Here is a 54541-nt window from a genome sequence, read left to right as displayed (position 1 = left end):
GGCGGCTGCGCGGGCCTGGCCCTGGGCCGCGCCATTGCGCGCGATTCGAGCACGCCCGAGAACGCCGTGGGCAGCCTGGCGCTGCTCAACCTGATGATGATGATCGGCCCCGGCATCGCGCCGGCCATCGGCTCGGCCATCGACGACGCCCTGGGCTGGCGCGCCATCTTCGGCACGCTGGCCGTGGTCGGCGGCGTGACGGCCTTCGGCATCTGGAAGCTGCTGCCCGAAACCGGCCAGCCCACGGGCCGCCTGCACCTGGGCACCATCCGCGACGACTACCGCAGCCTGCTGCGCTCGCCGGCCTTCGTGGGCTTTGCCGTGGGCGGCGGCTGCGCCACCACGTCCATCTATGCCTTCCTGGCGGCGGCGCCCTTCGTCTTCATCGAGCAGCTGCATTCCACCAAGCATGAAGTGGCCATCTACCTGGGCCTGCTCATGGGCGGCATGGCCGTGGGCAATGCGCTGGCCCGCCAGCTGATACGCCACTGGCCCCTGGAGCGGCTGATGCTCAACGGCAATCTGCTGAGCCTGGCCAGCGCGGCCATGCTGCTGTTGCTGGCCCTGTTCAACCAGCTCACGCCGGCCATCGTGGTGGGGCTGATGGTGCTGTTCGCGCTGGGTTCGGGCCTGACCAGCCCTGCGGCGCTGGCCAGCGCGCTGAGCGTGCATCCGCGCCTCACGGGCTCGGCCGCCGGTGTCTACGGCAGCACGCAAATGGCCGTGGGCGGCCTGTGCACCTTGGGCGCCAGCCTGGGCAGCAACCCGGCGCTGTCGGCCGCGCTGGCCCTGGTCGTGGCGTGCGTGGTGGGGCAGTTGGGCTTTCGCAGCGCGCTGCGCCACGCGCAGCGTGCGCCCGGCTGAGGACCATGGTCCCCGAGGCGACGGCCCGGCCGCGCGGAGCGCAGGCGGGGCCAGGACCTCGACTACATTGGCGCAGCCGTGGGCCCTTGCCACGGACCACAGGAGACAAAAAACATGCGCCAACTTTCCTTTTCCATCGTCCTGCGCCAGGCCGCCTCCGGCACGCTGGCGGCCGCCGCGCTGCTGGCCGGCCCGGCCGCCCAGGCCGGCTCCATCGAGGCCGCCGAGTTCAAGAGCGCCACGCTGCAGCGCAGCTGGACCTACAACGTCTACCTGCCCACGGGCTACGACGCCCAGTCCAGGCTGCGCTACCCCGTCATGTACCTGCTGCACGGCAACGACGGCCAGCGCAACGACTGGCCCGTCAAGGGCAACCTGCTGCGCACGGTGGACCAGCTGATCCAGAACGGCGAGATCCCGCCCGCCATCATCGTCATGCCCGACGCGGGAACGACCTGGTACGTGGACCTCAAGGAGCCCATGGAGACGGCCTTCTTCCAGGACCTCGTCCCCCATGTCGAGAAGAAGTACCGCACCCTCACCAGCCGCGATGGCCGCGTCATCGGCGGCCTGTCCATGGGCGGCTACGGCGCGCTGCGCTACGTGCTCAAGTACCCGGAGAAATTCCAGGCCGCCGCACTGCTCAGCCCCGCCATCTACAACCCCGAGCCGCCCGCCGATTCCTCGGCACGCTCGGTCAAGGTCTTTGCCGAACCCAACACGGGCGGCCAGTACAGCACCACGGTCTGGAAAAGCTACAACTACCCCGCGCTGTGGGACAGCTTTCTCGCCCGCAAGATCAGCGTGCCCATGTACATCAATTCGGGCGACGACGATGAATTCATGATCGAGTCCGACGCCGCCCAGCTCTACGCCCAGCTGCGCAGGAACAAGCAGCCTGCCGAGCTGCGCATCGTCAACGGCAAGCATGAATGGCCGGTCTGGGAAAGCACCATCGGCGACGCGCTCAAGTACGTGTTCCGCACCGTGCGCCGCCCGCAGGCGGACAACTGAGCCAGGCCATGAAGCAAAAAAAGGGGAGCCGATCGGCTCCCCTTTTTGATGGCGTCAGCAGGTCCTACAGATTGCCGACCATCTTGGCAGGGATCACCCAGGCGTCGAACTGTTCGCCGGTCAGGTGGCCGGAAGCCACGGCGGCTTCGCGCAGGCTGGAGCCTTCCTTGTGCGCCTTCTTGGCGATGTAGGCCGCCTTGTCGTAGCCGATGTGCGGGTTCAGCGCCGTCACCAGCATCAGCGAGCGCTGCACCAGCTCGGTGATGCGCTCGCGGTTGGGTTCGATGCCAACGGCGCAGTGGTCGTTGAAGCTCTTCATGCCATCGGCCAGCAGGCGCACGCTCTGCAGGAAGTTGTGCGAGACCATGGGGCGGAACACGTTCAGCTCGAAGTTGCCCGAGGCGCCGCCGAAGTTGATCGCCACGTCGTTGCCGAAGACCTGGGCCGCCAGCATGGTCACGGCTTCGCTCTGCGTGGGGTTGACCTTGCCGGGCATGATGGACGAGCCGGGCTCGTTCTCGGGGATGGAGATCTCGCCCAGGCCGCTGCGCGGGCCGGAGGCCAGCCAGCGCACGTCGTTGGCGATCTTCATCATGCTGGCGGCCAGCGTCTTGAGCGCGCCGTGGGCGTGGACCAGCCCATCGCACGAGGCCAGGGCCTCGAACTTGCTGGGCGCCGTCACGAACGGGTAGCCGGTGAGCTGGGACAGCTCGGCCGCCACGCCCTCGGCATAGCCCTTGGGTGCATTCAGGCCCGTGCCCACGGCCGTGCCGCCCAGCGCCAGCTCGTACAGGTGCGGCAGCGCGGCGCGCACATGCTTTTCGCCATGGGCCAGTTGGGCCACCCAGCCCGAGATTTCCTGGCCCAGCGTCAGCGGCGTGGCGTCCTGCAGATGGGTGCGGCCGATCTTGACGATGTCGGCATAGGCCTCGCTCTTGGCCTGCAGCGTATTGCGCAGCAGGGCAATGGCGGGCAGCAGCTTTTGCTCGATGGCCGTGACGGCAGCCACGTGCATGGCGGTCGGGAATACGTCGTTGCTCGACTGGCTCTTGTTCACGTCGTCATTGGGGTGGACCAGGCGCGATTCGCCCCGCTCGCCACCGAGGATTTCGCTGGCGCGGTTGGCCAGCACCTCGTTGACGTTCATGTTGGTCTGCGTGCCCGAGCCCGTCTGCCAGACCACCAGCGGGAACTCGTCCGGGTGCTTGCCGGCGATCACCTCGTCGGCGGCAGCCAGGATGGCCCGGGTCTTCTTCTCGTCGAGCAGGCCCAGCTTGTGGTTGACGGTGGCCGAGGCCTTCTTGACCTGGGCCAGCGCGTGGATGATCTCGCGCGGCTGCTGCTCGCCGCTGATGTCGAAGTTCTGCAGCGAACGCTGCGTCTGCGCGCCCCAAAGCTTGTCTGCGGGGACGGCTATGGGTCCGAAAGTGTCTTTTTCCTGGCGGGTCGCGGTCATTGGTGTGGACTCCTTGGTGAAAACAACGCGGCGCAGTTGGCTGGAGGCAGGTCGGCGGGCCGCGCGTTGCGTGGCTCGGGGATGTCTGGCTGGCGGGGCCGCAATGGCAAAAACCCGCCCATGGTAACTCCGCAAATGGGAACCTCTCGCATCCATCCCCCACTGAGGTGTCGCCGAGGCGGGCTTGTCCAGGCAAACCCCTCGACTCTTGTACAAGACTGCACCCCTTGCGTGCACTTTCCGCCGCGCAGCGCCGATAATCGCCCCCGGGATTCCCCTCCCCTGTTCCCCCGATCAAAAAGACACCCCACCGATGACCACCACGATCCGCCAGCAGGACCTGATCGATTCGATCGCAGGCGCCCTGCAGTACATCAGCTACTACCACCCCGCCGACTACATCGCCCACCTGGCCCGCGCCTACGAGCGCGAGCAGAGCCCGGCGGCCAAGGACGCGATGGCCCAGATCCTGACCAACTCCAAGATGTCGGCCACCGGCCACCGCCCGATCTGCCAGGACACCGGCATCGTCAACGTGTTCCTGAAGGTGGGCATGGACGTGCGCTGGGAAGGCTTCACGGGCGGCCTGGAAGACGCCATCAACGAAGGCGTGCGCCGCGGCTACAACCACCCCGACAACACGCTGCGTGCCTCGGTCGTGGCCGATCCGCTGTTCGCGCGCAAGAACACCAAGGACAACACGCCTGCCGTCATCAACGTGCAGATCGTGCCCGGCGACAAGCTGGACGTGACGGTGGCCGCCAAGGGCGGCGGCTCGGAGAACAAGTCCAAGATGATCATGATGAACCCCAGCGACAACCTGGTGGAGTGGGTTCTCAAGACCGTTCCGACCATGGGCGCGGGCTGGTGCCCGCCGGGCATGCTGGGCATCGGCATCGGCGGCACCGCCGAGAAGGCCGTGCTGCTGGCCAAGGAAAGCCTGATGGAAGACCTGGACATGTACGAGCTGCAGGCCAAGGCCGCGCGCGGCGAGAAGCTCGACCAGGTCGAGGAACTGCGCCTGGAGCTGTACGAGAAGGTCAACGCCCTGGGCATTGGCGCGCAAGGCCTGGGCGGCCTGGCCACCGTGCTGGACATCAAGATCAAGATGTACCCCACGCACGCGGCCTCCAAGCCCGTGGCCATGATCCCCAACTGCGCGGCCACGCGCCACGCGCACTTCGTTATGGACGGCTCCGGCGCGGTCTACATGGACGCCCCCTCGCTGGACCTGTGGCCCAAGATCGACTGGGAGCCCGACTACAACAAGTCGCGCCGCGTGGACCTCAACGCCCTGACCAAGGAAGAAGTGGCCAGCTGGAAGCCCGGCGACACACTGCTGCTCAACGGCAAGATGCTCACGGGCCGCGATGCCGCCCACAAGCGCATCCAGGACATGCTGGCCAAGGGCGAGAAGCTGCCCGTGGACTTCACCAACCGCGTGATCTACTACGTCGGCCCGGTGGACCCGGTCAAGGACGAAGCCGTGGGCCCCGCAGGCCCGACGACGGCCACCCGCATGGACAAGTTCACCGACATGATGCTGGAGCAGACCGGCCTGATCGCCATGATCGGCAAGGCCGAGCGCGGCCCGGTGGCCATCGAGTCCATCAAGAACCACAAGTCGGCCTACCTGATGGCCGTGGGCGGCGCCGCCTACCTGGTGTCCAAGGCCATCAAGAACGCCAAGGTCGTGGGCTTCGAGGACCTGGGCATGGAAGCCATCTACGAATTCGACGTGGTGGACATGCCCGTGACCGTGGCCGTGGATGCCGGCGGCACCAGCGCCCACATCACCGGCCCTGCCGAATGGCAAAAGCGCATCGCATCCGGCGAGTTCAAGACCATTGAGATTGCCTCGGCCTGACGCCGGCGCCAAGCGCAAAGAGGCCGCCTTCGGGCGGTCTTTTCATTGGCGCGGGCATTTGTGACAGACTGCCCGCTGCCTGCAACACTGCCCATTCAACATGACCACCGCGCTCGTCCTCATCGCCCTGCTGGCCGTGACCAGCCTGGCCTGGCGCCTGTCCTCCCGCCGCCATGTCCTGCCCTGCCCGTCCTGGCTGCGCTGGATGGTCGAGCTTGACAACCCCTTCGCGGCCAGCAACAAGGCCGCCTTCATCGTCGGGCAACTGCAGATCCAGCCAGGCATGAAAGTGCTGGACGCGGGCTGCGGCCCAGGCCGCGTCACCCTGCCGTTGGCACGTGCCGTCGGTGCGCAGGGACAGGTGCTTGCCGTGGACCTGCAGCCGGCCATGCTCGAACAGGTGGCGGCCAAGGCGCGCGCGCAGAGGCTGGAGAATGTGCGCACCCAGGCGGCGGCGCTGGGCCAGGGGCAGCTGGCAGCCGAGCAGCACGACCGCGCCGTGATGGCCGCCGTGCTGGGAGAGATCCCGGACCGCCAGGCCGCGCTGGCCGACGTGTTCCAGAGCCTGCGCCCCGGCGGCCTGCTGGCCGTGGCCGAGCTGGTCTTCGACCCGCATTTCCAGCGCCGCACCAGCGTGGAAAAGCTGGCAGGCAAGGCAGGCTTCATCCCCCACTCCTTCCACGGCCATGCAGCCGCGTATCTGCTGGTACTGCAGCGCCCTCTCCAACCATGACCACCACACATTCCCCTGTAGCGACCCTGCGGACACCGCGCCTGATACTGCGCCAGTGGCAGGCCGGCGACCGGCAGCCCTTTGCCGCGCTGACTGCCGACCCACAGGTCATGGAGCACTTTCCGGCACTGCTCAGCCGTGAACAAAGCGATGCCATGGCAGACAGGATCCAGGCACTGATCGAGGAACGCGGCTGGGGCTTCTGGGCGGCAGAGCACCTTGCCAGTGGCGAGTTCATGGGCTTCATCGGGCTGCACACTCCCGCCGCGTCTTTGCCGTTCTCGCCCTGCGTGGAAATCGGCTGGCGGCTCGCCCGGCCTTTCTGGGGCCAGGGCCTGGCCAGCGAAGGCGCGCGGGCGGCGCTGGCGCACGGCTTCGGCGCGTTGCATCTGGAGTCCATCGTCTCGTTCACCGCGCTGTCCAACCTGCGTTCGCAGGCCGTGATGCAGCGCCTGGGCATGGAGCGCGACGCCCATGACTTCGACCATCCGGAGGTGCCGGCAGGCCATGCGCTGCGCAGGCATTGCCTGTACCGCCTGACACATGCCCAATGGCTGCAGCAGCAAGCCATGGCCCGAGCATGAACGCGCCCGAGCGGGCATACTGGGCGCCGCCTCCAAAAGCCTTTATCCGCATCTCCACATGACCTCCCCGGCCTCTCCCATCGGCGTCTTCGACAGCGGCATCGGCGGCCTCAGCGTGCTGCAGGCGCTGCGCTATGAGCTGCCGCATGAGCGCTTCATCTACCTGGCCGACAGCGGCTATGCACCGTATGGCGATGCACGCGGCGACGCCTTCGTGCAGCAGCGCACGCGCACTATTGCGCGCCACCTGTGCGAGCAGCACCAGATCAAGGTACTGGTGATCGCCTGCAATACGGCCACGGCCGCTGCCGTGGACATGCTGCGCGCTGAAATGCCCGAACTGCCCCTGATCGGCGTGGAGCCCGCCATCAAGCCTGCTTCGCTATCGAGCCAGACCGGCCACGTGGGCGTGATGGCCACGCGCGGCACGGTGAGCAGTGCGCGCTTTGCCCGGTTGGTGGCCGACCATGGCCAGCGCGTGCAATTCCATGTCCAGCCCTGCGACGGACTGGCCAAGGCCATAGAGGAAAGCACGGAGCAGCCCGTTCCCGCCGACCCCATGGCCACCGAGGTCGCGCGCCTGTGCGCCAGGTATGTGAATGCCCTGGGCAGCTTCGGACAGAAGACGGGCGAGATGGATTCCCTGGTGCTGGGCTGCACCCACTACATATTCGCCCGCGAGCAGTTGCGCACGCTGCTGGGGCCGGACATCCAGTTCATCGACACCGGTGCCCCGGTGGCCCGCCAGACGCGGCGCGTGCTGGACCGCCTGGGCACCCTGGCCAGCGAAACAGGCCCCTTGCCCGCGGCGGAGGGCCAGGTCCGGTTGATGACCACGGGATCGCTGCAGGCCCTGCAGGCTGCGGCATCGCGCTGGCTGGATCTGCCCGCGCAATGCTGCTCGTCCGTTCAGGTCGGCGAATCCAGCGCCATCCCCACGGCCGCTTGAATCACGGCTGCGCCTGCCACAGGCGCCGGCCCGAGTGGTCCATCCAGCTCAGGTACAGCCGCAACTCGAACTCCAGCTGGTGGTATTCGGGCTCCATGTGGGTGCACAGCTGGTAGAAGGCCTTGTCGTGATCGGGCTCGCGCAGGTGGGCCAGCTCGTGGACGACGATCATGCGCAAAAAAGCCTCGGGCGCTTGCTTGAACAGTGCACCGATGCGGATCTCATGCCGTGCATTGAGGCGGCTTCCCTGCACCACGGCGCGGCGCGTGTGCAGGCCCAGGGCGTTGTGGACCACATGGATGCGGCCGTCGTAGGCTACCTTGTTCAGCGTGCCGGCATTGCGCAGGTGCCGGCCCTTGAGGGCATCCACGTAGTCATAGAGGCTCTTGTCCGTGCGCACGGCATGGGCCTCGGGATGCTTGCGCAGCAGCCAGGCCTCGGCCTTGTCATCGGCCAGCCAGCCACGCACCTGTGACTGCAGCGCGGCCGGGTAGGCAGACAGGTAGGGAAGCGGCAGCGCGCCACCGGCCACCTCGCGCCGCTGCTCGCGCTGGCGGCGCACGGTCTCGGTGACTGCTCCGGAATACTTGGGCGTGCTGGCCTGTGCCGCCATGGCTGTACGCTGCGCGGGGCAGCGCCTTGCGCTCAATGCAGGTGGCGGGGGCGGCGGTTGCCGCCGTGGCCCGAACCCGATCCACCCATGCCGCGCGGCGGCTTGCCGATCTCCAGCGAGCTGACCAGGGCGTCGAAGCGCTGGGAGAACAGCTTGTCGATCTCCTGCACCACGCCACCCAGCTCGGAGCCGTCGAAATGGCGCTCCATCAGGTTGACCACGTCCTGCACCAGCAGGTCGCGCTGCACCTGCATGATGGCCGCGGGCGTCGGGCCCACGAAGAGCATGACGAAGTCGTCGCGCGACTCGGCCTCTTCGGACTCCTCTTCCTCGTCGAACTCGGTGTCGTAGAAGGTCACCTCGATGGCAGCGCCCTGCTCGGCCAGCTCATTGATGCCCATGCACATGTCGTCCAGCGACTGGCGGAAGTCCTCATCGCCGCGCACCGTCCAGCACACCTGGAGCAGGCGCTCCTTGGTATCGAACTGGATGCCAGGCTCTTCTTCGTAGACGCTGCCAGCGCCATCGGCCAGGGAGCGGGCACCCGCATACTTCCACAGCGGGCCCAGCGCTTCCTGCAACTGCTCGTAGGTCGTGTCGGGGCGCAGCAGCACCTGGCCGTGCACGTGGATTTCAAATGGAGCGTTGTAATTCGACATGTTCTCGTCTGGGATGAGTTTGGCCACACCTGTCACGCCGCACCATGTGCCACGATCAATGTCAACGGAACGCATGCAGGCATCGCCATCACTGTCTGCCCGAGCCGCGCCATCCAGGCAAGCAGCCCGGGGCCTGATGAAGGGATTCTCGCACGTAATGCAGCCGGCAAGGACTTGGCGGCGCATGGCCACAATGCGGTGCTGCAAGAGCACGAAGCCAGCAACATGCACTGCGCAGCGCCGCGAAACATAGCGCAACCGCAGCATTCGCCTCAACGCAAAATTGCTACAAAGATTGCAGCATCAGAACGTTGCTGCACATAGCTCATGGTGCCCCGAGCCGGGATCGAACCGGCACGCCCCTGTTCGGAAGCGGCGGATTTTAAGTCCGCAGTGTCTACCAATTTCACCATCGGGGCCCTGCGCCGCAGCGTCACAGGCCAACGCAAGCTGCTCATGCCTGCGAACTGCAGCACCAACGAAAAAGGGAAGCGTTACCGCTTCCCTTTTTTCTGAATTGGAGCGGGAAAACGGGTTCGAACCGTCGACCTCAACCTTGGCAAGGTTGCGCTCTACCAACTGAGCTATTCCCGCATATCTGTCAAGCTGTGCGCCTCACAGAGCAGACTTGAATTCTAGCGCAGATTTCCGGCACTCCGGACCAAGTCCGGAAAAAATCCACGTCGAAGCGGATCAATGCCCACCCGCACAGCAGCCCGCTCCATGCCGTCGCTTACTTGCCGTCGATGCGGTCCTGCATGCGCTTGGCGCGCTGTTCAGACGGGGGGTGAGAGCTCAGGATGGAGCTGCCGCCACTGCCACCGCTGAGCTTGGCCAGCTTCTGGAACGATGTGACCAGGCCCTGGCGACTCAACTTCTTTTCCGTGAGCAGGTCAAAGGAATAGTCATCAGCCGCCGACTCCTGGGACTGGGAGAACTGGGCGTTGATGAACTTCTCACCCAGATCTCCGGCCTGCGAGCGCGACAGCGAGGCCAGCGCCGAATTGCCGCTATTGGCTGCAATCGAGCGCGCAGCCGATGCCGCATAGGTCGTTTGCATGCGCTTCTTGCTATGACCCAGCGCCACATGCCCGATCTCATGGCCAATCACGCCACGCAATTCATCGTCGTTCATCAGATCCATCAGGCCGCTGTAGACGCGAATGCAGCCATTGGCCATGGCCCAGGCATTCACGTCCTGCGTCATATAGACCTTGTAGACGGCTTTTTTCCCATTGACGGCCTGCGGCATGCTGGCAATGACCTTGTTCAGCCGCACCGTGTACTTACTCTTGGCATCGGCCACCTTGTTCTGCGCATCCATGGCCGCGCAGGAGTCGTTGGACAGCGTGACCACATCGTCATCCGTGAGCGTCATGGCCTTCATGGCCGTGGAGCCTGAATCCAGCAGCCCGCCCACATCAGCGGACTCCATGGTTTTACAACCCGCCAGCACCACGCCGCTGGCAACAATCGCCGTCAATAGCTTGATCTTCATAATCCCTCCCGATGAATGAAGCGCGCATCATATCCACGACCGGCCAATTGAATCCACTGCCAATGGCAAGCCATTTGCACTTTTTTGCAATTTTCCAACCAACTTCCAATAAGCATGCTCGCGGCGAGGATCCAGGCAGAACAATTGGAAACAAAATAATTCACCGAACTGGCAATGAATTACAGAATGGAATTCTCTTCATGTCACAGAAGAACAAGCCCTGAACCACTCGCAGAGTGCCGAAGCTTTAGAGAGAGGGAGAGATGGAGCTTGACCGGGCACGGGGCTGGCTCGAACCAGACAGCAAGGACAAGCAATGATCCTGACGCAGAAAAAGAAAAAGGCCCCGAAGGGCCTTTTGAACTGTTTTCGCAATGAATTTTTGGAGGCGCGAACCAGAGTCGAACTGGTCTAACCGGATTTGCAATCCGGGGCATAACCGCTTTGCTATCGCGCCAAGATCACTATCAAACATGCAGCATTGCTGCAGTTTCTAAAACTGGAGCGGGAAAACGGGTTCGAACCGTCGACCTCAACCTTGGCAAGGTTGCGCTCTACCAACTGAGCTATTCCCGCAAACATTCAAGCAACTACCCGTCACCTGAATCGAACGTACACAAGGCACATTCAAAACTGGAGCGGGAAAACGGGTTCGAACCGTCGACCTCAACCTTGGCAAGGTTGCGCTCTACCAACTGAGCTATTCCCGCTTGAATCATCCATTCTGGCAGCCAACCGCCACCAGAACCGAACACACCCGAAACGGCATGTTCAAAATCTGGAGCGGGAAAACGGGTTCGAACCGTCGACCTCAACCTTGGCAAGGTTGCGCTCTACCAACTGAGCTATTCCCGCATTTCTACCGAAGCCTGACATTCTACAACGTCGTTTGCTGCGATGGGATGAATTGTAGCGTAGTTCTTGGAGGGTTCAGGAAAAACGCTACATTTTTTCATCTTCAGTGCTTGACTGCAGGCTCCACAGCCTTGGTTTCCGCCGGGGCCACGGCGGCGGCCTCCTCGTCGGACAGAGGCTCTGGCACACGTTCCAGCGCCACCTTGAGGACCTGGTCGATCCACTTGACGGGGATGATTTCCAGGCCGCTCTTGACGTTGTCGGGGATCTCCTGGAGGTCCTTGACGTTCTCTTCGGGAATCAGCACCGTCTTGATGCCGCCACGCAGGGCCGCCAGCAGCTTTTCCTTGAGGCCGCCGATGGCGGTGACCTCACCGCGCAGCGTGATTTCACCAGTCATGGCGACATCGGCACGCACCGGGATACCCGTCAGCGCAGAGACGAAGGCCGTCGTCATGGCTGCACCCGCGCTGGGGCCGTCCTTGGGGGTGGCGCCATCGGGCACGTGCACGTGGATGTCCTTCTTCTCGAAGGCCTCGTCCTTGATGCCCAGCATGCGCGAGCGGCTGCGCACCACGGTACGCGCGGCTTCGACCGATTCCTTCATCACGTCGCCCAGCGAGCCGGTGCGCGAGATCACGCCCTTGCCGGGCATGATGGCGGCCTCGATGGTCAGCAGATCGCCGCCGACCTCGGTCCAGGCAAGACCCACGACCTGACCGATCTGGTTGTTCAGTTCGGCACGGCCATAGGTGTACTTGCGAACACCCAGGTAGTCAGGCAGGTTGTCGGCAGTGACGACGACGGTGGGCTCCAGCTTCTTGAGCTGCAGGCCCTTGACGACCTTGCGGCAGATCTTGGACAGCTCGCGCTCCAGCGAACGCACGCCGGCCTCTCGCGTGTAGTAGCGCACGATGTCGCGGATGGCGGATTCCTCCACCCGCATCTCGCCTTCCTTCACACCGTTGTTGGTGATCTGCTTGGGCAGCAGGTAGCGGATGGCGATGTTGACCTTTTCGTCCTCGGTGTAACCCGACAGGCGGATCACTTCCATGCGGTCCAGCAGCGCGGGCGGGATATTCATGGAGTTGGAGGTCGCCACGAACATCACGTCGCTGAGGTCGAAGTCCACCTCGACGTAGTGATCGCCGAAGGTGTGGTTTTGCTCGGGGTCCAGCACTTCCAGCAGGGCGCTCGACGGATCGCCACGGAAGTCCATGCCGAGCTTGTCGATTTCGTCCAGGAGGAACAGCGGGTTGCGCGTGCCGACCTTGTCCAGGCTTTGCAGCACCTTGCCCGGCATGGCGCCGATGTAGGTGCGGCGGTGGCCGCGGATTTCCGCTTCGTCACGCATGCCGCCCAGCGCCATGCGGACGTACTTGCGGCCCGTGGCCTTGGCGATGGACTGGCCCAGCGAGGTCTTGCCCACGCCCGGAGGACCGACCAGGCACAGGATGGGCGCCTTGACCTTGTCCACGCGTTGCTGCACGGCAAGATATTCAAGGATGCGGTCCTTGACCTTTTCAAGGCCGAAGTGGTCGGCATTGAGCACCTCCTCGGCATTGGCCAGGTCGTGCTTGATCTTGGTCTTCTTGCTCCAGGGCAGGCCCGTGAGCACATCGATGTAGTTGCGCACCACGGTGGCTTCGGCCGACATGGGCGACATGAGCTTGAGCTTCTTGAGCTCGGCCTCGGCCTTCTTGCGCGCCTCGGCGGGCATGCGAGCGAGCTTGATCTTCTTTTCGATCTCTTCGATGTCGGCGCCGTCCTCGCCCTCGCCCAGCTCCTTCTGGATGGCCTTGACCTGCTCGTTCAAGTAGAAGTCGCGCTGGTTCTTTTCCATCTGGCGCTTGACGCGACCACGGATGCGCTTGTCGACATTGAGGATGTCGACTTCACGGTCCAGCTGCTCGAACAGGTTTTCCAGGCGCTCCTTGATGTCCACCAGGTCGAGCACGGCCTGCTTGTTCTCGAGCTTGAGCGGCAGGTGCGCGGCGATGGTGTCGGCCAGGCGGCCGGCATCGTCGATGCTGGCGATGGAGGTGAGGATCTCGGGCGGGATCTTCTTGTTGAGCTTGACGTACTGGTCGAACTGCTGCGTCACGGCGCGGCGCAGGGCTTCGATCTCGCTGGGCTTGTGGGTTTCGGCCTCGGGCGCCACGGGCACGACTGAGCCCACGAAGTGGGTCTCTTCATCCATGACCTGCTTGACCAGCGCGCGCTGCTGGCCTTCGACCAGCACCTTGACCGTGCCGTCGGGCAGCTTGAGCATCTGCAAGATGGTGGAGACGCAGCCGACGTCGAACATGTCGGCCGCCGTGGGTTCGTCCTTGGAAGCGGTCTTCTGGGCCACCAGCATGATGCGGCGGTCGCCTTCCATGGCCAGCTCCAGCGCCTTGATGCTCTTGGCGCGGCCCACGAACAGCGGGATCACCATGTGGGGGAACACGACCACATCGCGCAGCGGCAGCAGCGCCAGGTCTAGGGGGGTGGAAGGCAAAGGGGTATGTCCTGACATGGGAATCCTCGGTTTGTCAGCGGAAGATGGTCCGCCCACCGGTGTATTTCAACCCCGCAGCCCGAAAGGATTTCGGGCCACAGGGACTTGCGCTGCCGGACCTTTGCAGGCAGCGGCGCATCAGGCTTTCTTGGCCGCCTCGCGGTAAACCAGCAGCGGTGCTTTTCCGTCTTCGATGGTGGACTCGTCCACCACCACCTTCTCGACATTGTCGGCATTGGGCAGTTCGTACATGGTGCCGATCAGCGATTGCTCCAGGATGGAGCGCAGGCCACGCGCACCCGTCTTGCGCGCCAGCGCCTTGCGGGCGATGGCCTTGAGCGCGGCGGGCCGGATCTCCAGCTCCACGCCTTCCATGGCCAGCAGCTTGCTGTACTGCTTGACCAGGGCGTTCTTGGGCTCGGTCAGGATCTGCACCAGGGCGTCTTCACCCAGTTCGGCCAGGGCCGTGACCACGGGCATGCGGCCGACCAGCTCGGGGATGATGCCGAACTTGATCAGGTCTTCAGGCTCGATCTCCTGGAACACTTCCGAGATGGAGCGCTGCTTCTTGCTCTTGACCGTGGCGCCAAAGCCGATGCCCGACGCCTCGGTACGGTTCTCGATGACCTTCTCCAGGCCCGCGAACGCGCCACCGCAGATGAACAGGATGTTGGTCGTGTCGATCTGCAGGAAGTCCTGGTTCGGATGCTTGCGGCCGCCTTGCGGGGGCACGCTGGCCATGGTGCCTTCGATGAGCTTGAGCAGGGCCTGCTGCACGCCCTCGCCCGACACGTCACGCGTGATGCTGGGGTTGTCGGACTTGCGCGAGATCTTGTCGATCTCGTCGATGTAGACGATGCCGCGCTGCGCACGCTCGACGTCGTATTCGCAGCTTTGCAGCAGCTTCTGGATGATGTTCTCGACGTCCTCGCCCACGTAGCCGGCCTCGGTCAGCGTGGTGGCATCGGCCATGACGAAGGGCACGTTGAGCATGCGCGCCAGCGTCTGCGCCAGCAGCGTCTTGCCGGAGCCCGTGGGACCGATGAGCAGGATGTTGCTCTTGGCCAGCTCAATCTCGTCCTTGCCGGCCTTGTCCTTGTGACGCAGGCGCTTGTAGTGGTTGTATACGGCGACAGCCAGCGTGCGCTTGGGCAGGTCCTGGCCGATCACGTAGTTGTCCAGGTTGGCCTTGATTTCGGCGGGCGTGGGCAGGTCGCCTCGGCCGTCCTTGGCCTCGGTGCTGGGCTGCTCGTCGCGGATGATCTCGTTGCAGAGATCGATGCACTCGTCGCAGATAAAGACTGACGGACCCGCGATCAGCTTCTTGACCTCATGCTGGCTCTTGCCGCAGAAGGTGCAATAAAGGTTTTTTTCGCTGGAGGAGCCTTTTTTCTCGGCCATGGGGTCGGTGCCTTGTTACAGAAATATGGAAAAGGATGATAACCAAATGGAAAGCGGCGTTTTCCGTAGGGGGAAAACGCCGCCCATTCTCATACAGCCTCCGGGCTTCAGGAGCGCTTGTTGATCACCTGATCGACCAAGCCGTAGTCCTTGGCTTCTTCGGCGGACAGGAAGTAGTCGCGCTCGGTGTCGTGCTGGATCTTTTCCAGCGGTTGGCCCGTGCGCTCGGCCAGGATCTTGTTCAGGCGCTCGCGGGTCTTGAGGATCTCGCGGGCGTGGATCTCGATCTCGGTGGCCTGGCCCTGCATGCCGCCCAGCGGCTGGTGGATCATGACCTGGGAATTGGGCAGCGCAAAGCGCTTGCCCTTGGTGCCAGCGGCCAGCAGGAAGGCACCCATGCTGGCTGCAATGCCGGTGCACAGCGTGGACACATCGGGCTTGATGAAGTTCATCGTGTCGAAGATGGCCAGGCCGGCGCTCACGGAGCCGCCGGGGCTGTTGATGTAGAACGAAATGTCCTTGTCGGGGTTTTCGCTTTCAAGGAACAGCAGCTGGGCCACGACGAGGTTGGCCGTCTGGTCATTGACAGGGCCCACCAGGAAGATCACCCGGTCCTTGAGCAGGCGCGAGTAGATGTCGTACGACCGCTCTCCGCGGCCGGACTGTTCGATGACCATTGGGATCATGCCCAAACCCTGAGTTTCCAATGCGCTCATGTTTTCTCCAGTACTAGGGGGCTACTTTAGCCGTATCCGGAAAGAAAATGGGGCTTGTGCGCCAAAGCACAAGCCCCGCAGATGCCAACCCGCCCACCGATCTCACGAAGCGGCAGGCAGGCGGTGCTCAAACCCTCAGGCCTGGCCCATCAGTTCGTCGAAGGACACGGCCTTGTCGGAGACCTTGGCCTTGCCCAGCACGAACTCGGTCACGTTGTTTTCGATGACAACGGCTTCGACTTCAGCCAGGCGTTGGCGGTCGCCGAAGTACCAGCGTGCCACGTCTTCGGGCTTTTCGTAGCTGGCGGCCAGCTCTTCCACGTGGGCCTTGATCTGCTCGGGCGTGGCGTGCAGCTCGTTGGCGCGCACCAGCTCGGCCACCACCAGGCCCAGGCGCACGCGGCGCTCGGCTTGGGGCAGGAACACGTCTTCAGGGATCTCGGCCTTGTCGGCGTCCTTGATGCCGCGCTGCTGCAGCTCGGCGCGAGCGCCTTCCAGCAGACGGGCGACTTCAGCCTGCACCGAGGCCTTGGGCAGTTCCAGCTCGGCCTTGGACACCAGCGCGTCCATCACGGCCTGCTTGTTGCGGCCCTGGACGCGGAACTTGACTTCACGCTCCAGGTTCTTCTTGATGTCGGCGCGCAGGCCTTCGACCGTGCCTTCAGCCACGCCCAGGGCCTTGGCAAAAGCCTCGTCCACTTCGGGCAGGTTGGCGGCCTCGATCTTCTTGACCGTCACCAGGAAGTCGGCGGTCTTGCCGGCCACGTCCTTGCCGTGGTAGTCGGCGGGGAAAGCCAGGGGGAAGGTCTTGGACTCGCCGGCCTTCATGCCGCGCACTGCGTCTTCGAATTCCTTGAGCATCTGGCCTTCGCCGACCAGGAACTGGAAGTCTTCGGCCTTGCCGCCGGAGAAGGTCTCGCCGTCGATCTTGCCTTCGAAGTCCACGGTCACGCGGTCGCCGTCCACGGCCACATCGGCCTGGGCGCGCTGCGCGAAGGTGCGGCGCTGCTTGCGCAGGATGTCCACGGTCTTGTCGATGGCGGCGTCGTCCACTTCGGCCGTCAGCTTCTCGACTTCGGCCGAGGTCAGGTCACCGATCTTGACTTCAGGCATCACTTCGAAGATGGCTTCGAACTGTGCCTCGCCCTCGGGAGCGCCTTCCTTTTCGGAGATGCGGGGCTGGCCGGCCACGCGCAGCTTGGCTTCGTTGACAGCCTGTGCGAAAGCCTCGCCGACCTTGTCGTTGAGCACTTCGTACTGCACCGAATAGCCATAACGCTGGGCCACCACGCTCATCGGCACCTTGCCGGGACGGAAGCCGTCCATCTTCACGGTGCGCGCCACTTGCTTGAGGCGGTTCTCGACTTCGCTCTGGATGGAGTTCAGGGGCAGGCTCAGCGTGATCCTGCGCTCGAGCTTTTCAAGGGTTTCAACAGTAACGGCCATGTTTGTTCCTATGAGGGATTGGACCGTGCCGGCTGCTGTACAGCCCGCACCGTATTGCGCAAAAGTCACGGTGCAACGCGAGCCAAAGCCAGTCGGCCGCGCGGCACCTCAGATTTCAAGGGCTTACATCACATGCGCCTGGCCGCTGGGGACCGCACATGGTTCGCTCAACCCGTGATGTAAGCGAAGCCAGACATTATAAACGAGGCGGTTTTAACCTCCGGACGCACCCACTTGCGGGGAATCCCCCAATCCGTTTGCAAACGGGCCGTCCCTACAGGAAGCGGGCTTGAGCAGTGTTCGCCGCAGTTGAGCGGCGTTGGTGCGTGGTGCGCGGGGGGCGGGTCGTCAACCATTCAAAAACAATCACTTGCCTTCACAGCGCGGGATTCGTGCGGGCCGTTCAAAAGCCTCGAGGTGCACTCTGCACACCCCAGGTCGACATGTACACGACCTGATCAAAACCCCGCTTGCCGTCCTCAATCAGCAGATGAAACAGGGTCACTTCAAATTGAAACATCTGCCCATTCGACCTATACTGTATGTGCATACAGTAGAAAGAAGACGTGATGCAGCACCAGATTGAGACGGTCAGGGACGATGTGGAAAGCGCCAGCGAGCAAGTGGCCGCCATCTGCGAGCTGCTGGCTGCAGCCCGGGGCACGGCCGTGCACGCCTCGGCCATTACCGCATTGCTGCTGCCCGTGTCACGCAAGCTCAGCGCGGCGGCGGGTGACCTGTCAGACCATCTTCATCGCAGCCAGGTAGTTGGCAGCAAGCGCTGCTAGACCCTCTCACCCCCACCATGACAAGACCCCGCCCTGCGGGGTCTTGTCATTTCTGCGTTCGGCACGGCCGCTGGCGTGCCCGCAGCGCGCACAGGCTGCAGCGATTGCCGGGCCTGCTCCCGTCGGCAAACATGGCATTCATACCCGGCCCGCGCGCCGGACCCGGCATACCGCCTGCCCGGTGCCACCGCGATCCGGTGGCCTGAGGCGTTCCCGGCATCCGCAGCCACACGCATGGCGGGTGCACCAGGAACAGGTCCGCGCGGGCCGGCCCACGAGGAGCTTCAGTGAGTCTTGCCATTCCCTTTCCCGCGCCGGATCAGGCGATACCGCCACCGGCCCGTGCCGCCGCTCCCGCCGACCCTGCACACAGGGAGCGCGCCTGATGCTGGCCATTGCCCGTGAATACGAAACGCTGGACGAGCTGTGCATGCGCCAGCTGGGCGCCACGCGCGGCGTGGTGGAAGCCACGCTGGAGCGCAACCCGGGCCTGTCGGCCCACGGTCCCCATCTGCCCGCCGGCCTGGCCGTCGAGCTGACCGAACCCGCCCAGGCCCCCAGCCTGCCCCTGATCAGTTTCTGGGATTGACATGGACCGAGAAACCATCGTCAAGACCGCCGCCCTGGAAGGCGCCAAGGCCGCGCCTCCCGTCACCGTCGTGGCCGCGAACGTGGCCAATGGCTGGACCATGACCCATACCGCCACCGCGCTGACCATCGTCTACGTGCTGCTGCAGGCCGTGTATCTGCTGTGGCGCTGGCGCAATGAGCGCGAGGACCGGCGCGCGCGCCAGGCCGAGGACGCTGCGCGCAGGAAGGCGTCTTCGACCGCCACAGACACCGGAGCGGCCCCATGAGCACAGCGCGCATGCCAGCGGCAGGTCTGGGCATTGGCGCGGCCATCGTTGCTGCCTGGATTGCCGCAGAAGGCTTCAGTGCGGCGCCCATCATTCCCGTGCAGGGCGATGTGCCCACCATCGGCCACGGCGCCACGCGCTACGAGGACGGCACACGCGTGACCCTGGCCGACCCGCCCATCACCCGCGAACGGGCACGCGAGCTGGCCATCAACCTGCTGGAGCAGCAGTACGGCGCCTGTGTGCGCGATTCGCTGGGTGACACGCAGGTGCACCCGGCCGAGTTCGCCCAGGCGGTGGACTTCGCAGGCCAGTACGGCTGCGGGGCCTGGCGCGGCTCCTCGATGCTGGCCAGGACACGGGCTGGCGACTACGCCGGCGCCTGCCAGTCCTATCTGTCCTGGCGATTCATGACCAGCAGCCAGCCTTTGCAGGGCTTCAGCGCCTATCGATGGGATGGCGCAGGCCGGCCCACGCGCTGGCGCTTTGACTGCTCGGCACCCGGCAACAAGGTATGCCGCGGCGTGTGGACACGCCAGCAGGCGCGCCACGCGGCCTGCATGGAGGCCCAGCCTTGATGGACCGCCTGCAAACCCATGCCTGGCAGCTGCTGGCCCTGCTGCTGGCGGCACTGCTGGTCTGGCAGTCGCTGGCGCGGCTGGGTGCCGAGCGCGACGCGGCGCAGGCGCGCACGGATCTGGCGACCGACCGCCAGGCCGCTGCCACCGCCGCGCTGCACGCATCCGAACGCTATCGACAACGGGAAGGAGCCTACCGTGAACGCATCGACTTTCTTGCACGCGACACGGACCTGGCCCTGGCGCGCGCTGCGGCGGATGCCGATGCTGCCCGCGCTGCTGCTGGCCGGCTGCGCGGCGACCTCGCCAGCTACCTCACCGCCCACCGTGCCGCCGCCCAGGCTCGCGCCACTGCCGGACAGTGCGCGCCAGACACCGCAGCCCTCGATCTGCTCGCCGAGCTGCAGCGCCGCGCTGACGAACGAGCGGGAGCGCTGGCGCGCATTGCTGACGACGCCCGCCACCGAGGCAGCGCCTGCGAGCGCGCCTACGACGCCGGGCTCGCGCTGACCAGCGCCCTGACAAGCACCATGACCCCGGACCCACGCCATGCTCAAGCCCGCTAGCCTGCGCGACGCGCTCGTCGCTGCCCTGCCCCAGTTGCAACAGTCGCCGGGGAACATCCGTTTCACCATCCAGAGGGGCCGCGTGGTCAACACGGGCACGCCGTCCCTTTCCTGGGAATACCGCTACACGCTGAGCCTGGTGATTGCGGACTTCACCGGCAGCATCGATGCCGTGACCGTGCCGCTGCTGGTCTGGGCGCGGCGCCACCAGCCCGACCTGTTCGACCATGCCGAAAGGCGCGAGCAGGCGATCCGCTTCGACATTGCGCCTCCTTCCACGGACCCTTCAGCCGCATCGCAGCCGCAGCAGCTCGCCATCGAGATCGACCTGGTGGAGGCCGTGCTGGCGCGCCCGCGCGAGGGCAGCCCCGGCGCCTTCGACTTGATCTACAAGCCCGAGCCGCCGGGCCAGCTCGACATTGCACAGCGCCAGTTGTGGGAGCTGTTCCTGTTCGGCGAGAAGGTGGCCGAGTGGAACTACGACCCGCGCTGAGCACGGGCCTGGGCACGCGCCCGGCCCATCGGCAGGCGCCGCGCCGGGCTGCATGTGGCAGCGTGCGCCACGCCCGGCACACGGCGACACGCAAGGGCCAGGCCGGCACCATGAACGCCATGGATTCGCCCGTCGCACAAACCGAGAGCCCGTACGAGATCATCCGCCGCCTGGAGGGGCTGATCCGCACGGGCACCATCGCCGCAGTCCGCCATGCGCGCCCTGCGCGCTGCCGCGTCAAGACCGGCAACCTGACCACCAACTGGATTCCCTGGCTGGCCATGCGCGCCGCGGGCGAGAACGCCAGCGTCTGGTGGCCGCCTGCGGTGGGCGAGCAGTGCGTGCTGCTGTCGCCCGGCGGCGACCTGCTGGGCGCCGTGGCGCTGACCGGCATCTACAGCAGCGCCGCAGCCCAGCCCAGCGACCGCGAAGGGGTGTGCCACACGCAGTGGAGCCCCACCGATTTCATGGAACACGACAGCACCACGGGCCGTCTCAACATCAACGTGGCCCATGGCATCACGCTGCGCGTGGGCAACTCGGTGATCAGCATCGACGAGCAAGGCATCAGCCTGCAGGCCGGTGGCGGTTCGGCCACCGTCAATGCGCAGGGCCTGGCCGGCGCGCCCGATGTGACCACCGGCCCCATCAGCCTGCTGCGCCACCGACATGGCGGCGTCAGGGCGGGCGACGCCATCACGCAGGGGCCGCTATGAACCGCCACACAGGCCGCCGCATCGAGGGCATGGAGCATCTGCGCCAGAGCGTGGCCGACATCCTGTCCACGCCCATCGGCTCGCGCGTGATGCGCCGCGACTATGGATCGCTGGTCCCGGCGCTGCTGGACCAGCCCGACAACAACGCCACCCAGGCGCGCCTGCGCGCCGCCGTGGCCAGCGCGCTGATGCGCTGGGAGCCGCGCATCCGGCTGACGCGCATCGTGATCGAGCGCGATCCGGCCACACCCGGGCGCGCCGACCTGACGCTGATCGGCACCTTCAACAACACGCGCCGCCCGGCCCCGCTCAGCCTCCAGATGCCCATCGCCCGCACTCTCCCATGAAGCAAGACATGACCCCTGCACTGGACGCCCTGCCGCCGCCCGGCGTCGTCGAGACGCTGGATTTCGAGCGCATCCTCGACGCCCACCGCGCCGATCTGCTGGCGCGCCACCCCGAGGCCGCCGAGGTCCTGGCGCTGGAGAGCGAGCCGCTCAACAAGCTGCTGGAGGCGCACGCCTACCGCGAGCTGCTGTACCGGGCGCGCGTCAATGATGCGGCGCGTGCGCACCTGATTGCGTTCGCCCAGGGCTCGGACCTGGACCACAAGGGCGCCTTCTACGATGTGGCCCGACTGCCCGGCGAAAGCGACGAACGCTACCGCCAGCGCATCCTGCTGCGCGTGCGCGCGCTGGCCGGCGGCGGCACGGCCGAGCACTACGAGCACCTGGCCATGACGGCCAGCGCCAATGTGCACAGCGCCATCGCCACACAACCCCAGCCCGGCCGCGTGAGCGTGCAGCTGTGGCTGGTCGAGCCCGCACAGGCCGACGAGACCCTGGCCATCGTGCTGTCGGCCCTCAATGCGCCAGGCGCACGGCCGCTGGGCGTGCCCGTGTCGGTATCGCTGGCGCGCCCGCACCCCATCGACATCACGGCGCACCTGCTGCGCGAGCCCGGTGCGCCCGTGGACATCGTGGCGCGCCTGCAGGCCGGCCTGGCCGCCCAGATTGCGGCCTACGCGCTGCTGGGCCGCGATGTGCCGCGCTCGTGGATCACCACGCGCCTGCATGTGGACGGCATTGCCCGCGTCACCTACCCCGACGCCCAGGCCCCGGCCGAGCTCACGCCGCTGGCTGCCGACGAATACCCGGTGCTGGGCCGCGTCCAGCTGGTGGACGAGGGCCTGCAGGCATGAGCACCGCTGCCATCGCCCCGACTGCGCCCCGCCGCCACGTGCTGCCGCCCAACGCCACGGCGCTGGAGAAGGCCGTGGACCAGGTCGTCCCGAATTGGGACGGCCTGGCCGGCGCCTTTCCCGCGCCGGCCCAGGGCGAGCCTGCGGCCTTTCTGCCCTGGCTGGCGGCCGAATGGGGCATTGCCCAGTTCGACCGCTACTTCGACGACGTGCCCGCCCTCATCGCCAACGGCCTGCCCTGGCTGCGCGAGCGCGGCACGGCCGCGTCCATGCAGCGTGCGCTGGGCTGGCTGGGCTATGACGGCGCGCAGCTCGACGAGGATGGTGCCTGGCTGCACCTGGACCTGGGCCGCATCATCGGCGACGCAGAGCTGGCCAGCGTGGCCCATGTGGTACGCGCCAGCCTGCCGGCGCACGTGCGCTTTTACCGCGTCTTCCACGGCCACGACCTGCGCCCGCTGCGGCTGGACCACGGCCCGGGCCTGGACGCCGGCATGCTGGACAACGACAGCGGCACCTGGATCGATGTGTCGCCGTATGGCGAACCCGTCAAGCTCAGCCAGGGCCTGCCCCGCCGCACCGGCACCGAGGCACCGCCTTCGGACGGCGTGCTCACGGCCCACCTGTTCCGCGTCACCACCATCGCCACCTATGCCGACCGCATGCTGCTCGATGCCTGGACGCTGGACAGCGAGATCCTGATCGACGCCAGCCTGGGCATCACCGAAGTCAACGCCACCACCACGGGCGAGCCCGCCTACTACGCGCCGCTGCGGCCCATTCCCGCGCAGGCCATGGCCACCCACAGCGCCTGGACGGTACCCGCACCGCTGGCCCTGGCCAGCCTGCACCCCTGGGCCAGCACCGAGCGCCCGCACGACAACACCCGTACCTGGACCGGACGCTGGGACAGCACGCCCTGGCGCCGATCCTTCGAAACCCGCACCACCACCACCGAAGAACCCGAGGAACCCTGAACATGGCAGTTCTGCAGCAAGCGGGCCGCATCGCCCTCGCCAAGGCCGTCGCCGCCCAGACCATCCACATCGCCTGGGGCCGCGGCCTGCCCGCCTGGGACGCCGCGCCCGAGCCCGAACCCATCACCGCCAACGCCCTGGTCGACGAAATCGGCCGCCGTCTGGTCACCGAGGTGCGCTTTGCGCGGCCCGACGACAACGGCGAGATCGAGCTGCCCAGCGGCGCACGCTACAGCGTCAGCGACACCCCCACCACCTTCGTCTACCTGCGTGCGGCCTTTGGCTTCGACGACGCCAAGGGCGAGGACGTGCGCGAGATGGGCGTGTTCTTCGGCACCCAGGTCGCCACGGACGTGCCGCCCGGCCAGCGCTGGGTGCTGGCCAGCCAGCTGACCGGCAAGGGCGAGCTGTACACGCTGGAGCGCCGCCCCCGGATCCTGCGCAGCGGCAGCGTGCGCCAGGTCGAAGAAATCATCCTCCCCTTCTGAACGGCACCCCATGAGCCAGACCAAGATCTACGACCGCTTCGACGCCGGCAAGCGCTACGACAGGCTGCAGTTCGCGGCCGACCGCGTGCTGCAATCGGCCGAACTCAACGAGCTGCAGAGCATGCAGCAGCACCGCCTGCGCGGCATCACCGATGTACTGTTCAAGGAGGGCGACATCGTCCGCGGCTGCCAGTGCATCACCTCCGCCGACACGGGCGCCACCACCATCGAGGCCGGCGCACTCTACGTGGCCGGCGCCGTGCGCGGCATCACGCCGGGCACGCTCACCGTGGCCACCGTGGGCACGGTCTACGTGGGCGCCTACCTGCAGACTGACACCGTCACCGAGCTGCAGGACCCCGAACTGCTCAACCCCGCCGCCGGCACGCGCGGCTATGGCGAGCCCGGTGCGCTGCGCGAGCGCGTGACCCTGGTCTGGGGTGCGCAGGGCGACGGCACGGCCGGCACCTTCTATCCCGTGTGGACCATCATCGACGGCTCGGTCATGCCCAAGGAGCCGCCGCCCAACATCGACGCCGTCACCCAGGCCCTGGCCCGCTATGACCGCGACAGCGCGGGCGGCACCTACGTGGTGCGCGGCCTGGACGTGATCATGGGCGAGGACCTGGCCACCGGCCAGCAGGTCTACACCGTGCGCGAGGGCGCCGCCCGCGTCAACGGCCATCCGCTGGAGCTGGGTGCCAGCCGCCGCCTGGTCTACGAGGCCAAGCCCGACCTGTTCTTCGTGGACAGCGAGCCCCACACCTCGGCCGGCACGGCCGCCCAGCGCATCCGCTTCGACCGCCAGCCCGCTGTCGGCACGCCCCAGGTGCGCGTGCAGGCGCGCAAGACCGTCACGCTCACGCACGGCGGCTTCACGGGCGCGGCCGACCCGCTGCCCGACAACGCCGTGCTGGCCGTGGACAGCGTGGTCCAGGCCGGCACCACCTACGTGCAGGGCACGGACTGGAAGCTGGTGGGCGGCCAGATCGACTGGAGCCCCTCGGGCGCCGAGCCCGTGCCCGGCAGCACCTACCAGGTCACCTACCAGTACATGCTCAACGCCACGCCCACGGCCGTGGACTCCACGGGCTTCACCGTGGAAGGCGCGCTCAAGGACACCCTGGTGCTGGTCAGCTACCACTACGCGCTGCGCCGCTACGACCGCCTGGTGCTCAACAGCGAAGGCCAGCTGCAGTGGGTGCCCGGCGTGCCCGCCGCCTGGTCGCCCAAGGTTCCGGCCGCACCCAGCGGCACCCTGGCCCTGGCCTCGGTCTACCAAAGCTGGGACAGCAACCGCCGCGTGGACCAGGACGCCGTGCGCGTCGTGCCCATGCAGACCCTCAAGGCCTACCAGGACCACATCCAGACCATCTACGCCGACCTGGCCGAGCTGAGGCTGTCGGTGGATGTGTCGGGGCGGCACAGCGGGGTCAAGAAGGGGTTGTTTGCGGATCCGATGCTGGATGACAGCCTGCGGGATGCAGGCCGTGCGCAGACCGGCCATATCCTGGGTGGCCATCTGCGCCTGCCGCTGAATGTGCAGTTGCACCAGATCGGCACCGACATCACCTCACCCCAGACCACGCCCTACCAGGCCGTGCCCGTGCTCAGCCAGCTGGGCCGCACGACCACCATGCTGGTCAACCCCTACGGGGCCTTCGACCCGCTGCCCAGCTCCACCAGGCTGACGCCCGCCGTGGACTATTGGACCGAGGTGCAGACCACCTGGGCCAATCCCATCATCGCAAGCTTCTGGAGCGGAGAGTCCGAGCGTGTGCTCTCGGACACATCCAAGAACATTGAGTTCCTGCGCCAGATCGAGGTGCAGTTCTGGATCGACTTCCCTGTGGGCGAAACGCTGACGGCAGTGACCTTCGATGGCATCGCCGTCACGCCAGAGCCATTGGCAGGCGGCACTCTGGTGGCCACGGAACAAGGTCTGAAAGGCAAGTTCAAGATCCCGGCTCGCGTGCCCGCAGGCACCAAGGCCGTGCGCTTCACAGGCCGAGGCGGCAGCCATGCGGAAACCATCTTCACCGGTCAAGGCACGCTGCGCAGCCGTACGCTGGCCTCGGTGGTGGTCGTCATCATGTTGACCAACGGCTGGGATCCGCTGGCCCAGACCTTCACACTGGGCACCACGCGCGAAGTCTGCGGAACACGCCTGTGGTTCACGACTCCGGGCAAAGAGGACGTGCAGGTGCAACTGCGCGAAGTCACAGGCGGCGTTCCCTCGCGCGGCGTCATCTCCGAATGCGTGCTCAAGCCGGAGCAGATCCGGGCCGACGTCGCCGCAGGAAAGCCCACCCTTGCGCAATGGGCGCCGCAGCTGCTGGAGGCCGGCGTCGAATACGCCATCGTCATCCTCACCAACGACATGACCACCGCCGTGGCCGTGGCCGAACTCGGTGGCTGGGACCAGGCCCGCGCGCAATGGGTCACCAGCCAGCCCTACAGCGTGGGCGTGCTGCTGTCCAGCAGCAACGCCAGCACCTGGACGCCACACCAGACGCGCGATCTCGCCTTCGAACTGCTGGCGGCTGAACACACGGCCAACACCCGCACCGTCGAGCTGGGCCGCGTCACCGTGGAGGACGCCACCGACCTCATGGTGCAGGCCGGCGCCATGCTGCCGGCAGCCGACTCGCAGGTGGTCTTCGCCATGCAACTGGAGGATGGAACCACGTTGGAGGCCGCAGCCGGCCAGCCCGTGCAACTGGCCAGCCGCTACAACGGCGAAGTGGCCGTGCGCGCCAAGCTCTCGGGCAACACCCAGTTGGCAGCCCATCTGCTGCCCGGCATGCAACTGGCCGCCGCCAGCCTGCAAAACACCGGCGACTACATCAGCCCCACCATCAACGCCGGCAGCAACACCACGCTCAGCGTAGTGGCAGAGGCCGTGCTGCCCGCTGGCAGCTCCCTGGTCGTGCAGATGCAGGCCGAGGGCAGCAGCACCTGGGTAAACGTCCCCTACCTGAGCACCAGCCCGCAGACCGCCGGCGTGCTGGAGATCACCTACCGCCTGGCCGGCATCAACGCCGAGCGCCTGCGTGTCCGCCTGGTCCTCACGGGCAGCCACAGCGCCCGTCCCCAGGTCACCAACCTGCGAGCCATCGTGATATGACCTTGCACGACGACAAGACAGCGCAGGGCTGGCCCCTGCCCCACCCCGACAACCGCCTGGAAGACGACGTGCTGCGCCTGCGCCAGGCCGTGCAGGACGTGGACCAGGCGCTGACCGCAGCGCGCCAGCTCATCGACACCAAGGCCAGTTCCCAGGGCGTGCAGGACGCAATGGACGTGGTGGCTCACCGCATAGAGCAACTGGAGACCGCCGTCCAGTCGCTGAGCACCGGCAAGGTGGCCAGCGTCAACGGCGTGGCCGGCGTCAACGTCAAGCTCAACCCCGAGCACCTCGCGCTGGGCCCGGCCAACGGCGCCACCAGCGAAAGCTTCGGCTACGACGCCCAGGGCCGCATCAGCAGCATCACGCGCAGCGTCAACGGCTTCAGCGCCACCACCGCCGTCAGCTACGACGGCGCCGGCCGCGTCTCCCAGCAGCAGACCAGCTACCGCGGGCGCGTGCGTACGGAAACCTATGCCTACGACGCCGCCACGGGGCGGGTGTCGGGGGTGAATGCGACGGAGGTACAGGGATGAGTTTCGATGTGGTGACGCACAGCGAGGTGCGGAGGCTGGCGCAGAGCCTGCAAAAGGACATGGGGCTGCAATTGCGGTCACGGCCAGTGTGGAAAGGCCCGGAGCGATTTGCACCGGGGATTCGGGTGGGTGGGGACAGTCCTTATCGGATGCTGCCAGCCTTCAGCCCAAACTACTTCTTGGAATCTGTCTGCCATAACGGCGAGATATATGCAGGGACACAGATCAATGGCAGCGTGGGAGCTTCTGTCTACACTTCTGCCGATCTCAAGACATGGGTACTGCGCTCCAGTGCCAGCAACGTCTCCAGTATCTCTAATATCGGCAGAACGATTTTGCTGTGGTGGAACAACCGCCAAACAGTCAGCATATCCAATGACAACGGCCTGACCTGGCCTACCGCCCTCAATGGAACGACATTAATCAATGTCGTAGCTGCGGGTGCCTATGGGTTTGGTCTCAACTCCTCCCAATATTACTATCTGTTTACGGTGACGGGCGGCTGCGAGACGCTTCCCCTTCCAGAATCTCGCCAGTGGAAATACATGCTTTTCAACGGCAGCCGCTACTTGGTGTTGGACTACTACTGTGACCGCGCCTATGCCAGTCAGGATGGGCGAACCAGCTGGCAGGCTACAGCCAATCTGAGCCAGGCGCTGACAGATTTGCCAGGCAACTATGGCTCTAGTACCGCTCGCCAAGCCTATGTTATTGATGGACGCTTCGTGATACTTGATGTGGCGCGTGGATCCATCTCAACCGTGATCTCGGACGACGGCATTAACTGGAGAGCAGGCACCACTGGCATGATTTTCGGACACCAGGGCTATATCGCCCAATGCTCCGACAAAGCATCCATATATGACGGCGCACTGTACATAGGTGCGCGCCTCACCAACGGGGTGGCCGGCGATCTTGGCCGGTTCGTATTGCTTGAAATCAGGGAAGGAACCCGCGTCCGGCTAATGCCCTCCTTCTACACGCCAAGTTCCAGCGGCTCCTCGGAGACGCCGCCTGGAATACATGCCAAGGTGGGGGGAACCGGTCTGTTCTTCAACTCAAGCGCCAACGTCCCTGGCGCACGCTACGAAATCAACCCAGATGCCATGGAGACCTACCATGCACTATGAATATGACCTCTGGGGTTGGTATGTCGGTGAGCACCAAACCTGGCGTGAACGCTGCACCACGCTGGCACCAGCATGCACCGACATGCCCGAAGAGCCCGGCGCCACACGCTGCCTGTGGACCGGCAACGGCTGGATAGAACACCCCTACGAGAAGCCGCCGATCCTGCCAGATTTGCCACAGCATCCAGACCCACGCCACATCACCCCCCTGGCCCTGCGCCGCCGCTTCACCCTGGCCGAACGCTCGGCCATCGAATGGGCCGCCGTGGACCGTGCCGACACCAGCGAGAAGCAGCGCAAGGATGCCGCCATGCTGCGCGCCTGCCTGAAGGACCAGGAGCAGGCCGGCTTCATCGACCTGGACGATGCGGACGTAGCCACCGGCGTGCGGCTGATCGAGGAGCTGCAACTGATCGCACCAGGCCGCGCAAGCGAGATCCTCGGGGCACCCGTCCAGCCTGGCGAACGCCCCTGACATCTCCACCTGCAAAAGCCCCGGCACCCGTTGAGTGGCCGGGGCTTTTCCTTTCCTGGTCGGCACCCCGAACCAGCGCCAAACCAAGCCTCTGTGCAGCCCTCCGGCACAGCCAAGGTCGCTGGTGCCCAAGCCCCCGCCGCGAGAACATCAATGCAACCCGGGCACAGCGCCAGCGGCCTTGCAGGCGGCAGGCACCAAGCCCTGCAAGGACAACCAGGCCGCCTTCGCTGCATGAACTTCAGCATGACACAAACCATCACTGTCGATCCCGCCAACACCGCAGCTTGCGCGAAGGTGCCTGCATGAGCCTGGATGCCGTCATCAGTGCCGATCTGGTGAAGACGCGGGCGGAGATTGCTGCGTTGAGCAGTGCCGTGGCAAGTGCACGCAGCGAGATTGCAGGCTTGAACAGTCAGGTCAGCAACAGCAGTGTTCTGAAGAGCTTGCAAAGACTTCGCGTTCAGCCTAGCGGCAGTGCGCCTTACTACTCAGACGTTGCTATCGCGGCCATCAACCCTCAGAAAACCACAGTACTAATAAGGCAGGTGAATCCAAATGTCAGTGCAATGGTCTTCGATTGCGAGATCCTGAGTCCAACAGTGCTCCGCTGCTGGAACTACTTAATGGGCTCCGACTACAAAATCTACAGCGCAGGAGTGATAGATATCCAGGTGGTGGAGTTCAAGTAATGCCCCACCACTACGCCCAGCTCACCCCCGCCGGCCTGGCCTTCGCCATCACCGAAACGCACGCCGAGCTCAACGCTCCCGACCTGCTGCCCCTGCCCCGCTACGACACCTCGGTGCTCGGCCGCCGCTGGACCGGCACGCACTGGGAAGACGTGGCGCAGGCCTTGCCTGAAGACCAGGCAGCGTCCAACGAACCCGCCCCCCGCCGCATCACCCCCCACGCCCTGCGCCGCCGCTTCACCGTGGTCGAACGCACGGCGCTGGAGTGGGCCGTGGTGGACCGTGCCGAGGCGGGCGAGGCCGACCGGCTCAACGCGGCCACGCTGCGCTCGCTGCTCAAGGACATCGAGCAGGCGCGGCAACTCGATCTTGACGACCCCGAACTGGCCGACAGCCTGCGCCAGTTCGAGGCCTTCGGACTCATCGCCGCGGGGCGCGCCCAGGAAATCCTGGACGGCCCCGTACAAGCCCACGAACAGCCGTGACCACCCCTTTTTGACGACAGCCCCACGGCCCAACCACCCCCCAACCCGGAGAACACCATGGCGACAGCCCCGTTCCATCATGGCATTCGCGTCACGGAAGTGAGCGAAGGCATCAATTCCATCCGCATCGTGTCCACGGCCGTGATCGGCCTCGTGGCCACGGCCAGCGACGCCGATGCGGCCACTTTCCCGCTGAACCGTCCGGTGCTGGTCACCAAGGTCGATGCGGCCATCGGCAAGGCCGGCACCAAGGGCACGCTGGCCCAGGCGCTGAACGCCATCAAGGAGCAGTGCCGCCCGGTGCTGGTCGTCGTGCGCGTGGCCGATGGCGAAGGCGCCACCGAGGCCGAACGCCGCACCGACCAGGATGCAAAGGTCATCGGCACCACCGCCGGCAACCAGTACACGGGCCTGCAGGCGCTGCTGGCGGCCCAGGCACAGCTCGGCGTCAAGCCGCGCATTCTGGGCGCGCCGGGCCTGGACAGCCAGGCCGTGACCGACGCGCTGGCGTCCGTGGCCATCAAGCTGCGCGGCTTTGCGTATGCGGCGGCCATCGGCAACGATGTGGCCGAGGCTCAGGCCTACCGCGAGCACTTCGGCCAGCGCGAGCTGATGCTGCTGTGGCCCGGCTTCAAGGCGCTGGACCTGTCCACCGCCGCCGTGCAGGACGCCTCGCCCGTGGCCTACGCCCTGGGCCTGCGCGCGCGCATCGACCAGGAGCAGGGCTGGCACAAGACGCTGTCCAACGTGCCGCTGTCCGGCGTGCTGGGCATCTCGCGCGATGTGCACTGGGACCTGCAAAGCCCCGATACCGAGGCCGGCATCCTCAACCAGGCCGGCATCACCACGCTGATCCAGAGCCAGGGCCACCGCTTCTGGGGCTCGCGCACCTGCACGGACAGCGAGCTGTTCCGCTTCGAGTCCAGCGTGCGCACCGCGCAGGTGCTGGCCGACACCATGGCCGAGGCGCATTTCTGGGCCGTGGACAAGCCCATGCACCCCAGCCTGGTCAAGGACATCCTGGAAGGCATCAACACCAAGTTCCGCGAACTGAAGGCCCTGGGCTACATCCTGGACGGCAAGGCCTGGTACGACGAAACGGTCAACGAGACCGCCACGCTCAAGGCCGGCAAGCTGGTGCTGGACTACGACTACACGCCCGTGCCTCCGCTGGAGGACCTGGGTTTTCGCCAGCGCATCACCGACCGCTACTTCGCCGACTTCGCCCTGCGCGTGGGCACCGGCCAGTAAACGGCGGCCGCACCCGACACACCCAATACACCGAACACACCGGATACACAGGAGAAAAGCACCATGGGACTGCCCCGCTCTCTCAAGAATTTCGCCACCTTCGTGGATGGCAACTCGTACATCGGCGACATGCCCGAAGTGGGCTTGCCCAAGCTCACCCGCAAGATGGAGAAGTACCGCGCCGGCGGCATGAACGGCGAGGTCAGCCTGGACTTCGGCATGGAGGCCATCGAGGCCGACCTGACCGCTGCCGGCTACATGAAGGAATTGATCTCCACCTGGGGCACGCTGCGCCACGACGGCGTGCTGCTGCGCTTCGCCGGCGCCCTGCAGGGCGATGACAGCGAAGGCGTGGACTCGCTGGAAGTGGTCATGCGTGGCCGCTTCTCGGAGTTCGACCCCGGCAAGGCCAAGGCCGGCGACAAGACCGAGATCAAGTACAAGCTGGCCGTCAGCTACTACCGCCTGTCCATCAACGGCCAGGTGCTGATCGAGATCGATCCGGTCAACTTCGTCGAAGTCGTCAACGGCATCGACCGCCTGGCCCAGGTCCGCGCCGCGCTGGGCATCTGAGCCTGGCTCAACTGACCGGGCCGGCCGGCCCGGTCCTCCTCTTTTCTTCACCCGAACGCTGACACACCATGGACACCACCAAGCCCCAGGAAGACCTCCAGAACCAGGCTGCCGCCAATGCGGCCGCCCTCGCATCGGGCGATGCGCGCGAGATCACGCTCGACGTGCCGCTCAAGCGCCCCGGCGGCGACCTGGCCCGGGTGCTGGTGCGCCGCCCCAATGCCGGCGCGCTGCGCGGCCTGTCGCTGGTCGAGCTGCTGCACATGAACGTGACCGCGCTGCAGACCCTGCTGCCGCGCGTGACCGAGCCCATGCTGCACAAGGCCGAAGTGCTGCAGCTGGACCCCGCCGACCTGGTGACCCTGGGTACGGAGGTGGCCTCTTTTTTGGTGCCGAAGGCGCAGAGGGAGCAATTCCCGAGCGCGTAGAGGATGCCATGGCCGACCTGGCCATGGTCTTCCACTGGCGGCCGGCGGACATGGAGGACATGTCGCTGGCCGAACTCGGCCAATGGCATGAACGGGCGCGCGAGCGCTACGAAAGCCAGGACTGAGCCAGGACTGAGCACCACCTCCACTCCATCGCCCGCCTCTCGCCCCTCTCTTGCACGCCCCTTGCCCATGACCTCCACCCAACGCCAAAACCGCACCGGCCAGGGAGCCCTCCATGGCCGTTGACACCCTGCGCCTGGACGAGGTGCTCAAGCAGGCCGAGCGCGTGCACCAGCCCCTGGCGCTGCTGGGCAGAACCAGCAGCAACACGGCCCGGGAACTCAAGGAAACGGTCGACCAGTTGAAGAAGCTGCAGCAGCAGCAAACCCAGCTGGGCGACTACCGCGCGCTGCGCAGCGGCCTGGCAGACACCACGGCACGGCTGCGCGGAGCGCGCCAGCAGATGGCCCAGCTGCGGCTGGAATCGGGCGCGGGCGAGCAGCCCTCGCGCGCCATGCTGCGCGCGCTGCGTTCGGCCCAGGTCGAGGAAGAGCGCCTGGCGCTGCTGCGCGCCACGCAGCGATCGCGCCTGATGGACATGCGCGAAGGCCTGCGCGGCGCGGGCGTGGACACGGGCAACCTGTCGGCGCAAGAGCGCAAGCTGCACAACGACATCCGCGCCACCACGGCCCAGATGGAAAAGCAGCGCAAGGTGGTGGCACCGGCCGCCCAGCGGCTGGAGAGGATCGACGCCCTGCGCGAGCAGAGCAAGACCCTGGCCGATCGCGGCCAGGCGCTGCGCGAGACGGGCGGCAAGATGCTGGCGCCCGTGCGCGCCGTGAGCCAGGCCTTCATGACCGACGACCAGGCCGCCGCACAGCTGCGCGCCACCATGGCGGGCAGCAACGGCAAGCCGGGCGCCGATTACCAGCAGGTGCTGGACATGGCCAAGAGCCTGGGCACCGACATGCCCGGCAGCACGGCCGACTACATCGTGATGATGAACCAGCTGCAGCGCCAGGGCGTGTCCTCGCAGGATGTGCTGGGCGGCGTGGCCCGGCAGGCGGCCAACCTGGGCGCGGTGCTGAACATGCCCGCCAAGGAGGCTGGCGAGTTTGCGGCGCAGCTGCAGCAGGCCACCCGCGCAAGCGCGGGCGACATGGCCGCACTGGCCGACACGGTGCAGCGCACCTCCCACCTGGGACTGGACCCCTCAGGCATGGTCAAGGGCCTGGACACCATCGGCAAGGCCCTGCCGCAGCTGGGACAGCAGGGCGCAAGGTCGGGACAGATGTTCGCGCCGCTGCTGCTCATGCTCAACGACGCCAGCATCAGCGGCGAGGCCGCCGGCAAGGCCGTCGGCAACCTGGTCAAGAACTCCATGGACCCGGCCAAACTGGGCCAGGTCAACAAGATGCTCGCGAGCCAGGGCGTGTCGCTGGACTTCAAGGACGCCAGCGGCCAGTTCGGCGGCACCGAGCAGATGATGGCCCAGCTGCAAAAGCTGCAGAGCCTGGGCAGCGACAAGCTGCGCGCCGCTGCGCTGGACAAGCTGGCCGGCGGCGACGCGCAGACGCGCAAGGCCCTGGAGGCGCTGCTCCAGCAGGGCCCGGGCGGCTACCAGCAGATCGCCTCCCAGCTCAAGTCACAGGCGGATCTGGATGGGCGCGTGGCCATCATGAAGGACTCGGTCTCGGCCCAATACGAGTCCGTCAAGGACAGCTACAACGGCCTGTTGAGCGACATGGGCTCGACCATTGAGTCCGACCTCAAGGCCGTGCTGGGCACGCTGCGCGAGATGACCGAAGGCATGCGTGCCTGGGTCAAGGAGCATCCCCAGATCGTGCAGTGGACGCTGCGCATCGTGGCCGTGCTGGGCCTGCTGGTGGCAGGCGTCGGTTTGGTGAGCAGCGTGCTGTTCGGCCTGCTGGCGCCGCTGCTGCTCACGCGCACCGTGTTCGGCCTGCTGGGCGCGGCCATGGGCGCAGGCAGCAGTGCCTTGGGCGTGCTCAGGCGCGGCCTGGCGGCCGTGGTCCTGTCGCTGGGAATGATGGGCGGCGGCGGCAGTGCCATGGGCCTGTTGGCCGGCGGCATGCGCATGGCCAGCAACGCTGCGGGCGTGCTCCGGCGCGGCGTGGGCGCCGTGGTCCTGTCCCTGTCCATGATGAGCGGCGGTGGCGGAGCCATGGGTCTGCTGTCGGGAGGCTTGCGCATGGCCAGCAACGCTGCGGGCGTGCTCAGGCGCGGGCTGGGAGCCGTGGTCCTGTCGCTGGCCATGATGGGCCGCGGCGCTGCCATGGGCAGCATAGGCACCGCCCTGGCCGGCGCGGGCCGCGCTGCAGGCCGCATCTTCGGCGGCGGTGCAGGCGCAGCCAAAGGCGTGGCCGGCAAGGGCCGTGCGGGCGCCGTCATGGGCCTGCTGGGCGCCGGCCTGGGTGCCGTCGGCGGTGGCCTGGGCGGCAGTCTGGGTGGTGCAGCCGCATCGCTGATGGGCCTGGTGCGCATGACACCCATGGGCCGGCTCGCAGGCGGCCTGATGGGCGCGGGCGGCTCGATCATGCAGAACTGGGACGGCCTTTCCACCGCCTTCAAGGCCGGCGACTGGAAGGGCGTCGGCGGCACGCTGCTGGAGGCCGGCAAGGCCGGCCTCGATGGCGCCACGGGCGGGTTGTTCGGCGTGGTCTCTGACCTGGCCGGCAAGGGCATCAGCGGCCTGGCCTCGTCGGTGGGCTCATGGTTCAAGTCCGGCGATGCGTCGGCACCCGACCAGGGCCGCGCCGGCGCACTGCGCCAGGGTGTCGCTGCTGCAGCCACGGCGGCCACGCTGGCCACGGGCGCCATGCCGGCCCTGGCCGACACGGGCGCCGTGCGCATCGACAGCCGCCCGCCGCTGGCCAGCGCCGCTGCACCCGCGCCGGCACCGGCCCCGGTGGCCGGCGCCACCATCCATATCACCGTCAACGCTGCGCCCGGCCAGGATGCGCAGGCCATTGCCCGCGCCGTGGCCGCCGAGCTGGACCGCCGCGAAATGGCCAGGCGCTCCAGCGTGCTGTCGCAGCTGTCCGATATCGATTGAGGAGCATGAGCATGCTGATCACACTGGGCCAGTTTGCCTTCGGCATCGACACACTGGCATTCGACAAGCTGGTGCGCAGCAGCACCTGGCGCCACCCGAGCAACAGCCGCGTGGGCGCGCGCCCCGCCCGCCAGTCGCTGGGCCCAGGCGATGAAACGCTGGGCCTGACCGGCGTGCTCGCACCCGAGTTCCGGGGCACGGCCAAGTCGCTGGACGACCTGCGCGAAATGGCCGACCAGGGCAAGGCATGGGCCCTGGTGGGCGGCGAAAGCATCCTGGGCGCCTGGGTCATCGAGAGCCTGCAGCAGACCGGCACGCACTACACACCGGGCGGCAAGCCGCGCCGCATCGAGTTCGATCTCAAGCTGGCCCGCGTGGACGACCACCTGGCCGAAGGCGGCGGCGGCGTCGATCCCTGGCCCGATGACGACTTCTGGGAATGGTGGATCTGATGGCCACACAGGAATACCTGCACGCCAAGCCCCAGTACGAGATCGTCCTGGACGGGCGCAACATCACCAGCCAGGTGGACACGCGGCTGATGAACCTGACGCTGTCCGAATCGCGCGGCGAAGAAGCTGACAAGCTGGACATCACGCTGGACGACAGCGATGGGCGCCTGGCCCTGCCGGGCAAGGGATCCAAGATCGCGCTGAAGCTGGGCTGGGCCGGCCACGGCCTGGTCGACAAGGGCACCTACGAGGTGGACGAGGTGGAGCACCAGGGTGCGCCCGACAGAATCGTGGTGCATGCGCGCTCGGCCGAGCTCAAGCGCCAGCTGCGCACGCGCTCCGAGCACAGCTACCACAACAGCACGCTGGGCCAGATCGTGCGCAGCATTGCGCAGCGCAACGGCCTGCAGGTGCGCGTGGACGCGCAGTTCGAGAACCTGCGCGTGGACCACATCGACCAGACCCACGAAAGCGACCTGAACTTCTGCAGCCGCCTGGCGCGGCAGTACGACGCCGTGTGCACGGTCAAGAAGGGCAAGCTGGCCTTCATCGCCATCGACAGCAAGATCACCGCCGGCGGCCAGACCGTGGAGGCCGCCACGCTCACGCGCGCCGAGGGCGACAGCCACGCCTACCACACGGCCGCGCGCAACGACTACAGCGGCGTTCGCGCGTACTGGAACGACGCGGATCGCGCCGAAAAACGCAGTGCCACGCAGGGCGCCGAAGACAACGAAAAGCGCCTGAAGGACACCTACGGCAGCGAGGCCGAGGCGCAGGCCGCCGCCAAGGCCGAGATGGGCCGCATCAACCGCGCCAAGGCCACCATGGGCCTGAAGCTGGCGCTGGCGCGGCCCGACCTGATGCCGCAGACGCCGCTGAAGCTGCAGGGATTCAAGGCAGAGATCGATGACACGCCGTGGCTGGTCGTCAAGATCCAGCACGAGCTGGGCGACGGCGGCTTCACCTCCAAGCTGACGCTGGAGACACGCGCCAAGTGAGCGAGAGGGGCGGGTAGAGCGCGTCCTGGAGCGGCCGGCGCAGGCCGTTCAGCGCGCGGCCAGGGTCGCCACGGCCATGATGGCGGCGCGGCCCGAATCGTCGGCCCGGCCGTAGCAATCGAGCAGCTCGCGCTCGTCGGGCGCCAGGGTCTGGACCGATGCGTTCGCATGCTGGCCCGTGACCACATACAGGACATCCACGCCCAGGCCCGCCATCACGGCCAGGGCGGCCGCATTGGGCGATTGCTCGCCCTTCTCCCAGGTGGCCAGGGTGCCGCGCGAGACGTCGCAGGCGTCGGCCATGGCGAGCTGCGCCACGTCCAGACGCAGACGCTCCTGCCTCAGCCTTTCACCGATGTGATCGAAATTTCTTCTATTCATCAATTGACATGCTCGAAATTTCAAGCAATGATGCAGTCAGCGTGTAACCAAACCATCCAAACCATCCCAAATACTACATGACAGCCATGCACTCCCCCAGAGCCGTGCCCGGTATCCCTGCGGATCCGGTGCTTCATGACAGGCCCGTGCCACTGCGCATGACGGCATCCGAACGCGAACGCCACGCCCGCTATGCCAGCCGTGAAAGCCGCAGCGCCTCCAACTTCGCGCTGAAGCTGTACCGCATGGGCATGCAGCAGTACGAGCAGCAGATGCCGCCGCTGCCCCAGGCCGATCAGGCGCGATAGCCACCCGCGCCGACCTGTTCACCGCCTTGTCTTCGATCCCAACTGCCCCCAGGAGCCTGCCATGCGCATGATGTGCCCCCACTGCAACGAACACGCCTACACCCGCACCAGCCTGCAGCTGACCAGCACCAGCCGCGAGACCATCTTCCAATGCCGCAACTTCGAGTGCGGCCATGTGTTCTCGGCGGTCACCGAGATCAACCGCACCATCAGCCCCAGCGCCATTCCCAACCCCATGGTGATCCTGCCGATGAGCACGCACATCAAGCGCAAGCTGCTGCAGACCCAGCTGGACGCCATGCCGTCCTCGCAATACGAAGGCGCAGCGCACCGCGCAGCCCAGGCGGCCGAATCCGCCCAATCCCCCCAAGGCGCGCGCAGCTAGCGCGGCCGGGGCGCCTTCTCCTGACGGCGCCCCACCCGGCGCGCGGGCAGCCCGCCTGCACCGCCGCCACCCCACCCCCTTTCCCGCAACCTGCGGAGCCTGCATGAAGGCCCTGCGGGATGCGCTCACCCTGAAACGACCTGGACAGACCATGAAGCTCGGCGACCTGCGCCTTTCCGATCTGATGCGACTGCTGCAGGCAGACGATGCGCCCGCGCCCGAATACCGGCCCGAATACCGGCCCGTGGACCCGCCCGCACTGCCCGAGGCCTACCAGCGCCTGAGCGTCAGGGACTGCCGCATCCGCCTGCGCGAGCTGCAGCGCGAAGCCGCGCAGCGCGCCTCCAACGGCCGCTCGGGCAGCGCCGAAAGCCGCGAATGGGCGGGCCTGGCCAGCCACTACCGCATGGCCCTGGTGCTGCTGGCGGGCATAGACGGCGAGATCGAGGAGCTGGCCCTGCGCGACTGGCGCGAAATGCCGCCGCCCGAGCGCGACGCCATCCGCCGCCAGATCCGAGCGCTGCGCACCTGCCTGCTGCCGCTGCGCGCGCTGGCCCTGAGGACCTGAGCCCATGTCCGTCCTGCTCGCCGCCAAATCCACCGGCCGCAGGCTGCGCACCGCCAGCCTGCAGCAATGGGACCAGCACAAGCCCCGCCCCCACATGGTCCAGCGCGCCATGCAGGCGCTGGAAAAAGCCTTGCCCCCGCAGTGGCTGCAGCCCATGAAGCTGCTGGGCCTGGGCGACTGGCAAAAGGGCGCGCAACACGCCAACGGCCAGCCCGAATGGGCTGCCTGCCACGACGCGCTGGCCGCCATTGACGACTTTGCCAGCCGCCACGGCCGTGCGGCCGAGTGGAATCTGGACGACTACGAGATCTGCCAGATGGCCAGGCGCCTGAGCGACGAAGTCGGTGAGCTCGACGCCGGCGCCCAGGCCCAGAACATGGACCTGGCCGCACGCGTGGACCTGGTGCGGCTGATGCTGCGCATGCTGGGCCTGCAGGAAAGCACGCCGCTGGCCGGCGAGCCCGCCATCCGCCGCGCGCTGGACGCGGCCTGGTGGCGCCGCATGCTGCGCCGCCACGTCACGCGCACCGTGGAGGCCGGCGCCGTCAAGCTGGGCATCGTCAACCGCAGCGCCGGCGGCTATGCCAGCAACGCCACCGTGCGCCGGCGCACCGCGCAGATCGAACGCAACGCCCGCGCGCTGGAGCGCAGCCTATACCGAAACGAGGCCGGCCAGGTCTTCACCCTGGCCGAGCTGGCCGCGCTGTCGCCGGCCAACCCCGTGATCCGTGGCGGCGAGCTGATGACGCGCATCCGCGGCGCAGAGGAATATGCCGACGCGCGCAGCCACGTCGGCCTCTTTCTCACGCTGACGGCGCCCAGCCGCTTTCACGCCGTCACGCTGGGCAGCGGCGGCCGGCCGCGCCCCAATCCGCATTACGACGGCCACAGCACGCCGCGCGATGCCCAGCTGTGGCTGCGCACCATGTGGGCGCGCGTGCGATCGCACCTGGGCCGCCAGCGCATCGCCATGTACGGCATCCGCGTGGCCGAGCCGCACCATGACGCCACGCCGCACTGGCACGCCCTGGTCTGGGCCGAGTGCGAGGAGCACGCCCAGCACATCGAGGCCGCCATCCGCAAATGGTGGCTCAGCGAAGATGGCGACGAGCGTGGTGCCCAGCGCAACCGCGTCAACGTCAAGCGCATGACCGGCGGCGGCGCTGCCGGCTACGTTGCCAAGTACATCGCCAAGAGCGTGGGCCATGCGGCCCTGGCCGACCACCTGGACGTGGTGCAGGGCCGCCTGTGGGATGTGGAGCAGGGCGGCATGCCCGGCCACCGCCGCGTGGACGCCTGGGCTGCCTGCTGGGGCATTCGCCAGTTCCAGGCCGTGGGCATGCCCAGCGTCTGCGTCTGGCGCGAGCTGCGCCGTGTCAGCAAGGACCAGGTCGAACAGATCCGCATCGACGGCGACAAGGCCAGCTGGAAGGCCTGGGGCGCCAGCCACCGCCACGGGCCCGACATCCCCGCCGACTGGCGCCGCTACATGGAAGCCATGGGCGGCCACTGCCTGGCCCGCGACCGCTGGCACCTGCGCATGGCACGCCGCCCCGTGCCCGCCGGCGCCGTCAACCAATACGGCGAGGCCATCGCGCCCGGCTGCGGCCGCGTGGTGGGCCTGGAAACCCGGCGCGGCCAGTGGCTGGTCTCGCGCCGCATCGCCTGGCGCAGCGTGGCGCGCGCCACGCTGGAGTTCCAGGAAACCCAAGGTTCAGAAAGCGCCGAGGGTGCCGAGGTCGCCGACGTGGCCCCTCCCGCCCTGCCCGCCCGCGCGCCGCTGGCGCGCGCTTGGACTGGTTTCAATAACTGTACGGCCCGGCTCACGGGCCACACGCTGCGCGCCCTCATCGGCCGCGGCGGGCACCAGCGCGAGGACCGTGCCAACCCGGCCGGGCCCGATTCGGGTGCCGATCCAGTGTCCCATTCCGTGCTGCACCGCCCCGCATCCGGCGCCACGCCATCCACCCCCCCTTTCTTTACCAGCTGATCCACCCCTGGAGGACCCACCATGCACCACAACATCACCGCCCTGCGCAGCTACCGCGCCACCCTCATCCCCCACGGCGTGGACGCCGCGCAGCTGGATCAATTGGCCGACGCCCGCCTGCTGCCCGTGCTGCGCCTGAAGGCGGCCAGCGCCAGCCACGCCCAGGCCTGTGCCCTGCTGGCCAGCGGCCGGCCCGTTCTGCGAGTCGAGCGAGTCGAGCGAGTTGAACGTGTGGAGCGCAAGAAGGCAGGCAAGTCCATCACGCCGCGCCAGGCCTGATCAAGCACCCAAGCACCGGACACGACATCGGAGAACACCGCAATGACGCAACAGAACATGGAACTCTTTCACAGCGCCCCGCGCCTGGACACCCAGGGCATCGCCAACTACCTGGGCCTGAGCCGCGAGCACGTCACCGCGCGCCTGACCAAGCGCCCGGACTTTCCCAAGCCCTTCATCAACGCCAGCCGCCGCATCCGCTACTGGCGCATGGCCGACGTCAAGGCCTGGGCCGAGGGGCGCCGGTGAGCCGGCACCAGGCCATCGCCGTGCGCTCAGTGATCGCTGCCCGCAAGAAAACGGCGTGCCTGGTCGCGCGCCCCGTCGAAGATCTGCCGGGCCATAGGCTGCGGCACGCTGGCCGGCAGGCGCGGCTGCAGCCGGGCTATGGCACCGTCCAGCGCCTCGACCATCTCCACCATGCTTTCCCACAGGCCTGCGATGCGCGTGGTCTCGGCCAAGGCCTTCCAGTGGCGGCGCTGGATCTCGGCCAGGCGGTAGTGGCGGCTGCGCCCCGGCAGGGCCATGGCCATCCTGGCGCGCTGGCGGGCGATCTTGCCGTGGCCATGGCCGATGATGGGCCAGGCCGACAGCACGTCGTACAGCGGCGTCATCTCATAGCCGCCGCCCGGCTGCAGAAACACAGAGAAATTCTTGGCATGCCCGTCCGTGGCCGCCAGCAGCCAGAACGCCAGCTGGGCCATCACGAAGCGGGCGCAATCCTGGGCAGGCTCGCTGCCATGCTGCAACACCTGCAGGCACTGCAGCATGCCGGGCCCGCCGTGGGTCTCGTACTTGTTGGCGCTGGCAACGCCGCGCACCTGGCAGAAATCCTCCTGGGGCAGACGCGCAATCCAGCCCTGCGCCGTCCAGGCGCGGTCAAAGCGCTCCACGCACAGCACCTGCTGCCCGCCAAAGCTCTCGATGCTGCTGTCGGCCGCGGCAAAGCCCAGCTCGGCCAGCAGGCGGGCGCACAGCCACTCATTGGCCACTGACTCGCTCAGGTCGTAGTGCCAGTGCGGCACCACGCCGATGGCCGGCTTCAGGATATGCGTGGTCGGCGTCGCGCCCAGCGGGCGGCACCACTGGCCGCCATGGCGCAGCACCGCCGTCTTCTCCTGCGCACCGGCAATGGACAGCCGGAACTCCTGGTCCACCTCCAGCGCGCCAAACCCACCACCCAGGCTGGCCAGGTGCTCGGCAATCTGCGCCTCGCTCAGCGGCTCGAAGCGCACCTGGTCAAAACCGTCGGGCACGGCCCCCTCGGGCAGCAGCTGCACGGCACCCACGCAATCGCGGCCAATGGCTTCCAGCAGCGAAAACGCATCGATCCCGCGCAGCCCGAAGCGCTGGTGAATGCGCCGGCGAATGCCCTCGCCGTCCGGCAGCAGGTTGTCGAAATAGTGGGCCACCACCTCGCCCGCCACCGTCAGGTCGCGCGTGAAGGGCATGGACAGTGACAGCGGCCGCGCATGCGCGCTCTGCGGCCAGGCCGGGTCATAGGCGAACACATGGCGGCCCGTGCGCGTGACCTCCCAGGTGCCCACCCGCTCCCCATTCATCCAGACGCCCAGCGCCGCCATCACCAGGACCCTTTCGGCTTGCGGTCCTGCCAGTGCGGCGGCAGCGCCTGCGGCTTGAAGGCCACGGGGCGGTCGGCGGGCTTGCGGGGCACGTTGTCACCCGCGTACGGTTGTGGAGCGGGCTCGGCCACCTTCAACGCAGCAGGCACAGGCACAGGCACAGGCGCAGGCACAGGCACAGGCACAGGCACAGGCACAGGCACAGGCACAGGCACAGGCACAGGTGCAGACGCAGAAGAAGCCACCGCATCCGCCCTGGGCCGCATGAGCAGATCGACATCCAGCAGCTGCAGGATCTCCATCAGCTGGCGCACGCTGATGGCGGCCGGGTCACGCTCTATCGCCGCCACACGCGACTGGGACACGCCCAGCCGCTGTGCCAGTTGGGCCTGGCTCACGCCAGCGGCCTTGCGCAGCGACTTCAGGTGCAGCGCAAGCTGATCGGGCAGTTGCAACAGGTGGTCCATGGTGTTCTCCTGGCCAGGGCATTCAAAATATCATCTCAAGATGATGAATTGAAATTATCACTCCAGAATAATATTGTCAATATATCATATTGGAGTGATATTCCTGGCAGCCATCCTGCCTACAACCGTGCCGCGATGTCCTCGGCCGTCTCCCGGTAATAGGTATTGAACAGCTCGTTGATATCCACGTGGCCGCTGATGCGGGCCAGCGTCATCACATCCACGCGCTTGCTCAGCCAGGTCAGCGCCGTGGCGCGCAGGTCATGGAAGCGCAGGCCCTCCACCATCACCCGGTCGCGCAGCTTGCGGTAGAGCGTGTCGCGGCTGGCGTCGCTGATGGTCCAGTAGGCGTCGCGCCCGGCGGCCTCGGCGGCGGCGTCCAGCACGCGCAGCAGGCGCACGGCACGGCGCGTCAGCGGCACATGGCGCTCGCCCACCTTGGCCTCGGTCTTGTGGTGCGGCAGGTGGTAGACCCGGCGCTTGAGATCCACATTGCTGCGGCCCATGCGCAGGATCTCGCCGCTGCGCATGGCCGTGTGCAGGGCCACCAGCATGGTCCAGGCCGTCTGCTCCATGGCGGTGACAGGCGCCAGGCGCGGCGAGACATTGGCCGAGCGCAGCATGCGCCGCACCTCGCTCCACTGCCCCGTGCGCCGGCGCGCATGGGACTTGGCCGGCAGCTTGATCTCGGGCCAGGGGCTCTTGCCCACCCATTTCCACTGCTTGACCGCCAGCGTCCAGATCGGACGGAACTGCTGCGCCTCGCGCAGCACGCTGGCGCCAGAGACCTGCTGCAGCCGCGCATCGCGCCAGCGCGCCAGGTCGTCACCCGTGATCTCGTGGAACACCTTGGCCGCCAGCTCGGGAAACTCGCGCAGCCAGGCATCAAAGCGCAAATGGTCGGCCCGCGCCGTGCTGGCCGTCTTTTTGTCGGTCACCTCGCGCCGATAGCGCTCCACCGCCTCGGCCAGCGTGCGCCGCGGAAACTCCCCGCGCGCGCCGGCCAGAATGGCCGCCTCCTCGGCCACGGCCCAGCCCTGCGCCTCGGCCTTGGTCGCCCGCGTGGCGGTGCGCCGGATGCCCGCACGCTCCACCTCGGCCCGCCAGCCGTTCTTCACCTTCCGGAAATACGCCATCCCACCTCCTGCCGCCCGCGCGGGATCACAAGCGGGATCTGCGCGGGATTGTGATGTGATTTTGCGCTGTTTTGTGCCGGTTTCAACCTGTTCCGTTTTGCAGCGGAGACCCAGAAAAAAGCCCGCCTCCTCTACAGGAAGCGGGCTTGAGCAGTGTTCGCCGCAGTTGAGCGGCGTTGGTGCGTGGTGCGCGGGGGGGGACTCGAACCCCCACACCATTGCTGGCGTCAGGACCTAAACCTGGTGCGTCTACCAATTTCGCCACCCGCGCTGGTTCTTGGGGGAGCCGCCTGCGCGGCGGCTCCTAGGTCAGGGCGCAGATTCTAGCCGCAATTGCGGGGTGCATTGCCATACCCCGGATTTGAGCGGCGGCCTCTGCGTTTTCGCCGCATCAATGCGTGGGCTCGCGGCGCACGCGGAACACGGCGGCGTACATGGCCGGCAGCGCCAGCAGTGTCAGCACTGTGGCCACGATCAGCCCGCCCATGATGGCCACGGCCATGGGGCCCCAGAACACGCTGCGCGACAGCGGGATCATGGCCAGCACGGCGGCGGCGGCCGTCAGCACGATGGGGCGCAGGCGGCGCACGGCGGCTTCGATGATGGCGTCCCAGGCCGGCACGCCGCGCGCGCGGTCGGTCTCGATCTGGTCGATCAGGATCACCGAGTTGCGCTGGATCATGCCCATCAGCGCCACCACGCCCAGCAGCGCCACGAAGCCGAAGGGCCGGCCCAACAGCAGCAGCGCCGCCGCCACGCCGGGAATGCCCAGCGGCCCGGTGATGAACACCAGCAGTGAACGGCTGACACTGCGCAACTGCAGCATGAGCAGCGTGAAGGTGAGGAACAGCATCACGGGCACACCAGCGACGATGGCGTCCGAGCCCTTGGAGCTTTCCTCCACGGCGCCAGCCACATCGATGCGGTAGGCCGTGTCGCCCGCAGCGTGCCAGCGCGACTCGATCTCGCGCAGGCCGGGCAGCAGCGCATGGGTCAGCGTTGCGCCCTGCAGGCCCTCGCGCACATCGCCCTGCACGGTGATGGCGAACATGCGCTTTTCTCGCCACATCACGCCGGGTTCCCAGACCATCACGGGCTTGGCGATCTGCGTGAGCGGGATCGACTTGCCCGACGCCGTGGGCAGGTAGGCGTTGGCGATGTCGGTGATGGCGTCGCGCTCCGAATACGGCGTGCGCAGCACGATGTCGATGAGCTTGTCACCCTCGCGGAACTGGCCCACGGTGGAGCCGCTGAGCATGACGCGGGCCGCCTGGGCGATGGCCTGGCTGCTCACGCCCAGGGCGCGCGCCTTGTCCTGGTCCACCTCCAGGCGCACGGCCTTGACGGACTCGTTCCAGTTGTCGTTGACGCCGCGCATGTCGGCGTTGGCGATCATGGCCTGCTTGACCTCGTCGGCATAGGCACGCAGCTTTTGCGGATCGGTGCCGGACACGCGGAACTGCACCGGATAAGGCACCGGAGGCCCGTTGGGCAGCAGCTTGACGCGGCCGCGCACCTCGGGGAACTCCTGGGCCAGCAGCGCCGGCAGCGCCTTGCGCAGCCGCTCGCGCGTGGGCAGGTCCTGGGCCACCAGGATGAACTGCGAGACGTTGTTCTGCGGGAACACCTGGTCCAGCGGCAGGTAGAAACGCGGCACGCCCGAGCCTACCCATTCGCTGACCGTGCGCACGCCGTCGAGCTTCATGAAGCGCTCTTCCACGCGGCGCGTGACGGCCTCGTTGGCGGCCAGCGACGTGCCTTCGGGGAACCAGATGTCCACCAGCACCTCTGGCCGACTGGAATCCGGGAAGAACTGCTGCTGCACGCGCGACATGCCCACCAGGCCCAGCGCGAAGACCAGCACCGTGATGGCGATGGTCAGCCAGCGGTGCGTCACGCACCAGTTCACGGCGCGCCGGAAGCGGTTGTAGAACGGGCTGTCGAAGACCTCATGCTCGGCTGAGGACGCATTGAGGTTGGTCTCCTCGATGGGCACCTCGCCCGAGGCCACCTCGGGCGGCAGCGTGGCCGCGTGCGGCGGGCGCTTGAGCAGCAACATGCCCAGGTAGGGCACGAAGTACACCGAGGCGAACCAGCTGAGCACCAGCGCAATCACCGTCACCGCGAAGATGGCGAAGGTGTACTCGCCCGTCATGGACTTGGCCATGCCGATGGGCAGGAAACCTGCCGCCGTGATCAGCGTGCCGGTCAGCATGGGCTTGGCCGTGATCTCGTAGGCAAAGGTGGCGGCGCGGTACTTCTCGTAGCCCTCCTCCATCTTGCGCACCATCATCTCGACGGCAATGATGGCGTCGTCCACCAGCAGGCCCAGCGCGATGATCAGCGAGCCCAGCGACACCTTGTGCAGGCCGATGTTCCAGTACCACATGGCCAGGAAGGTCGCGGCCAGCACCAGCGGGATCGTGATGGCCACCACCAGGCCCGGGCGCGGGTCGATGTACCAGCGCTTCCACAGCGGCTGGTGGCCCTCGCGCTTGTGCAGGCCCAGGCTGATGAAGCTCACGGCCAGCACCACCACCACGGCCTCGATCAGCACCTGCAGGAATTCGTTGACCGAGTCGGCCACGGCCTTGGGCTGGTCCTGCATGTTGGCCAGCTCCACGCCGGCCGGCAGCGTGCGTGCGATGTCGCCCACGGCGCCGCGCAGGGACTTGCCCAGGCGGATGATGTCGCCACCCTTGGTCATGGACACGCCCAGCGCAATCGTCTCGCGCCCCTGGTGGCGGACCTTCACATTGGCCGGATCGGCATAGCCGCGGCGGATCTCGGCGATATCGCCCAGACGCAGCTGCGCGCCCGATGCGCCGCGGATGGGCATGGCGCGCAGCTCATCCACCGCCAGGAACTGGCCGGCCACGCGCACCTGCACATCCTCGCGCGGCGTCTGCAGCACGCCTGCGCCCTCGATGGCGTTTTGCTGGCCCAGCTGGCCGAGCACCTGGTTCATGTCCAGGCCCAGCTGCGACAGGCGGCGCTGCGACAGCTCGATGTAGACCTTCTCGTCCTGCACGCCGAACAGCTCGACCTTGGCCACATCGGGCACGCGCAGCAGCTGCTGACGCACGTCGTCGGCCATGGTCTTGAGCTCGGCGTAGCTGAAGCCGTCGGCCTGCAGGGCGTAGATCACGCCATAGACATCGCCGAACTCGTCATTGAAGAACGGCCCCTGCACGCCCTGCGGCAGGGTGTAGCGCATGTCGCCGATCTTCTTGCGCACCGTGTACCACAGCTGCTGGACATCGCCGGGGCGCGAATTGTCCTTGAGCTGGAAGATGATCAGCGACTCGCCGGGCTTGGAGTAGCTGCTGATCTTGTCGGCGTAGGGCACCTCCTGCAGCGTACGCTCGATCTTGTCGGTGACCTGCTCGGCCATCTGCTGCGCCGTGGCGCCCGGCCAGTTGGTGCGCACCACCATGGCGCGGAAGGTGAAGGGCGGGTCTTCGTCCTGCCCCAGCTGGAAGTACGAGGCAAAGCCCAGCAGCAGCAGCACGACCATGAAATAGCGCGTCAGCGCCACATGGTCCAGCGCCCAGCGCGAAAGATTGAAGTGCCCGCCCTGCGGCGCCTTGTGCTTGGGCCCGCTCATTGGGCCGCCCCGCTGGACGCAGCACCTGCGGAAGCTGCGGCACCTGCGGCGGCAGGCGCCTGTGCCGGCTGCTGCGTCTTGTCATACCGGTCCTGATAGACCGTGACCTTCTGCCCGGGCGTGAGCACATGCACGCCGGCGGCCACCACCTGCATGCCGGGCGTCAGGCCGGCGGCAATCACGGCCTCGTTGCCATCGGCCGTGGCCAGTTGCACGGGCTGCAGCTTCACCGTGCTGCTGGCGGCATCGAACACCCACACGGCCGTGCCCTGGCCGCCGCCGCCTTCCTGGCGCAGCGCCGTGGTGGGCAGCTTGATCACGGGCTGGCCCGTGGGGCCCATGCCCTCGGGCAGCGCATGGACCGTCGCGCCCAGCGGCGGCACGGCGGCCGCATCCGACGCGGGCAGTGCCACCTTCACCTGGTAGGTGCGCGTGACCGGATCGGCACTGGCCGCCACCTCGCGCACCTGGCCCTGCAGCGGCTGCATGCCGGCCGACCACGGGCGCACATTCACTTTCTGGCCCACGCGGATGGCGCCGCGCTTGTCTTCGGGCACCACGAACACCACGTCGCGCGGGCCGTCCTGGGCAATGCGCACCACGGGCGAGCCGGCCGACACCACCTGGCCCGGCTCGGCGTCAATGCCGGTCACCACGCCGGGCACATCGGCCAGCAGTTGCGCATAGGCCTCCTGGTTGCTCTGCGATGCCAGCTGCGCCTTGGCCTGGTCCAGCGTGGCCTGGGCGGACTTGAGCGTGGCCTCGCGCCGCTCCAGCTCCGCACCGCTGATGAAATTCTGCGCCTTCAGCTGCGAGTAACGCCTCACATCGGCGGCGGCAAGATCGCGCTGCGTGGTCGCGGCCGCCACCTGGGCGCGCGCGGCGTCAGCTCCCAGCCGGTAGTCGCTGGCATCGAGCCGCGCCAGCAACTGACCTGCCTGCACGTGCTGGCCCAGCTCCACCTCGCGGCGAACGAGCTTGCCGGCCACGCGAAAGCCCAGGCGCGACTCTATGCGCGCGCGCACCTCGCCCGCGTACTCCAGTTGCGTGTCCAGCGCGCCCACGCCTACGGTGAGCAGCTTGACGGCGCGCACCGGCTCAGGCGGCGGCTCGGCCTTGGAGCAGGCGCCCAGCGCCAGCGCGGCGGCCAGGCACAGAGGGGCAAGAAGAAGATGGCGCGGCAAAGCGCGCGCGGCAGGGTTCGATGGCAAGTCGGGCATGTGGATCCGGGAGGGCTGGTGCGAAAAGCGGCTGCGGGCTGCAAGATCCGGGCAACATGCCGCGGCAGCTGGCTGGCGCCGTTTACTGACTGACGGGTTAGTAATTTAGGAGAAGCCCTTGAGCCCGTCAAGTGAAATGCATGGCCTTGCGCGCAGCATCGACAATCGGCCACCGTGAAGTCCACCGCTCCCACCCTGCCCGCCTCCCCCGCCCCGGTCACGCACTACGAGAACTTTCCCGTGGCGTCCTGGCTGTGCCCGCCCCGCTTGCGCCCGCCGATTGCCGCGCTCTACCACTTCGCACGCACTGCAGACGATCTGGCCGATGAGGGCGACGCCACGCCGCCCGAGCGCCTGGCCGCGCTGGCCGCCTACCGTGCCGACCTGATGGCGCTGGGCACCGAAGGCGAGGCCTCCATGCTCGCCTGCACGGCCTGGCCTCTTGTCTTTGCAGGGCTGGCACCGCAAGTACGCGCCCACCAGCTGCCGCTGGCGCTGATGGACGATCTGCTCAGCGCCTTCGCGCAGGACGTGCGCAAGACCGAATCCGGCACCACCTACGCCGACCGCGCCGAGCTGCTCGAGTACTGCCGCCGCTCGGCCAATCCCGTGGGCCGGCTGCTGCTGCATCTGTACGGCGTGGACGATGCCGAATCGCTGGCCCGCAGCGACGCCATCTGCACCGCCCTGCAGCTGATCAATTTCTGGCAGGACTTCAGCGTGGACCTGCCACGCCAGCGCCACTACCTGACCGATGCCGACTGCGCCGCCCATGGCGTGCGGCGTGAAGACCTGCGCGCCGAGCCCGCTGCACTGACCCCTGCCGTGCGCGCGCTGTTGGCCGACCAATCGGCCTGGGCGCGTGCACTGATGCAGTCCGGCGCACCGCTGGTGCACCGCCTGCCGGGCCGCATCGGCTGGGAGCTGCGCCTGGTCGTGCAGGGCGGGCTGCGCATCCTGGACAAGGTCGATGCGCTGCAGGGCGCCAGCCTCTACCGCCGCCCCACCGTCGGCAAGGCCGATGCGCCGCTGCTGCTGTGGCGCGCCCTGCGCATGTGATGGCGGGCCGGCCGTTGCGACACCCAGGCTTTGGCCCCAAGCCGTCCATGGGACAATCCGGCCCCATATGAATCCGGATCAGTACGTCCAAGACAAGGCTGCCGCCTCGGGCAGCAGCTTTTATTACGCCTTCCTCTTCCTGCCGCGCGAGCGCCGTGCCGCCATCACCGCCTTTTATGCGTTCTGCCGCGAAGTGGACGACGTGGTGGACGAAGTCTCCGACCCCGGCGTGGCCGCCACCAAGCTCGGCTGGTGGCAGAACGAAGTGCACCAGGCCTTTGCAGGCAAGCCCTCCCATCCCGTGATGCGGGCGCTCATGCCGCATGCCCCGGTCTACGGCATCGAAGAGCGCCACCTGCAGGCGGTCATCGACGGCTGCCGCATGGACCTGGAGCAGACCCGCTACCTCGACTTCCCGGGCCTGGCGCGCTACTGCCACCTGGTCGCAGGCGTGGTCGGCGAAGTGGCCGCGCGCATCTTTGGCCAGACGCAGGAAGAAACCACGGCCTACGCCCACAAGATGGGCCTGGCCTTCCAGCTGACCAACATCATCCGCGACGTGGGCGAGGACGCCATGCGCGGACGCATCTACCTGCCCATCAGCGAGCTGCAGCAGTTCGACGTCAAGGCGCATGAGATCACCAAGCGCGAATACTCGGACCGCTTCACCGCGCTGATGCGCTTTCAGGCCGAGCGCGCCCACCGCCTCTACGACGAGGCCCTGGCCCTGCTGCCCGCGGCCGACCGCCGCACGCAAAAGCCCGGCCTGATGATGGCCAGCATCTACCGCACCCTGCTGCGCGAGATTGAGGCCGACGACTTCCGCGTGCTGCACCAGCGCATCAGCCTGCCGCCGCTGCGCAAGTTGTGGCTGGCCTGGAAGATGCAGGCGCTGGGGCGCATGGCGCGGTGAGCAGAGACAGCGCCAAAGACAAGCCGCGCGCCGCCATCCTCGGCGGCGGCTGGGCCGGCTTCGCGGCCGCCCTTGCGCTGGCGCGCAGCGGCTGGCACATCACCCTGCACGAGGCCGCACGCGAGCCCGGCGGCCGTGCGCGCGGCATGGACCTCGACACGCCACAGGGCCCGCTGCGCGTGGACAACGGCCAGCACATCCTCATCGGTGCGTACACCGAAAGCCTGCGCCTCATGCGCGAGGTGGGTGTGGACCCTGAACGGGCGCTGCACCGCCAGCCCATGGCCCTGCCCTACGCCGATGGCAGCGGCCTGCGCTTTCCCGACTGGCCTGCGCCGCTGGATGCGCTGGCCGGCATTGCCACCGCACGCGGCTGGAGCCTGGGCGAGCGTGCAGCCCTGCTGGCGCGTGCCGTGCGCTGGCGGCTGGCGGGCTTTCGCTGCGTGCCGCAAGCCACCGTGGCCGACCTGTGCGCCGGCCTGCCGCAGCGCCTGGTCAGCGAGTTCATCGACCCGCTGTGCATCTCGGCGCTCAACACACCCATTCACCTGGCCAGCGGCACGGTGTTCCTTCGCGTGCTGCGCGATGCGCTGTTCAGCGGCCGTGGCGGCTCGCATTTCCTGGTGCCGCGTCGTGACCTGGGCAGCCTGTTCCCCGCGCCGGCCGCGCAGTGGCTGCAAGAGCGCGGCCACGCCGTGCGCCTGGGCAGCCGCGTGGCCGAACTGCAACCCCAGGGCCCGCACTGGACGCTGGGCGCAGCCCAGGGCGAAGACGCGCCCTTTGACGCCGTGCTGCTGGCCTGCCCCGCGCCCGAGGCCGCGCGCCTGGCACTCACCGCCGCCGAGCACGACAGCCTGCCTGCACGCGACGGCATAGCCCTGCAGCGCTGGGCGCAGCTGGCCCAGGACCTGCAGCACCGCCCCATTGCCACCGTCTATGCGCAGACCGGCGATCCCTCCCACACATTGCCCCCGGGCGCGCCCTGGCTGGCGCTGCGCTCCACGCCCGATGCGCCTGCGCAATTCGTCTTCGACCGTGGACAACTCGGCGGCCCGCAGGGCCTGATGGCCTTCGTCATCAGCGACAGCGCATCGGACCGCGACACCCTGCAGGCCCAGGTGCTGGCCCAGGCACGGGCGCAGTTGGGCTGGCATGGACTGGTTGCGCTGCGCACCGTGATCGACAAGCGCGCCACCTTCGCCTGCCTGCCCCAACTTCAGCGGCCCGGCCTGGAGCTGGGCCACGGCCTGTGGGCCTGCGGCGATCATGTGGACGGGCCGTATCCGGCCACCATCGAAGGCGCCGTGCGCAGCGGCATGCAGGCTGCCGAGGCCGCAGCCGCAGCCCATCGCACAGCACACACCGACTGACCCCCGGGTATCTCCGTAGCCTGCGGACCCCGGTTTGACAGCAGATTGACAGCCGCCAGCGCCACCATCGCTGGCGCCGCATCTGCTGCGGACCATCCACTACAACGATATCCAGGAGACCAGACATGCCTTCGCGCGACTTTCTTCACCACGCAGACCTGCCCCCGCTCAGCCGCCGCCAACTGCTGGCCGGCACGGGCGCCATGGCCCTGTCTGGCCTGCTGCCTGCGGCCGCGCTGGCGCAGGACGCCTGGCCCACACGGCCCATCCGCTTTGTCGTGCCCTTTGCGCCGGGCGGAAGCTCGGAAATCGTGGCGCGCTCCACGGCCGCCGAGCTGTCCAAGACCCTGGGCCAGAACGTCTTCGTGGACAACAAGCCCGGCGCGGCCGGCAACATCGCCATGCAGGAAGTGGCGCGCGCCGATGACCAGAGCACCGTCATCCTGGGCCACATCGGCACCCTGGCCGTCAATCCCTACATCTTCGACAAGCTGCCCTACGACGCGAACAAGGACTTCCAGCCCGTCAGCCTGCTGGCCAAGGTGCCCAGCCTTTACGTGGTCCACCCCGACGTGCCGGTCAAGAACCTGCGTGAACTCATCGCCTATGCCAGGAAAAAACCCGGCCAGCTCAGCTACGGCTCGGCCGGCAATGGCAGCGCCGGGCACCTGGCCTTCGAGTACCTGAAGATGACGGCCGAGATCTTCATGCTGCACGTGCCCTATCGCGGCACGGGGCCGATGATGACGGACCTGATGTCAGGCCGCCTGGACGCTGCCTCGGTCGGCGCTGCCGCCCTGCTGCCCTTCATCAAGGCAGGCAAGGTGCGCTGCATCGCCACGGGATCGACCCAGCGCCTGCCCCAGTTGCCCGACGTGCCCACCGTGGCCGAGCAGGGCTTCCCGGGCTTCGAGATGACGCAGTGGTACGGCATGCTCGCCCCCTCCAGCATGACCAAAGCCCACGTGGACAAGCTGGCTGCCGAATGCGCCAAGGCCGTCAAGGCGCCCGACGCGCTCAAGCGCCTGCAGGGCGATGCGGCCGAGCCCATCGGCAGCACGCCCCAGCAGTTCGCGCAGTTCATTGCCACCGAGCAGGCGCGCTGGCAAAAGGTGCTCAAGCGCGCCCAGGTCAAGCCGGACTGAGCGCAGGCCCAGGCTCCGGCATCAGCTGGCCGGGCCAGCCTTCTCGGCCATGGCGCGCAGAACGCCCTGGCCGGCCTTTTGCACGTGATCGGCGCTCAGGCGCGCAGCCTGGTCCGCATCGCCCAGCTCTATTGCCGCCACGATGGCATCCAGCTCGGCCAGCGTCTGCGGCAGGCGCCCGGGCTGGGACATGGAGATGCGCCGCAGCACCGTCACGCGGTTGTTCAGCTGCCGCAGCATCTGGCCGGCCACCAGATTGCCGCAGCCCTCGATCAGGATGTCGTAGAACTGGTTCTTGATCGCCAGCAGGGCCACCTTGTCGCTGGCCACGGCGGGCACGGCCAGCTCGCCCAGCTTGGCGCGCAGCGCGGCGCGCTGGCCAGCCGAGGCATGCAGCGCAAAGCCCCGGCTGGCCAGCCCCTCCAGGCTGGCCCGCACCTCGTAGATATCGCGCACTTCCTGCATCGAGATGTCCGTGACCTCGGGGCCCCGGTGCGGAACGATGGTGATCAGCCCCTCGGCCTGCAGGTGCTGCAGGGACTCGCGCAGGCACGAACGGCTCACATCAAGGCTCTCACACAGTTCGCGCTCGGACAGCTTCTGGCCCGGCGCAAACACGCCATCGAGAATGGCCGTGCGCAGGGTCTGCGTCGTGCGCAGGCGCAGCGACGTTTCTTCGCGGGGGACACGCAGCATCTGGTTCATGGGACGAATCCTACCCGCCAATCCAGGGGCCGGACGGACTGACGGATTGTCATACACACACCTGGCCCGGCAGGCAATTCCGATTTTCATCAAGTAGGATTGTCTGACAATCTGATTAAATCCATTCCACCGAAAGACACCTTCACCGCCTTCCATCAGGAGTTTTCATGACCCGAGCCTACGCCCCCAAGAACCCCGCCCTCTTCGACCAGGGCCTGTCCACCCGCCGCGAGGTGCTGGGCGCCGAGTATGTCGATGCGTCCATCCAGAACGCCACGGACTTCAATATCGACATGCAGGAGCTGGTCACCCAGTACTGCTGGGGCGATGTCTGGAACCGCCCGGGCCTGGACCGCAGGACGCGCTCCTTCCTGAAC

56 protein-coding genes and 7 tRNA genes (2 of these 63 cut by a window edge) are annotated in these 54541 nt (G+C 67.2%); 41 read left to right on the top strand and 22 right to left on the bottom strand.

From position 1 onward, the window contains the following. On the top strand, positions 1-864 hold the 3' portion of the coding sequence (locus ACF8LI_RS21810; protein WP_016453095.1) for a multidrug effflux MFS transporter. It extends 363 nt beyond the left edge of the window; the window shows 864 of its 1227 coding nt (coding positions 364-1227); its start codon lies off the left edge, out of view; the stop codon is at positions 862-864. 114 nt (positions 865-978) lie between these two features. Further along, positions 979-1878 carry an alpha/beta hydrolase family protein gene (locus ACF8LI_RS21805; RefSeq protein WP_034363042.1) on the top strand — a complete coding sequence of 300 codons (900 nt, stop codon included), beginning with the start codon at positions 979-981 and terminating at the stop codon, positions 1876-1878. Positions 1879-1942: 64 nt separating this feature from the next. Here the strand turns inward: ACF8LI_RS21805 and fumC are convergent, their stop codons facing one another. After that, positions 1943-3334, bottom strand: coding sequence for a class II fumarate hydratase (gene fumC, locus ACF8LI_RS21800; RefSeq protein WP_016445164.1), 1392 nt, complete (start codon positions 3332-3334; stop codon positions 1943-1945). A gap of 313 nt (positions 3335-3647) precedes the next feature. On the opposite strand from fumC, the gene ACF8LI_RS21795 reads away from it, so the two are divergent. From ACF8LI_RS21795 to murI, 4 genes are all read left to right on the top strand, one after another. Beyond that, positions 3648-5201: a fumarate hydratase gene (locus ACF8LI_RS21795; protein WP_392414066.1), complete on the top strand. Its 1554-nt coding sequence runs from the start codon at positions 3648-3650 to the stop codon at positions 5199-5201. Positions 5202-5301: 100 nt separating this feature from the next. Beyond that, positions 5302-5934 carry a class I SAM-dependent methyltransferase gene (locus ACF8LI_RS21790; protein WP_392414065.1) on the top strand — a complete coding sequence of 211 codons (633 nt, stop codon included), beginning with the start codon at positions 5302-5304 and terminating at the stop codon, positions 5932-5934. Continuing rightward, a complete protein-coding gene (locus tag ACF8LI_RS21785; protein WP_392414064.1) occupies positions 5931-6518 on the top strand; it encodes a GNAT family N-acetyltransferase in 588 nt (195 codons plus the stop codon). The genes ACF8LI_RS21790 and ACF8LI_RS21785 overlap by 4 nt, the downstream gene beginning before the upstream one ends. A gap of 58 nt (positions 6519-6576) precedes the next feature. Further along, positions 6577-7467, top strand: coding sequence for a glutamate racemase (murI, locus tag ACF8LI_RS21780; RefSeq protein ID WP_392414063.1), 891 nt, complete (start codon positions 6577-6579; stop codon positions 7465-7467). A gap of 1 nt (position 7468) precedes the next feature. Here murI and ACF8LI_RS21775 read toward each other — a convergent pair whose 3' ends face one another. From ACF8LI_RS21775 to tig, 13 genes are all read right to left on the bottom strand, one after another. After that, complete coding sequence (locus ACF8LI_RS21775; protein ID WP_016445160.1) at positions 7469-8080, bottom strand: M48 family metallopeptidase; 612 nt, start codon at positions 8078-8080, stop codon at positions 7469-7471. Positions 8081-8112: 32 nt separating this feature from the next. After that, complete coding sequence (locus ACF8LI_RS21770; protein WP_013803265.1) at positions 8113-8739, bottom strand: DUF6806 family protein; 627 nt, start codon at positions 8737-8739, stop codon at positions 8113-8115. Positions 8740-9067: 328 nt separating this feature from the next. After that, positions 9068-9158, bottom strand: a tRNA-Leu gene (locus ACF8LI_RS21765). A 99-nt stretch (positions 9159-9257) separates the two neighbouring features. Further along, a tRNA-Gly gene (locus ACF8LI_RS21760) sits at positions 9258-9333 on the bottom strand. A gap of 139 nt (positions 9334-9472) precedes the next feature. Beyond that, positions 9473-10237 carry a M48 family metalloprotease gene (locus tag ACF8LI_RS21755; protein ID WP_392414062.1) on the bottom strand — a complete coding sequence of 255 codons (765 nt, stop codon included), beginning with the start codon at positions 10235-10237 and terminating at the stop codon, positions 9473-9475. A 383-nt stretch (positions 10238-10620) separates the two neighbouring features. Beyond that, positions 10621-10694: transfer RNA gene (locus tag ACF8LI_RS21750), tRNA-Cys, on the bottom strand. 43 nt (positions 10695-10737) lie between these two features. Next, positions 10738-10813, bottom strand: a tRNA-Gly gene (locus tag ACF8LI_RS21745). 58 nt (positions 10814-10871) lie between these two features. Further along, positions 10872-10947 (bottom strand) — tRNA-Gly (locus ACF8LI_RS21740). 69 nt (positions 10948-11016) lie between these two features. Beyond that, positions 11017-11092, bottom strand: a tRNA-Gly gene (locus ACF8LI_RS21735). 103 nt (positions 11093-11195) lie between these two features. Further along, the gene (lon, locus tag ACF8LI_RS21730) at positions 11196-13610 is read right to left on the bottom strand and encodes an endopeptidase La (protein WP_016445089.1); all 2415 of its coding nucleotides are present in this window, start codon (positions 13608-13610) and stop codon (positions 11196-11198) included. Between the two features lie 120 nt (positions 13611-13730). Continuing rightward, the gene (clpX, locus tag ACF8LI_RS21725) at positions 13731-14993 is read right to left on the bottom strand and encodes an ATP-dependent Clp protease ATP-binding subunit ClpX (protein WP_012204530.1); all 1263 of its coding nucleotides are present in this window, start codon (positions 14991-14993) and stop codon (positions 13731-13733) included. A gap of 107 nt (positions 14994-15100) precedes the next feature. Further along, positions 15101-15709 carry an ATP-dependent Clp endopeptidase proteolytic subunit ClpP gene (gene clpP / locus ACF8LI_RS21720; protein WP_012204529.1) on the bottom strand — a complete coding sequence of 203 codons (609 nt, stop codon included), beginning with the start codon at positions 15707-15709 and terminating at the stop codon, positions 15101-15103. 135 nt (positions 15710-15844) lie between these two features. Next, positions 15845-17155: a trigger factor gene (gene tig, locus ACF8LI_RS21715; protein WP_392414061.1), complete on the bottom strand. Its 1311-nt coding sequence runs from the start codon at positions 17153-17155 to the stop codon at positions 15845-15847. 569 nt (positions 17156-17724) lie between these two features. Between tig and ACF8LI_RS21710 the strand changes: the two genes are divergently transcribed. The 24 genes from ACF8LI_RS21710 to ACF8LI_RS21595 all read left to right on the top strand — a co-directional run bounded on the left by ACF8LI_RS21710 (position 17725) and on the right by ACF8LI_RS21595 (position 37048). Further along, a complete protein-coding gene (locus ACF8LI_RS21710; protein ID WP_012204526.1) occupies positions 17725-17943 on the top strand; it encodes a hypothetical protein in 219 nt (72 codons plus the stop codon). A 385-nt stretch (positions 17944-18328) separates the two neighbouring features. Further along, positions 18329-18532, top strand: coding sequence for a tail protein X (locus ACF8LI_RS21705; RefSeq protein ID WP_043824232.1), 204 nt, complete (start codon positions 18329-18331; stop codon positions 18530-18532). Position 18533: 1 nt separating this feature from the next. After that, positions 18534-18800: a hypothetical protein gene (locus tag ACF8LI_RS21700; RefSeq protein WP_016445084.1), complete on the top strand. Its 267-nt coding sequence runs from the start codon at positions 18534-18536 to the stop codon at positions 18798-18800. Beyond that, the gene (locus ACF8LI_RS21695; protein ID WP_392406921.1) at positions 18797-19378 is read left to right on the top strand and encodes a glycoside hydrolase family protein; all 582 of its coding nucleotides are present in this window, start codon (positions 18797-18799) and stop codon (positions 19376-19378) included. Before ACF8LI_RS21700 ends, ACF8LI_RS21695 begins: the two co-directional genes overlap by 4 nt. After that, entirely contained in the window at positions 19378-19944 is a 567-nt protein-coding gene (locus ACF8LI_RS21690) for a DUF2514 family protein (protein ID WP_392414060.1), read from the top strand. The genes ACF8LI_RS21695 and ACF8LI_RS21690 overlap by 1 nt, the downstream gene beginning before the upstream one ends. Beyond that, positions 19928-20437 carry a phage tail protein gene (locus tag ACF8LI_RS21685; protein WP_065347902.1) on the top strand — a complete coding sequence of 170 codons (510 nt, stop codon included), beginning with the start codon at positions 19928-19930 and terminating at the stop codon, positions 20435-20437. The genes ACF8LI_RS21690 and ACF8LI_RS21685 overlap by 17 nt, the downstream gene beginning before the upstream one ends. Next, entirely contained in the window at positions 20416-21153 is a 738-nt protein-coding gene (locus ACF8LI_RS21680; protein WP_392414059.1) for a phage baseplate assembly protein V, read from the top strand. The genes ACF8LI_RS21685 and ACF8LI_RS21680 overlap by 22 nt, the downstream gene beginning before the upstream one ends. Then, positions 21150-21500, top strand: a complete 351-nt coding sequence (locus ACF8LI_RS21675; protein WP_216295735.1) for a GPW/gp25 family protein — start codon at positions 21150-21152, stop codon at positions 21498-21500. The genes ACF8LI_RS21680 and ACF8LI_RS21675 overlap by 4 nt, the downstream gene beginning before the upstream one ends. An 8-nt stretch (positions 21501-21508) precedes the next feature. Then, the gene (locus ACF8LI_RS21670) at positions 21509-22354 is read left to right on the top strand and encodes a baseplate J/gp47 family protein (protein ID WP_392414058.1); all 846 of its coding nucleotides are present in this window, start codon (positions 21509-21511) and stop codon (positions 22352-22354) included. Continuing rightward, a complete protein-coding gene (locus ACF8LI_RS21665) occupies positions 22351-23331 on the top strand; it encodes a phage tail protein (RefSeq protein ID WP_392414057.1) in 981 nt (326 codons plus the stop codon). Before ACF8LI_RS21670 ends, ACF8LI_RS21665 begins: the two co-directional genes overlap by 4 nt. Before the next feature lie 2 nt (positions 23332-23333). Further along, positions 23334-23819, top strand: coding sequence for a hypothetical protein (locus ACF8LI_RS21660; RefSeq protein WP_012204516.1), 486 nt, complete (start codon positions 23334-23336; stop codon positions 23817-23819). Between the two features lie 10 nt (positions 23820-23829). After that, entirely contained in the window at positions 23830-26946 is a 3117-nt protein-coding gene (locus tag ACF8LI_RS21655) for a DUF4815 domain-containing protein (protein WP_343740058.1), read from the top strand. Then, positions 26943-27482, top strand: a complete 540-nt coding sequence (locus ACF8LI_RS21650; protein ID WP_047327083.1) for a hypothetical protein — start codon at positions 26943-26945, stop codon at positions 27480-27482. The genes ACF8LI_RS21655 and ACF8LI_RS21650 overlap by 4 nt, the downstream gene beginning before the upstream one ends. Beyond that, complete coding sequence (locus tag ACF8LI_RS21645) at positions 27479-28612, top strand: hypothetical protein (RefSeq protein WP_392414056.1); 1134 nt, start codon at positions 27479-27481, stop codon at positions 28610-28612. Before ACF8LI_RS21650 ends, ACF8LI_RS21645 begins: the two co-directional genes overlap by 4 nt. Next, the gene (locus tag ACF8LI_RS21640) at positions 28602-29087 is read left to right on the top strand and encodes a hypothetical protein (protein ID WP_392414055.1); all 486 of its coding nucleotides are present in this window, start codon (positions 28602-28604) and stop codon (positions 29085-29087) included. The genes ACF8LI_RS21645 and ACF8LI_RS21640 overlap by 11 nt, the downstream gene beginning before the upstream one ends. 305 nt (positions 29088-29392) lie before the next feature. After that, entirely contained in the window at positions 29393-29779 is a 387-nt protein-coding gene (locus ACF8LI_RS21635; protein WP_160855525.1) for a hypothetical protein, read from the top strand. Continuing rightward, the gene (locus tag ACF8LI_RS21630) at positions 29779-30264 is read left to right on the top strand and encodes a hypothetical protein (protein WP_392414054.1); all 486 of its coding nucleotides are present in this window, start codon (positions 29779-29781) and stop codon (positions 30262-30264) included. The genes ACF8LI_RS21635 and ACF8LI_RS21630 overlap by 1 nt, the downstream gene beginning before the upstream one ends. Before the next feature lie 57 nt (positions 30265-30321). Continuing rightward, positions 30322-31515 carry a phage tail sheath subtilisin-like domain-containing protein gene (locus tag ACF8LI_RS21625; RefSeq protein ID WP_016450710.1) on the top strand — a complete coding sequence of 398 codons (1194 nt, stop codon included), beginning with the start codon at positions 30322-30324 and terminating at the stop codon, positions 31513-31515. Positions 31516-31578: 63 nt separating this feature from the next. Continuing rightward, positions 31579-32088: a phage major tail tube protein gene (locus ACF8LI_RS21620; protein ID WP_012204508.1), complete on the top strand. Its 510-nt coding sequence runs from the start codon at positions 31579-31581 to the stop codon at positions 32086-32088. Between the two features lie 68 nt (positions 32089-32156). Next, positions 32157-32516, top strand: a complete 360-nt coding sequence (locus ACF8LI_RS21615; protein ID WP_012204507.1) for a phage tail assembly protein — start codon at positions 32157-32159, stop codon at positions 32514-32516. Positions 32517-32524: 8 nt separating this feature from the next. Beyond that, entirely contained in the window at positions 32525-32641 is a 117-nt protein-coding gene (locus tag ACF8LI_RS21610; protein WP_012204506.1) for a GpE family phage tail protein, read from the top strand. Positions 32642-32754: 113 nt separating this feature from the next. Next, positions 32755-35595 carry a phage tail tape measure protein gene (locus tag ACF8LI_RS21605; protein WP_392414053.1) on the top strand — a complete coding sequence of 947 codons (2841 nt, stop codon included), beginning with the start codon at positions 32755-32757 and terminating at the stop codon, positions 35593-35595. A gap of 11 nt (positions 35596-35606) precedes the next feature. Beyond that, entirely contained in the window at positions 35607-36047 is a 441-nt protein-coding gene (locus ACF8LI_RS21600) for a phage tail protein (protein ID WP_012204504.1), read from the top strand. Next, positions 36047-37048 carry a contractile injection system protein, VgrG/Pvc8 family gene (locus ACF8LI_RS21595; protein WP_392414052.1) on the top strand — a complete coding sequence of 334 codons (1002 nt, stop codon included), beginning with the start codon at positions 36047-36049 and terminating at the stop codon, positions 37046-37048. The genes ACF8LI_RS21600 and ACF8LI_RS21595 overlap by 1 nt, the downstream gene beginning before the upstream one ends. 48 nt (positions 37049-37096) lie before the next feature. On the opposite strand, the gene ACF8LI_RS21590 is transcribed toward ACF8LI_RS21595, so the two are convergent. Further along, the gene (locus ACF8LI_RS21590) at positions 37097-37429 is read right to left on the bottom strand and encodes a helix-turn-helix domain-containing protein (RefSeq protein WP_012204502.1); all 333 of its coding nucleotides are present in this window, start codon (positions 37427-37429) and stop codon (positions 37097-37099) included. 86 nt (positions 37430-37515) lie between these two features. Between ACF8LI_RS21590 and ACF8LI_RS21585 the strand changes: the two genes are divergently transcribed. The 6 genes from ACF8LI_RS21585 (at position 37516) to ACF8LI_RS21560 (ending at position 41208) form a co-directional block, all read left to right on the top strand. Continuing rightward, positions 37516-37737, top strand: coding sequence for a hypothetical protein (locus ACF8LI_RS21585; protein WP_224986487.1), 222 nt, complete (start codon positions 37516-37518; stop codon positions 37735-37737). A 61-nt stretch (positions 37738-37798) separates the two neighbouring features. Continuing rightward, the gene (locus ACF8LI_RS21580) at positions 37799-38122 is read left to right on the top strand and encodes an ogr/Delta-like zinc finger family protein (RefSeq protein ID WP_099734180.1); all 324 of its coding nucleotides are present in this window, start codon (positions 37799-37801) and stop codon (positions 38120-38122) included. 151 nt (positions 38123-38273) lie between these two features. Next, positions 38274-38690 carry a hypothetical protein gene (locus ACF8LI_RS21575; RefSeq protein ID WP_277849691.1) on the top strand — a complete coding sequence of 139 codons (417 nt, stop codon included), beginning with the start codon at positions 38274-38276 and terminating at the stop codon, positions 38688-38690. Between the two features lie 4 nt (positions 38691-38694). Beyond that, entirely contained in the window at positions 38695-40680 is a 1986-nt protein-coding gene (locus ACF8LI_RS21570) for a replication endonuclease (protein ID WP_392414051.1), read from the top strand. A 21-nt stretch (positions 40681-40701) separates the two neighbouring features. Then, a complete protein-coding gene (locus tag ACF8LI_RS21565) occupies positions 40702-40959 on the top strand; it encodes a hypothetical protein (RefSeq protein ID WP_016449585.1) in 258 nt (85 codons plus the stop codon). Positions 40960-41001: 42 nt separating this feature from the next. Further along, positions 41002-41208: an AlpA family transcriptional regulator gene (locus ACF8LI_RS21560; RefSeq protein ID WP_012204496.1), complete on the top strand. Its 207-nt coding sequence runs from the start codon at positions 41002-41004 to the stop codon at positions 41206-41208. A 26-nt stretch (positions 41209-41234) separates the two neighbouring features. On the opposite strand, the gene ACF8LI_RS21555 is transcribed toward ACF8LI_RS21560, so the two are convergent. The 6 genes from ACF8LI_RS21555 to ACF8LI_RS21530 form a co-directional block, all read right to left on the bottom strand. Beyond that, entirely contained in the window at positions 41235-42542 is a 1308-nt protein-coding gene (locus tag ACF8LI_RS21555) for a type II toxin-antitoxin system HipA family toxin (protein WP_392414050.1), read from the bottom strand. Further along, complete coding sequence (locus ACF8LI_RS21550; protein WP_392414049.1) at positions 42542-43009, bottom strand: helix-turn-helix domain-containing protein; 468 nt, start codon at positions 43007-43009, stop codon at positions 42542-42544. Before ACF8LI_RS21550 ends, ACF8LI_RS21555 begins: the two co-directional genes overlap by 1 nt. A gap of 119 nt (positions 43010-43128) precedes the next feature. Continuing rightward, positions 43129-44145 carry a tyrosine-type recombinase/integrase gene (locus tag ACF8LI_RS21545; RefSeq protein WP_046242107.1) on the bottom strand — a complete coding sequence of 339 codons (1017 nt, stop codon included), beginning with the start codon at positions 44143-44145 and terminating at the stop codon, positions 43129-43131. A 184-nt stretch (positions 44146-44329) separates the two neighbouring features. After that, positions 44330-44416: transfer RNA gene (locus tag ACF8LI_RS21540), tRNA-Leu, on the bottom strand. A gap of 120 nt (positions 44417-44536) precedes the next feature. Continuing rightward, positions 44537-47752 (bottom strand): efflux RND transporter permease subunit, encoded by a 3216-nt coding sequence (locus tag ACF8LI_RS21535; protein ID WP_392414048.1) that lies wholly within the window; start codon positions 47750-47752, stop codon positions 44537-44539. Then, entirely contained in the window at positions 47749-48972 is a 1224-nt protein-coding gene (locus ACF8LI_RS21530; protein WP_016449590.1) for an efflux RND transporter periplasmic adaptor subunit, read from the bottom strand. The genes ACF8LI_RS21535 and ACF8LI_RS21530 overlap by 4 nt, the downstream gene beginning before the upstream one ends. 174 nt (positions 48973-49146) lie before the next feature. On the opposite strand from ACF8LI_RS21530, the gene hpnC reads away from it, so the two are divergent. From hpnC to ACF8LI_RS21510, 4 genes are all read left to right on the top strand, one after another. After that, complete coding sequence (gene hpnC, locus ACF8LI_RS21525) at positions 49147-50031, top strand: squalene synthase HpnC (protein ID WP_392414047.1); 885 nt, start codon at positions 49147-49149, stop codon at positions 50029-50031. Positions 50032-50098: 67 nt separating this feature from the next. Further along, a complete protein-coding gene (hpnD, locus tag ACF8LI_RS21520) occupies positions 50099-50944 on the top strand; it encodes a presqualene diphosphate synthase HpnD (protein ID WP_017404285.1) in 846 nt (281 codons plus the stop codon). Next, positions 50941-52314, top strand: a complete 1374-nt coding sequence (gene hpnE, locus ACF8LI_RS21515) for a hydroxysqualene dehydroxylase HpnE (protein WP_392414046.1) — start codon at positions 50941-50943, stop codon at positions 52312-52314. The genes hpnD and hpnE overlap by 4 nt, the downstream gene beginning before the upstream one ends. Positions 52315-52439: 125 nt before the next feature. Next, positions 52440-53459, top strand: coding sequence for a Bug family tripartite tricarboxylate transporter substrate binding protein (locus ACF8LI_RS21510; protein WP_392414045.1), 1020 nt, complete (start codon positions 52440-52442; stop codon positions 53457-53459). A gap of 21 nt (positions 53460-53480) precedes the next feature. On the opposite strand, the gene ACF8LI_RS21505 is transcribed toward ACF8LI_RS21510, so the two are convergent. Then, entirely contained in the window at positions 53481-54164 is a 684-nt protein-coding gene (locus ACF8LI_RS21505; protein ID WP_392414044.1) for a GntR family transcriptional regulator, read from the bottom strand. A gap of 167 nt (positions 54165-54331) precedes the next feature. Here ACF8LI_RS21505 and ACF8LI_RS21500 point away from each other — a divergent pair, with 167 nt between their 5' ends. Continuing rightward, a protein-coding gene (locus tag ACF8LI_RS21500) for a carboxymuconolactone decarboxylase family protein (protein WP_012204485.1) crosses the window boundary here: on the top strand, positions 54332-54541 show its 5' portion. It continues 189 nt past the right edge of the window; the window shows 210 of its 399 coding nt (coding positions 1-210); its start codon is at positions 54332-54334; its stop codon lies beyond the right edge, outside the window.

The organism is Delftia sp. WSY_12 (assembly GCF_043104645.1).
Lineage (GTDB): Bacteria > Pseudomonadota > Gammaproteobacteria > Burkholderiales > Burkholderiaceae_C > Comamonas > Comamonas tsuruhatensis.
The sequence above is the reverse complement of the archived record's forward strand: the minus strand, read 5'-3'. Positions and strand labels throughout refer to the sequence as shown.

What these genes read in the sequence shown, in the direction of transcription:
- ACF8LI_RS21675 (WP_216295735.1), top strand. Translation starts at nt 21,150, where the DNA reads ATGAACCGCCACACAGGCCGCCGCATCGAGGGCATGGAGCATCTGCGC.
- hpnD (WP_017404285.1), top strand. Translation starts at nt 50,099, where the DNA reads ATGAATCCGGATCAGTACGTCCAAGACAAGGCTGCCGCCTCGGGCAGC.
- ACF8LI_RS21615 (WP_012204507.1), top strand. Translation starts at nt 32,157, where the DNA reads ATGGACACCACCAAGCCCCAGGAAGACCTCCAGAACCAGGCTGCCGCC.
- ACF8LI_RS21635 (WP_160855525.1), top strand. Translation starts at nt 29,393, where the DNA reads ATGAGCCTGGATGCCGTCATCAGTGCCGATCTGGTGAAGACGCGGGCG.
- ACF8LI_RS21695 (WP_392406921.1), top strand. Translation starts at nt 18,797, where the DNA reads ATGAGCACAGCGCGCATGCCAGCGGCAGGTCTGGGCATTGGCGCGGCC.
- ACF8LI_RS21510 (WP_392414045.1), top strand. Translation starts at nt 52,440, where the DNA reads ATGCCTTCGCGCGACTTTCTTCACCACGCAGACCTGCCCCCGCTCAGC.
- ACF8LI_RS21610 (WP_012204506.1), top strand. Translation starts at nt 32,525, where the DNA reads ATGGCCGACCTGGCCATGGTCTTCCACTGGCGGCCGGCGGACATGGAG.
- fumC (WP_016445164.1), bottom strand. Translation starts at nt 3,334, where the DNA reads ATGACCGCGACCCGCCAGGAAAAAGACACTTTCGGACCCATAGCCGTC.
- ACF8LI_RS21685 (WP_065347902.1), top strand. Translation starts at nt 19,928, where the DNA reads ATGCTCAAGCCCGCTAGCCTGCGCGACGCGCTCGTCGCTGCCCTGCCC.
- clpX (WP_012204530.1), bottom strand. Translation starts at nt 14,993, where the DNA reads ATGGCCGAGAAAAAAGGCTCCTCCAGCGAAAAAAACCTTTATTGCACC.
- ACF8LI_RS21505 (WP_392414044.1), bottom strand. Translation starts at nt 54,164, where the DNA reads ATGAACCAGATGCTGCGTGTCCCCCGCGAAGAAACGTCGCTGCGCCTG.
- ACF8LI_RS21705 (WP_043824232.1), top strand. Translation starts at nt 18,329, where the DNA reads ATGCTGGCCATTGCCCGTGAATACGAAACGCTGGACGAGCTGTGCATG.
- ACF8LI_RS21620 (WP_012204508.1), top strand. Translation starts at nt 31,579, where the DNA reads ATGGGACTGCCCCGCTCTCTCAAGAATTTCGCCACCTTCGTGGATGGC.
- ACF8LI_RS21710 (WP_012204526.1), top strand. Translation starts at nt 17,725, where the DNA reads ATGCAGCACCAGATTGAGACGGTCAGGGACGATGTGGAAAGCGCCAGC.
- ACF8LI_RS21625 (WP_016450710.1), top strand. Translation starts at nt 30,322, where the DNA reads ATGGCGACAGCCCCGTTCCATCATGGCATTCGCGTCACGGAAGTGAGC.
- ACF8LI_RS21655 (WP_343740058.1), top strand. Translation starts at nt 23,830, where the DNA reads ATGAGCCAGACCAAGATCTACGACCGCTTCGACGCCGGCAAGCGCTAC.
- ACF8LI_RS21550 (WP_392414049.1), bottom strand. Translation starts at nt 43,009, where the DNA reads ATGGACCACCTGTTGCAACTGCCCGATCAGCTTGCGCTGCACCTGAAG.
- ACF8LI_RS21535 (WP_392414048.1), bottom strand. Translation starts at nt 47,752, where the DNA reads ATGAGCGGGCCCAAGCACAAGGCGCCGCAGGGCGGGCACTTCAATCTT.
- ACF8LI_RS21805 (WP_034363042.1), top strand. Translation starts at nt 979, where the DNA reads ATGCGCCAACTTTCCTTTTCCATCGTCCTGCGCCAGGCCGCCTCCGGC.
- clpP (WP_012204529.1), bottom strand. Translation starts at nt 15,709, where the DNA reads ATGAGCGCATTGGAAACTCAGGGTTTGGGCATGATCCCAATGGTCATC.
- ACF8LI_RS21545 (WP_046242107.1), bottom strand. Translation starts at nt 44,145, where the DNA reads ATGGCGTATTTCCGGAAGGTGAAGAACGGCTGGCGGGCCGAGGTGGAG.
- ACF8LI_RS21755 (WP_392414062.1), bottom strand. Translation starts at nt 10,237, where the DNA reads ATGAAGATCAAGCTATTGACGGCGATTGTTGCCAGCGGCGTGGTGCTG.
- lon (WP_016445089.1), bottom strand. Translation starts at nt 13,610, where the DNA reads ATGTCAGGACATACCCCTTTGCCTTCCACCCCCCTAGACCTGGCGCTG.
- ACF8LI_RS21640 (WP_392414055.1), top strand. Translation starts at nt 28,602, where the DNA reads ATGCACTATGAATATGACCTCTGGGGTTGGTATGTCGGTGAGCACCAA.
- ACF8LI_RS21665 (WP_392414057.1), top strand. Translation starts at nt 22,351, where the DNA reads ATGAGCACCGCTGCCATCGCCCCGACTGCGCCCCGCCGCCACGTGCTG.
- ACF8LI_RS21585 (WP_224986487.1), top strand. Translation starts at nt 37,516, where the DNA reads ATGCACTCCCCCAGAGCCGTGCCCGGTATCCCTGCGGATCCGGTGCTT.
- ACF8LI_RS21690 (WP_392414060.1), top strand. Translation starts at nt 19,378, where the DNA reads ATGGACCGCCTGCAAACCCATGCCTGGCAGCTGCTGGCCCTGCTGCTG.
- ACF8LI_RS21570 (WP_392414051.1), top strand. Translation starts at nt 38,695, where the DNA reads ATGTCCGTCCTGCTCGCCGCCAAATCCACCGGCCGCAGGCTGCGCACC.
- ACF8LI_RS21530 (WP_016449590.1), bottom strand. Translation starts at nt 48,972, where the DNA reads ATGCCCGACTTGCCATCGAACCCTGCCGCGCGCGCTTTGCCGCGCCAT.
- ACF8LI_RS21775 (WP_016445160.1), bottom strand. Translation starts at nt 8,080, where the DNA reads ATGGCGGCACAGGCCAGCACGCCCAAGTATTCCGGAGCAGTCACCGAG.
- ACF8LI_RS21560 (WP_012204496.1), top strand. Translation starts at nt 41,002, where the DNA reads ATGACGCAACAGAACATGGAACTCTTTCACAGCGCCCCGCGCCTGGAC.
- ACF8LI_RS21660 (WP_012204516.1), top strand. Translation starts at nt 23,334, where the DNA reads ATGGCAGTTCTGCAGCAAGCGGGCCGCATCGCCCTCGCCAAGGCCGTC.
- ACF8LI_RS21575 (WP_277849691.1), top strand. Translation starts at nt 38,274, where the DNA reads ATGAAGCTCGGCGACCTGCGCCTTTCCGATCTGATGCGACTGCTGCAG.
- ACF8LI_RS21565 (WP_016449585.1), top strand. Translation starts at nt 40,702, where the DNA reads ATGCACCACAACATCACCGCCCTGCGCAGCTACCGCGCCACCCTCATC.
- ACF8LI_RS21795 (WP_392414066.1), top strand. Translation starts at nt 3,648, where the DNA reads ATGACCACCACGATCCGCCAGCAGGACCTGATCGATTCGATCGCAGGC.
- ACF8LI_RS21790 (WP_392414065.1), top strand. Translation starts at nt 5,302, where the DNA reads ATGACCACCGCGCTCGTCCTCATCGCCCTGCTGGCCGTGACCAGCCTG.
- ACF8LI_RS21785 (WP_392414064.1), top strand. Translation starts at nt 5,931, where the DNA reads ATGACCACCACACATTCCCCTGTAGCGACCCTGCGGACACCGCGCCTG.
- ACF8LI_RS21580 (WP_099734180.1), top strand. Translation starts at nt 37,799, where the DNA reads ATGCGCATGATGTGCCCCCACTGCAACGAACACGCCTACACCCGCACC.
- ACF8LI_RS21600 (WP_012204504.1), top strand. Translation starts at nt 35,607, where the DNA reads ATGCTGATCACACTGGGCCAGTTTGCCTTCGGCATCGACACACTGGCA.
- tig (WP_392414061.1), bottom strand. Translation starts at nt 17,155, where the DNA reads ATGGCCGTTACTGTTGAAACCCTTGAAAAGCTCGAGCGCAGGATCACG.
- ACF8LI_RS21670 (WP_392414058.1), top strand. Translation starts at nt 21,509, where the DNA reads ATGACCCCTGCACTGGACGCCCTGCCGCCGCCCGGCGTCGTCGAGACG.
- murI (WP_392414063.1), top strand. Translation starts at nt 6,577, where the DNA reads ATGACCTCCCCGGCCTCTCCCATCGGCGTCTTCGACAGCGGCATCGGC.
- ACF8LI_RS21555 (WP_392414050.1), bottom strand. Translation starts at nt 42,542, where the DNA reads ATGGCGGCGCTGGGCGTCTGGATGAATGGGGAGCGGGTGGGCACCTGG.
- ACF8LI_RS21700 (WP_016445084.1), top strand. Translation starts at nt 18,534, where the DNA reads ATGGACCGAGAAACCATCGTCAAGACCGCCGCCCTGGAAGGCGCCAAG.
- ACF8LI_RS21650 (WP_047327083.1), top strand. Translation starts at nt 26,943, where the DNA reads ATGACCTTGCACGACGACAAGACAGCGCAGGGCTGGCCCCTGCCCCAC.
- ACF8LI_RS21605 (WP_392414053.1), top strand. Translation starts at nt 32,755, where the DNA reads ATGGCCGTTGACACCCTGCGCCTGGACGAGGTGCTCAAGCAGGCCGAG.
- ACF8LI_RS21630 (WP_392414054.1), top strand. Translation starts at nt 29,779, where the DNA reads ATGCCCCACCACTACGCCCAGCTCACCCCCGCCGGCCTGGCCTTCGCC.
- ACF8LI_RS21770 (WP_013803265.1), bottom strand. Translation starts at nt 8,739, where the DNA reads ATGTCGAATTACAACGCTCCATTTGAAATCCACGTGCACGGCCAGGTG.
- ACF8LI_RS21645 (WP_392414056.1), top strand. Translation starts at nt 27,479, where the DNA reads ATGAGTTTCGATGTGGTGACGCACAGCGAGGTGCGGAGGCTGGCGCAG.
- ACF8LI_RS21595 (WP_392414052.1), top strand. Translation starts at nt 36,047, where the DNA reads ATGGCCACACAGGAATACCTGCACGCCAAGCCCCAGTACGAGATCGTC.
- ACF8LI_RS21590 (WP_012204502.1), bottom strand. Translation starts at nt 37,429, where the DNA reads ATGAATAGAAGAAATTTCGATCACATCGGTGAAAGGCTGAGGCAGGAG.